At 65.7% G+C, this 57,079-nt stretch carries 54 protein-coding genes (1 of these 54 cut by a window edge); 11 read left to right on the top strand and 43 right to left on the bottom strand.

The window, feature by feature from the left end; all coding sequences use genetic code 11:
• From bamB to ndk, 7 genes are all read right to left on the bottom strand, one after another.
• Positions 1–628 carry the 5' portion of an outer membrane protein assembly factor BamB gene (gene bamB / locus LDO54_RS27350; RefSeq protein ID WP_224013867.1) on the bottom strand. The gene continues 518 nt to the left of window position 1, outside the view, so only the first 628 of its 1,146 coding nucleotides appear in the window; it begins with the start codon at positions 626–628; its stop codon lies beyond the left edge, outside the window.
• A gap of 86 nt (positions 629–714) precedes the next feature.
• On the bottom strand, positions 715–1,344 hold the full coding sequence (locus LDO54_RS27345) for a tetratricopeptide repeat protein (protein ID WP_224013865.1): 630 nt from the start codon (positions 1,342–1,344) through the stop codon (positions 715–717).
• A 133-nt stretch (positions 1,345–1,477) separates the two neighbouring features.
• Complete coding sequence (gene hisS, locus LDO54_RS27340) at positions 1,478–2,815, bottom strand: histidine--tRNA ligase (protein WP_224013863.1); 1,338 nt, start codon at positions 2,813–2,815, stop codon at positions 1,478–1,480.
• Between the two features lie 147 nt (positions 2,816–2,962).
• Positions 2,963–4,297, bottom strand: coding sequence for a flavodoxin-dependent (E)-4-hydroxy-3-methylbut-2-enyl-diphosphate synthase (gene ispG, locus LDO54_RS27335; protein WP_224013861.1), 1,335 nt, complete (start codon positions 4,295–4,297; stop codon positions 2,963–2,965).
• A 114-nt stretch (positions 4,298–4,411) separates the two neighbouring features.
• Positions 4,412–5,551 carry a helix-turn-helix domain-containing protein gene (locus tag LDO54_RS27330; protein WP_224013859.1) on the bottom strand — a complete coding sequence of 380 codons (1,140 nt, stop codon included), beginning with the start codon at positions 5,549–5,551 and terminating at the stop codon, positions 4,412–4,414.
• A 223-nt stretch (positions 5,552–5,774) separates the two neighbouring features.
• Entirely contained in the window at positions 5,775–6,938 is a 1,164-nt protein-coding gene (rlmN, locus tag LDO54_RS27325; protein WP_205997379.1) for a 23S rRNA (adenine(2503)-C(2))-methyltransferase RlmN, read from the bottom strand.
• Positions 6,939–7,060: 122 nt separating this feature from the next.
• Complete coding sequence (ndk, locus tag LDO54_RS27320) at positions 7,061–7,486, bottom strand: nucleoside-diphosphate kinase (protein ID WP_027814909.1); 426 nt, start codon at positions 7,484–7,486, stop codon at positions 7,061–7,063.
• Between the two features lie 315 nt (positions 7,487–7,801).
• Between ndk and LDO54_RS27315 the strand changes: the two genes are divergently transcribed.
• Positions 7,802–8,500 carry a Bax inhibitor-1/YccA family protein gene (locus LDO54_RS27315; RefSeq protein WP_224013857.1) on the top strand — a complete coding sequence of 233 codons (699 nt, stop codon included), beginning with the start codon at positions 7,802–7,804 and terminating at the stop codon, positions 8,498–8,500.
• 134 nt (positions 8,501–8,634) lie between these two features.
• Here the strand turns inward: LDO54_RS27315 and LDO54_RS27310 are convergent, their stop codons facing one another.
• The 10 genes from LDO54_RS27310 to LDO54_RS27265 form a co-directional block, all read right to left on the bottom strand.
• Positions 8,635–9,408: an MBL fold metallo-hydrolase gene (locus LDO54_RS27310; RefSeq protein WP_224013855.1), complete on the bottom strand. Its 774-nt coding sequence runs from the start codon at positions 9,406–9,408 to the stop codon at positions 8,635–8,637.
• A 7-nt stretch (positions 9,409–9,415) separates the two neighbouring features.
• A complete protein-coding gene (gene bamC / locus LDO54_RS27305; protein WP_224013853.1) occupies positions 9,416–10,555 on the bottom strand; it encodes an outer membrane protein assembly factor BamC in 1,140 nt (379 codons plus the stop codon).
• 105 nt (positions 10,556–10,660) lie between these two features.
• Complete coding sequence (dapA, locus tag LDO54_RS27300) at positions 10,661–11,566, bottom strand: 4-hydroxy-tetrahydrodipicolinate synthase (protein WP_224013851.1); 906 nt, start codon at positions 11,564–11,566, stop codon at positions 10,661–10,663.
• 45 nt (positions 11,567–11,611) lie between these two features.
• Entirely contained in the window at positions 11,612–12,283 is a 672-nt protein-coding gene (locus LDO54_RS27295) for a class I SAM-dependent methyltransferase (RefSeq protein WP_224013849.1), read from the bottom strand.
• A gap of 10 nt (positions 12,284–12,293) precedes the next feature.
• A complete protein-coding gene (locus tag LDO54_RS27290) occupies positions 12,294–13,496 on the bottom strand; it encodes a tryptophan--tRNA ligase (protein WP_224013847.1) in 1,203 nt (400 codons plus the stop codon).
• Positions 13,497–13,500: 4 nt separating this feature from the next.
• On the bottom strand, positions 13,501–14,166 hold the full coding sequence (locus LDO54_RS27285; RefSeq protein ID WP_224013845.1) for a site-2 protease family protein: 666 nt from the start codon (positions 14,164–14,166) through the stop codon (positions 13,501–13,503).
• Positions 14,167–14,289: 123 nt separating this feature from the next.
• Entirely contained in the window at positions 14,290–14,925 is a 636-nt protein-coding gene (locus tag LDO54_RS27280; protein WP_224013843.1) for an L-threonylcarbamoyladenylate synthase, read from the bottom strand.
• A gap of 191 nt (positions 14,926–15,116) precedes the next feature.
• On the bottom strand, positions 15,117–15,947 hold the full coding sequence (locus LDO54_RS27275) for a 3',5'-nucleoside bisphosphate phosphatase (protein WP_224013841.1): 831 nt from the start codon (positions 15,945–15,947) through the stop codon (positions 15,117–15,119).
• Between the two features lie 95 nt (positions 15,948–16,042).
• A complete protein-coding gene (locus LDO54_RS27270; protein ID WP_224013839.1) occupies positions 16,043–16,939 on the bottom strand; it encodes an alpha/beta fold hydrolase in 897 nt (298 codons plus the stop codon).
• A 70-nt stretch (positions 16,940–17,009) separates the two neighbouring features.
• Positions 17,010–17,936: a ferritin-like domain-containing protein gene (locus LDO54_RS27265; protein ID WP_224013837.1), complete on the bottom strand. Its 927-nt coding sequence runs from the start codon at positions 17,934–17,936 to the stop codon at positions 17,010–17,012.
• 276 nt (positions 17,937–18,212) lie between these two features.
• On the opposite strand from LDO54_RS27265, the gene LDO54_RS27260 reads away from it, so the two are divergent.
• The 3 genes from LDO54_RS27260 (at position 18,213) to LDO54_RS27250 (ending at position 20,361) form a co-directional block, all read left to right on the top strand.
• Positions 18,213–18,737 carry a gamma carbonic anhydrase family protein gene (locus LDO54_RS27260; protein WP_224013835.1) on the top strand — a complete coding sequence of 175 codons (525 nt, stop codon included), beginning with the start codon at positions 18,213–18,215 and terminating at the stop codon, positions 18,735–18,737.
• Between the two features lie 60 nt (positions 18,738–18,797).
• On the top strand, positions 18,798–19,745 hold the full coding sequence (hslO, locus tag LDO54_RS27255) for an Hsp33 family molecular chaperone HslO (RefSeq protein WP_224013833.1): 948 nt from the start codon (positions 18,798–18,800) through the stop codon (positions 19,743–19,745).
• A gap of 265 nt (positions 19,746–20,010) precedes the next feature.
• The gene (locus LDO54_RS27250; RefSeq protein WP_224013915.1) at positions 20,011–20,361 is read left to right on the top strand and encodes a hypothetical protein; all 351 of its coding nucleotides are present in this window, start codon (positions 20,011–20,013) and stop codon (positions 20,359–20,361) included.
• 138 nt (positions 20,362–20,499) lie between these two features.
• Here the strand turns inward: LDO54_RS27250 and ftsB are convergent, their stop codons facing one another.
• From ftsB to LDO54_RS27205, 9 genes are all read right to left on the bottom strand, one after another.
• A complete protein-coding gene (gene ftsB, locus LDO54_RS27245; RefSeq protein WP_224013831.1) occupies positions 20,500–20,928 on the bottom strand; it encodes a cell division protein FtsB in 429 nt (142 codons plus the stop codon).
• 101 nt (positions 20,929–21,029) lie between these two features.
• Positions 21,030–22,313 carry a phosphopyruvate hydratase gene (gene eno / locus LDO54_RS27240; protein WP_224013829.1) on the bottom strand — a complete coding sequence of 428 codons (1,284 nt, stop codon included), beginning with the start codon at positions 22,311–22,313 and terminating at the stop codon, positions 21,030–21,032.
• A gap of 418 nt (positions 22,314–22,731) precedes the next feature.
• The gene (kdsA, locus tag LDO54_RS27235) at positions 22,732–23,586 is read right to left on the bottom strand and encodes a 3-deoxy-8-phosphooctulonate synthase (protein WP_027814924.1); all 855 of its coding nucleotides are present in this window, start codon (positions 23,584–23,586) and stop codon (positions 22,732–22,734) included.
• Positions 23,583–25,247 carry a CTP synthase gene (locus tag LDO54_RS27230; RefSeq protein ID WP_224013827.1) on the bottom strand — a complete coding sequence of 555 codons (1,665 nt, stop codon included), beginning with the start codon at positions 25,245–25,247 and terminating at the stop codon, positions 23,583–23,585. The genes kdsA and LDO54_RS27230 overlap by 4 nt, the downstream gene beginning before the upstream one ends.
• Before the next feature lie 175 nt (positions 25,248–25,422).
• Entirely contained in the window at positions 25,423–26,226 is an 804-nt protein-coding gene (locus tag LDO54_RS27225; protein WP_224013825.1) for an alpha/beta fold hydrolase, read from the bottom strand.
• Entirely contained in the window at positions 26,223–28,889 is a 2,667-nt protein-coding gene (locus tag LDO54_RS27220; protein WP_224013823.1) for a ComEC/Rec2 family competence protein, read from the bottom strand. The genes LDO54_RS27225 and LDO54_RS27220 overlap by 4 nt, the downstream gene beginning before the upstream one ends.
• Positions 28,890–28,959: 70 nt before the next feature.
• A complete protein-coding gene (locus LDO54_RS27215; RefSeq protein WP_224013913.1) occupies positions 28,960–29,748 on the bottom strand; it encodes a TatD family hydrolase in 789 nt (262 codons plus the stop codon).
• Between the two features lie 116 nt (positions 29,749–29,864).
• On the bottom strand, positions 29,865–30,608 hold the full coding sequence (gene lolD / locus LDO54_RS27210; RefSeq protein WP_224013821.1) for a lipoprotein-releasing ABC transporter ATP-binding protein LolD: 744 nt from the start codon (positions 30,606–30,608) through the stop codon (positions 29,865–29,867).
• Positions 30,601–31,854 (bottom strand): lipoprotein-releasing ABC transporter permease subunit, encoded by a 1,254-nt coding sequence (locus LDO54_RS27205; protein WP_224013820.1) that lies wholly within the window; start codon positions 31,852–31,854, stop codon positions 30,601–30,603. The genes lolD and LDO54_RS27205 overlap by 8 nt, the downstream gene beginning before the upstream one ends.
• A gap of 350 nt (positions 31,855–32,204) precedes the next feature.
• Between LDO54_RS27205 and LDO54_RS27200 the strand changes: the two genes are divergently transcribed.
• From LDO54_RS27200 to LDO54_RS27180, 5 genes are all read left to right on the top strand, one after another.
• Complete coding sequence (locus LDO54_RS27200; RefSeq protein WP_224013818.1) at positions 32,205–33,344, top strand: regulator; 1,140 nt, start codon at positions 32,205–32,207, stop codon at positions 33,342–33,344.
• A gap of 17 nt (positions 33,345–33,361) precedes the next feature.
• Entirely contained in the window at positions 33,362–35,068 is a 1,707-nt protein-coding gene (gene recJ / locus LDO54_RS27195) for a single-stranded-DNA-specific exonuclease RecJ (RefSeq protein WP_224013816.1), read from the top strand.
• Between the two features lie 97 nt (positions 35,069–35,165).
• Positions 35,166–36,270 (top strand): peptide chain release factor 2 gene (prfB, locus tag LDO54_RS27190; protein WP_224013814.1). Its coding sequence is split into 2 segments (ribosomal slippage): positions 35,166–35,246 and positions 35,248–36,270, totalling 1,104 coding nucleotides; the frame shifts between segments, so codons are not numbered across the junction.
• A gap of 90 nt (positions 36,271–36,360) precedes the next feature.
• A complete protein-coding gene (gene lysS, locus LDO54_RS27185) occupies positions 36,361–37,908 on the top strand; it encodes a lysine--tRNA ligase (protein ID WP_224013812.1) in 1,548 nt (515 codons plus the stop codon).
• A gap of 336 nt (positions 37,909–38,244) precedes the next feature.
• Positions 38,245–38,979, top strand: coding sequence for a glycine zipper 2TM domain-containing protein (locus LDO54_RS27180; protein ID WP_224013811.1), 735 nt, complete (start codon positions 38,245–38,247; stop codon positions 38,977–38,979).
• Positions 38,980–39,092: 113 nt separating this feature from the next.
• Here the strand turns inward: LDO54_RS27180 and iscX are convergent, their stop codons facing one another.
• The 12 genes from iscX to LDO54_RS27120 form a co-directional block, all read right to left on the bottom strand.
• Complete coding sequence (iscX, locus tag LDO54_RS27175) at positions 39,093–39,290, bottom strand: Fe-S cluster assembly protein IscX (RefSeq protein WP_224013809.1); 198 nt, start codon at positions 39,288–39,290, stop codon at positions 39,093–39,095.
• 25 nt (positions 39,291–39,315) lie between these two features.
• Positions 39,316–39,657 carry an ISC system 2Fe-2S type ferredoxin gene (gene fdx, locus LDO54_RS27170; protein ID WP_065060263.1) on the bottom strand — a complete coding sequence of 114 codons (342 nt, stop codon included), beginning with the start codon at positions 39,655–39,657 and terminating at the stop codon, positions 39,316–39,318.
• A 170-nt stretch (positions 39,658–39,827) separates the two neighbouring features.
• Positions 39,828–41,699 (bottom strand): Fe-S protein assembly chaperone HscA, encoded by a 1,872-nt coding sequence (gene hscA / locus LDO54_RS27165; protein WP_224013807.1) that lies wholly within the window; start codon positions 41,697–41,699, stop codon positions 39,828–39,830.
• 106 nt (positions 41,700–41,805) lie between these two features.
• Entirely contained in the window at positions 41,806–42,342 is a 537-nt protein-coding gene (gene hscB, locus LDO54_RS27160) for a Fe-S protein assembly co-chaperone HscB (RefSeq protein ID WP_065060265.1), read from the bottom strand.
• Between the two features lie 77 nt (positions 42,343–42,419).
• The gene (gene iscA, locus LDO54_RS27155; RefSeq protein ID WP_065060266.1) at positions 42,420–42,743 is read right to left on the bottom strand and encodes an iron-sulfur cluster assembly protein IscA; all 324 of its coding nucleotides are present in this window, start codon (positions 42,741–42,743) and stop codon (positions 42,420–42,422) included.
• A gap of 181 nt (positions 42,744–42,924) precedes the next feature.
• Complete coding sequence (iscU, locus tag LDO54_RS27150; protein WP_065060267.1) at positions 42,925–43,329, bottom strand: Fe-S cluster assembly scaffold IscU; 405 nt, start codon at positions 43,327–43,329, stop codon at positions 42,925–42,927.
• Positions 43,330–43,427: 98 nt separating this feature from the next.
• Complete coding sequence (locus LDO54_RS27145) at positions 43,428–44,651, bottom strand: IscS subfamily cysteine desulfurase (protein ID WP_224013805.1); 1,224 nt, start codon at positions 44,649–44,651, stop codon at positions 43,428–43,430.
• 67 nt (positions 44,652–44,718) lie between these two features.
• On the bottom strand, positions 44,719–45,252 hold the full coding sequence (iscR, locus tag LDO54_RS27140; RefSeq protein ID WP_224013803.1) for a Fe-S cluster assembly transcriptional regulator IscR: 534 nt from the start codon (positions 45,250–45,252) through the stop codon (positions 44,719–44,721).
• A 156-nt stretch (positions 45,253–45,408) separates the two neighbouring features.
• Positions 45,409–45,891, bottom strand: coding sequence for a low molecular weight protein-tyrosine-phosphatase (locus LDO54_RS27135; RefSeq protein ID WP_224013801.1), 483 nt, complete (start codon positions 45,889–45,891; stop codon positions 45,409–45,411).
• A 154-nt stretch (positions 45,892–46,045) separates the two neighbouring features.
• Positions 46,046–46,282 carry a hypothetical protein gene (locus tag LDO54_RS27130; protein ID WP_224013800.1) on the bottom strand — a complete coding sequence of 79 codons (237 nt, stop codon included), beginning with the start codon at positions 46,280–46,282 and terminating at the stop codon, positions 46,046–46,048.
• A 136-nt stretch (positions 46,283–46,418) separates the two neighbouring features.
• Positions 46,419–47,858 carry a lactate utilization protein B gene (locus tag LDO54_RS27125; protein ID WP_224013798.1) on the bottom strand — a complete coding sequence of 480 codons (1,440 nt, stop codon included), beginning with the start codon at positions 47,856–47,858 and terminating at the stop codon, positions 46,419–46,421.
• Between the two features lie 69 nt (positions 47,859–47,927).
• Positions 47,928–48,659 (bottom strand): (Fe-S)-binding protein, encoded by a 732-nt coding sequence (locus LDO54_RS27120; protein WP_224013796.1) that lies wholly within the window; start codon positions 48,657–48,659, stop codon positions 47,928–47,930.
• 224 nt (positions 48,660–48,883) lie between these two features.
• Here LDO54_RS27120 and LDO54_RS27115 point away from each other — a divergent pair, with 224 nt between their 5' ends.
• Positions 48,884–49,684 carry an IclR family transcriptional regulator gene (locus tag LDO54_RS27115; protein WP_224013911.1) on the top strand — a complete coding sequence of 267 codons (801 nt, stop codon included), beginning with the start codon at positions 48,884–48,886 and terminating at the stop codon, positions 49,682–49,684.
• Between the two features lie 118 nt (positions 49,685–49,802).
• Here the strand turns inward: LDO54_RS27115 and LDO54_RS27110 are convergent, their stop codons facing one another.
• From LDO54_RS27110 to pbpG, 3 genes are all read right to left on the bottom strand, one after another.
• Positions 49,803–50,327 (bottom strand): helix-turn-helix transcriptional regulator, encoded by a 525-nt coding sequence (locus LDO54_RS27110; RefSeq protein WP_224013794.1) that lies wholly within the window; start codon positions 50,325–50,327, stop codon positions 49,803–49,805.
• A gap of 14 nt (positions 50,328–50,341) precedes the next feature.
• On the bottom strand, positions 50,342–50,884 hold the full coding sequence (locus LDO54_RS39090; RefSeq protein ID WP_356791702.1) for a hypothetical protein: 543 nt from the start codon (positions 50,882–50,884) through the stop codon (positions 50,342–50,344).
• A 94-nt stretch (positions 50,885–50,978) separates the two neighbouring features.
• Complete coding sequence (gene pbpG / locus LDO54_RS27100; protein ID WP_224013792.1) at positions 50,979–52,154, bottom strand: D-alanyl-D-alanine endopeptidase; 1,176 nt, start codon at positions 52,152–52,154, stop codon at positions 50,979–50,981.
• A 757-nt stretch (positions 52,155–52,911) separates the two neighbouring features.
• On the opposite strand from pbpG, the gene LDO54_RS27095 reads away from it, so the two are divergent.
• Entirely contained in the window at positions 52,912–53,484 is a 573-nt protein-coding gene (locus LDO54_RS27095; RefSeq protein WP_205994728.1) for a phasin family protein, read from the top strand.
• Positions 53,485–53,830: 346 nt separating this feature from the next.
• Here LDO54_RS27095 and lpdA read toward each other — a convergent pair whose 3' ends face one another.
• Entirely contained in the window at positions 53,831–55,606 is a 1,776-nt protein-coding gene (gene lpdA, locus LDO54_RS27090) for a dihydrolipoyl dehydrogenase (RefSeq protein ID WP_224013791.1), read from the bottom strand.
• Between the two features lie 97 nt (positions 55,607–55,703).
• Positions 55,704–57,079, bottom strand: a 1,376-nt coding sequence (aceF, locus tag LDO54_RS27085) for a dihydrolipoyllysine-residue acetyltransferase (RefSeq protein WP_224013788.1), incomplete at its 5' end; no start/stop codon positions are given.

The following is a 57,079-nucleotide window of genomic DNA, read 5'->3' as shown; positions in this document are numbered from 1 at the left end:
GCAGGTTGATCGCCGCGAACGCGCCGCCCGGGAAGCCCGCGAGCACCGCCTGGTCACCCGCGAAGGTCATGCCGGCCGAAACGCGCAGGTTCAGCGGCACCGCGCGGTTGCGATAGAGCCACTTCTGCTCGCCCGTCTGCGCATTGAACGCGACGATCTGGCCGTCGATCGTACGCACGATCACGAGACCGTTGCCGACCAGCGGCGGCGAGATGATTTCGCCCGGCGCCTTGGCTTGCCACGAGAGCTTGCCGTTCGAGTCGAGCACGTAGACTTCGCCCTTCAGGCCGCCGACGGCCGTCAGGTTGCCGTCGCTGCCGACGCCCGCCGAAATGTCGTCCTTGAGCTTCGTGCTCCAGACTTCCTTGCCGGAAGCGGCGTCGATCTTCTTGACCGAACCGTTGGCGCCAGCGGCATAGACCGCGTCGCCGACGGCGACCGGCGAGAACAGGTAGCGGCCGGCCTTGCCGACGCTCGCCTTCCACACCTGCTGGACGTCCAGCACCGGCTTGAACTCGGTCAGCGGCACCGGCACGCGGCGCTCGTCCTTCGTCGATGAGCAGGCCGCCAGAGCAAGGACGGTCATCGCGCAGGCGACGGGCACAACGGTTCGTTTCAGCAGATTCATCGGTGAACGAAGCATCAAAGGAGTTGAGTTGATTTGTTGAATCGATTCGCGGGCGGCGCACGCGGTGCGTCACGCCCGCCGCTTGCTTAGCCGCCCAGCGCGTCGAGCTTGAACTGGATCAGTTGACGCTCGGACGCATCGGTCTTCGGCAGGGTGTCGAGCGCGAGCTTGTACGAGGCGCGCGCGTCGTCGCGCTTGCCCGCTGCCGCGAGCAGGTCGCCACGGCCGTCGGCGACGACGCCCTTGAACGGACCCGCATCCGGCTGCGGAATCAGGGCGAGGCCCTGATCGTAGGCCTTTTCGTCGAGCAGCAGCGAAGCGAGACGCAGCTTCGCGACCTGGCGGAATTCCTCGTCCTTCGCATGGTCGGCGGCCCACTGCAGCTGCGCCTTCGCGCCAGCCGTGTCGCCCGCCATATAGAGCGCCTTCGCCACCGCGAGCGCCGACATCTGCGCATACGCGGTGCCGCCGAAGCGGTCTTCCATATCGCTCGCGACGCGCGTGATGAGCGCCTTGTCGCTGCCGTTGACGGCCTGCTGGACCTGGTCGTACAGCACGGCGGCCTCGGCCGCCTGGCGGCGCTGCCAGAAGTTCCAGCCGTTCCACGCGGCGAGCGCGAGCAGTACGATCAGCACGACCCACGTAGCGGCGTTACCCCACTGCGTCCACCATGCCTTGAAACTCTCGATCGATTCCTGTTCGTCGTGGTAACTCATCGCGTCGCGATTCCTCGTTTTTTCTGAAGCCTGTTAGGGGGCGCGCCACCGCATTTCGCGCCGTTTTTTCAGGCGTTTCGTGCAGCGCGGACACGCCGCCAGTCTTGATCCAATCTTGATTCGAGCGTCGCGATCAGTCGTCGCCGTCTTCGGCGGATGCAACCATCGCATTGATCAGATATTCGGTCAAGTCCTCAAGCGCTACCGTTTGTTGCTCATTGCGGGCATCGGCGGCGACGCCGCGCAGCGGTTTCACACCCGCCACGCCCTTCGCCACTTCGTCCTCGCCGAGCACCACGGCGAACGCCGCGCCGCTTGCGTCGGCACGCTTCATCTGCGACTTGAAGCTCGCCGCCTGACCGTCCGCGCTGCAATGCAGGATGACGTCGAGGCCCGTGTCGCGCAGACGTTCCGCGACGATGAAAGCCTGATCGCGCGCCGCTTCGCCCTGATGCACGACGTAGACATCGCAACCTTCCGCTTCCGGCACGAGGTCTTCTTCCTTGAGCAATTCGAGAATGCGCTCGATGCCCATCGCCCAGCCGCAGGCCGCCGTGGGCTTGCCGCCAAGCTGCTCGATCAGCGGGTCATAACGACCGCCGGCCGCGACGGTACCCTGCGCGCCGAGCTTGTCGGTGATCCACTCGAACACGGTCAGATTGTAATAATCGAGACCACGCACGAGACGCGGATTGATCTTGAACGGAATGTTGTTCGACTTGAGGATGCGTTGCAGACCCTCGAAGTGCGCGCGCGAATGCTCGCCGAGGAAGTCGATCAGCTTCGGCGCGTTGTCCGCGACTTCCTGCAGCGCGGGATTCTTGGTGTCGAGCACGCGCAGCGGGTTCGTATACAGGCGGCGCTTGCCGTCTTCGTCGAGCAGGTCGACGTGCTGCTCCAGATACTTGATGAGCTCGACGCGATGCGCCGCGCGCTCCTCCGCCAGACCCAGCGAGTTGATCTCAAGCTTGATACCGGTCAAACCGAGATCGTCCCAGAGACGCTGGCACATCAGGATGATTTCCGCGTCCGCGTCCGGGCCCGAGAAGCCGAGGGCTTCCACGCCGACCTGGTGGAACTGGCGATAACGGCCGCGCTGCGGGCGCTCGTGACGGAACATCGGACCGACGTACCAGAGACGCTTCGGGCCGTCGTAGAGCATGTTGTGCTCGATCGACGCACGCACGACCGCCGCCGTGTTTTCGGGGCGCAGCGTGAGATGCTCGCCGTTCAGCGAGTCGGTGAAGCTGTACATCTCTTTTTCGACGATGTCGGTCACTTCACCGATACCGCGCGTAAAGAGCTGCGTGTGCTCGACGATCGGCGTACGGATATTTTGATAGCCGTACGAACGGAGCATGGACTTCACGGTGGTTTCGAAGAAGTCCCACAGCGCGGCGTCCTGCGGCAGGATGTCGTTCATGCCCTTCACGCCGGTCAGCTTTTCGGGCTTTCTTTTCTGTTCGCTCATGGTGTTGCGATTGACGATGTTCGGTTGTGCTTGGCAGTCGGTTCGCTCGGTGGCTCGGGGCTCATCGAGTGGAAACTCGTGAGACGCTGAGCGCGGCGCGGTCTGGCGCGCGCCCGCGAGGGGCGCGCCGCGATGCTGAATCTGCCCTTAGTGGGCCGCTTCCTGGGTCGCTTGTTCGGCCTTGCCGTACTTGCGCGCGACGTAGTCGCTGACGATCTGCTGGAACTCTTCGGCGATGCGCTCGCCGCGCAGCGTCTTGACCTTTTCGCCGTCGATGAAAACCGGCGCGGCCGGGTTCTCGCCCGAGCCCGGCAGGCTGATGCCGATGTTCGCGTGCTTCGACTCGCCCGGACCGTTGACGATGCAACCCATGACCGCGACGTTCATGGTCTCGACGCCCGGGAACTCGTCGCGCCAGATCGGCATCTGCGCACGCAGATAGCCCTGGATCTGCGACGCCAGTTCCTGGAACAGCGTGCTGGTCGTGCGGCCGCAACCCGGGCACGCGATGACCATCGGCGTGAACGAGCGCAGGCCCATCGTTTGCAGGATTTCCTGGCCGACCACGACTTCGCCCGTGCGCGATCCGCCCGGTTCCGGCGTGAGCGAGATGCGGATGGTGTCGCCGATGCCCTGTTGCAGCAGCACCGACAGCGCCGCCGTCGAAGCGACGATGCCCTTCGAGCCCATGCCCGCTTCCGTGAGGCCCAGGTGCAGCGCGAAATCGCAACGCTTCGCGAGCTGCTGGTACACGGCGATCAGATCCTGCACGCCGCTGACCTTGCACGACAGGATGATCTTGTCGCGGCCGAGGCCGAGTTCGACCGCACGTTCCGCCGAGCCGATGGCCGACTGGATCAGCGCTTCGTACATCACGCTTTGCGCTTCCCACGGCACGCTGCGCGCCGCGTTTTCGTCCATCATGCGCGCGAGCAGGTCCTGATCCAGGCTGCCCCAGTTCACGCCGATACGCACCGGCTTGTCGTACTTGATGGCCGCTTCGATCATCTGCGCGTACTGCGTGTCGCGCTTCGCGCCCTGACCCACGTTGCCCGGGTTGATCCGGTACTTCGAGAGCGCTTCCGCGCAGGCCGGATGATCGCGCAGCAGCAGGTGGCCGTTGTAGTGGAAGTCGCCGACCAGCGGCACCATCACGCCCATGCGGTCGAGCTGGTCGCGCACGTGCGGCACGGCGGCCGCCGCTTCCGGCGTGTTGACCGTGATGCGCACGAGTTCCGAACCGGCTTGCGCGAGTTCCTTGATCTGGATTGCCGTACCGATCGCGTCAGCGGTGTCGGTATTGGTCATCGACTGCACGCGCACCGGCGCGTCGCCACCGATCGTCACCAGCTGGCCGCCCCAGCGCACGTGCACGGCGTGCGACTTGCGGCGCGGCGCGTGGCCGCCGAGGATCGGCTCGTTGGACACGATCTGACTGTTGCTGGACGAGGATTGCGTTTCGCTCTGCATCGAAAAACCCATTTACACCTCGCGCGCACCGCCGCTGCTCATGCAGCTGCTGCGCCGCGCGAATTGAAAAAGCGTCGCGGCCGGCTTGTCGATACTTCGCCGGCCGCGACGCATGCCATGTCTCTATCAGGGCAGCACGAAGCGCGCGACATTGCCGCGCGACGACGCGTACTTCGCCGCGTCGACCGGCTGACCGTCGATGCTCATCGACTCGATGCCGGCCTTGTTGCCCACTGTAATCTTCATCGGCGCGATGGCGTTGATGTCACGCGAGTCCGCGCCGTGGACCAGACCGGAGAAGACCTCCTTGCCGTCCTTGCCGCGCACGCTGACCCAGGTGTCCTGCGTCACGCGGATCGTGAACGTCGAGGCGTCGCCTGACGCCGCGGCCGCCGACGCGCCCTGCGCGGTCGTTGCCACGGCCGGGGCGCTGGCCGCTGCTGCCGCCGCTTGTGCCACCTGCGCCGCGCTTGCCGCAGCCGTATTCGCTGCCTTCGCCGCCGAAGCGGCGCTAGCCGGCTGCGCCGCTTGCGGCACGCTGGCAGGCGCTTGCGCCACTGCTTGATCGTTGGCCTGAGCGTCGGTCTGAGCGCCGCCCTGCGCCGCCTGATCGTCGGCCTGCGCGCCCGACGCTGCGTCGTCGCCATTCGCGGTCGCGCCTTCGGCCACCGTGGCCGACGAGGCACCCGACGACGCGCTCACGCCGTTAGCCATCGACTTGATGCGTGCGAACCACGCCGACGATTCACCGCTATTCGTATGCCACATCGAGAGCGCGATGACCGCGATCACGATGATGCCGAGGCCCCACAGCCACGACGCGCGCCGACGCGGCGCACGCGCCCCGCCGCCTCCGAGCGACAGCGACACGCGCCCGCGCGGCAGATCGGCGCCGGCCGAAGCGGGCATCGACAAATCCTGTTCCGGCACGCCGCGCTCGCGGCGCAGCGCCTGGGTGAGCGGCGCGGGATCCGCGCCGAGCAGCTTCGCGTAGGCGCGCACGACGCCGACCGCGAACGTGGTGTCCGGCAGATGGCTGATGTCGCCCGCTTCCAGTTCGCGCAGCTTCGACACGGCCACTTTCAGGCGCGCCGAGACGTCTTCGATCGACCAGCCCTTCGCCTCGCGCAGCTGCGCGAGACGCGCACCCACCGCGCCCAGCGTGTCCGGCACGGCCTGCACCGGCGACGGCGCACCGTCCTGCGCGGTACGGCCTGCGTGCGTCTCTGTCCCGTCTGTCCCGAAGGGGTGCTGCGGCTCGCTCATCCCAAAGTCCTTGCGTCGATTCTTTTCAATCCCGGAACCGGCGGGCGCCACGCGCCCGGCCCCGATTCGCAGACCGTTTTATAACAAAATGCGCGGCCTCTGTGCCGCTTCCGATCGCTTCTGCAACGTTTCTTGTCAAACTCGCCGATGCCCCGCTTACCCCCCGCGCGAGCGCTCCGGCGTTGCCGCCAGGCCCGGGCCTCACCGGCCCGCGCCGCCGTCCTCAATGCTGCACGGGACGGACTTCGATGATCTTCTGTCCGGCGCGCTGGGTGCGCTCCGCCAGACGCGTGCGGTCCTTCACCTCGCCGGCGAGCTGGCCGCAGGCCGCGTCGATGTCGTCGCCGCGCGTCTTGCGCACGGTGGTGACCACGCCCGCGTCCATCAGAATCTGCGCGAAACGCTTGATCTGCTCGTTCTTCGAACGGAGCAAACCCGATTCCGGGAACGGATTGAACGGGATCAGATTGAACTTGCACGGCACGTCACGCGTGACGGCGAGCAACTGGCGTGCGTGCTCCTCCGTATCGTTCACGCCGTCGAGCATGCAGTACTCGAACGTGATGAAGTCGCGCGGCGCCACCTTCAGATAGCGCTGGCACGCCGCCATCAGCTCGCGCAGCGGGTACTTGCGGTTGAGCGGCACGAGTTCGTCGCGCAGCGCGTCGTTGGGCGCGTGCAGCGACACCGCGAGCGCCACCGGCAGATCCGCGCCCAGACGGTCCATCATCGGCACGACGCCGGACGTGGAGAGCGTGACGCGGCGGCGCGACAGGCCGTAGGCGTTGTCGTCGAGCATCAGGCGCATGGCGGGCACGACCGCGTCGTAATTGAGCAGCGGCTCGCCCATGCCCATCATCACCACGTTCGTGATGACGCGTTCGCCCTTGCCTTCACCGCCGTTGGCGCGGCCGCCGGCCTCGCCAAGCAGCGACGCGCGCAGGGCGAATTCCGCCATGCGCAGCTGGCCGATGATCTCGGCGGTGGACAGATTGCGTGAAAAACCTTGCTTGCCGGTCGAACAAAACCGGCAATTGACCGCGCATCCCGCCTGCGAGGACACACACAGCGTGCCGCGCGTTTCTTCGGGGATGAACACGGTTTCGACCGCGTTGCCGTTACCGACGTCCACGAGCCATTTGCGCGTGCCGTCGGAGGAAACGTTGTCGGAAATGATGTCGGGCATGCCGATACATGCGCGCCCTTTCAGCTTCTCGCGCAGCGATTTGGCCAGATCCGTCATGCCGTCGAAGTCGGCGGCATTGTATTGATGGATCCAGCGCTGAAGCTGTTTGGCGCGAAACGGCTTCTCGCCCAGGCTTTCGCAATAAGCGACAAGCCCTTGGGCGTCGAGATCGAGAAGGTTGACGGTGGAACTGCTCGTCATGTCGAATCCTGCCATTTCAGTGCGAGAGCGCGTGCACCGCCGGTTTCGAGAGAACCCGGCACCGGACGGTGGACGTCATCGCCGTTCGCGACCCTATGCTACTTTGGACTACCGCTTACTGCTTAGCGCGAGTAAACGTTGACTTCCGGGAAGAAGAACGCGATTTCAACGCGTGCCGTTTCCGCTGCGTCCGAACCGTGGACTGCGTTCGCATCGATGCTGTCTGCGAAGTCGGCGCGGATCGTGCCCTTTTCCGCCTTCTTCGGGTCCGTTGCGCCCATCAGGTCGCGGTGCTTCAGGATCGCGTTTTCGCCTTCCAGTGCCTGGATGACGACCGGACCCGAGATCATGAACTCGACCAGGTCCTTGAAGAACGGACGCTCAGCGTGAACAGCATAGAACTTCTCTGCGTCGGCGCGCGAGAGTTGGACCATGCGCGAGGCAACGATCTTCAGGCCAGCGTTTTCGAAGCGGCTGTAGATCTGGCCGATCACATTCTTCGCCACTGCGTCCGGCTTGATAATCGACAGGGTGCGTTCGATCGCCATAAAAACTCCAGAAAATTAAGAGGTTACAAGTTCAAATGAATCCGCAATTGTAGCATGTTCCCATGTATGATTGCGATTGAACCCTGATTGCTCCGAAAACTGCACGAATCCGGTGCGAATCAGGTGCAAACGCCGCGCAGCCGGGGCTTTCAGCCAGGCTTAAGAATGGCGGCATACGCTGGTGAAAGATAACGGAAACTGTGTGGCATCCCGTTGAAACTCTGGGCCGTCACACTTATCTTAGGAGGGAGCGCAACGCACATCCGGCGCGCGCCCTCAATGACGTGAACCACGCGTCTCACGCAAGGAGAAAGCATGAACGAGTATCCCTATAACTTCGGCCGCGGCGGCAGCGTCGCCAGCGCCGAGACCCGCAACCGCGTACTGCGCAACACCTACTGGCTGCTCGCGCTCTCGATGGTGCCGACGGTCCTCGGCGCGTGGGTGGGCGTGGCCACGGGCTTCTCGCTTTTCGCCGCCACCAGCCCGGCCATGAGCCTGCTGGCGTTCTTCGCCATCGCATTCGGCTTCATGTTCGCTATCGAGCGCACCAAGGACAGCTCCGTCGGCGTGTTCGTGCTGCTCGGCTTCACGTTCTTCATGGGCCTGATGCTCTCGCGCCTGCTGTCGTTCATCCTCGGCTTCTCGAACGGCCCGTCGCTCATCATGCTCGCATTCGGTGGCACCGGCGTGATTTTCGCGGCCATGGCCACCGTCGCCACGGTCAGCAAGCGCGACTTCTCGGGCCTCGGCAAGTGGCTGTTCATGGGCGTGATCGTGATCCTGCTCGCCGGCGTCGCGAACATCTTCCTGCAACTGCCCGCGCTGATGCTCACCGTGTCCGTGCTGGCCATCGTGATCTTCTCGGCGTACATGCTGTTCGACGTGCAGCGCGTCGTGAACGGCGGCGAGACCAACTACATCTCGGCCACGCTCGCGATCTATCTGGACCTGTACAACGTGTTCACGAACCTGCTCGCGATCCTCGGTATCTTCGGCGGCAACCGCAACTAAGTTGCACCAGGCGGGCCGGACCTGTTCCGGCCCCGTTCTCAGGAGCGGCAGCCAACAAAAAAGCCCATGACCTTTGTCATGGGCTTTTTTTCGTCTGGAGCCAGGGAGCCGAACAGCCCGCTAGCGTCGACCGATCAAAGCGCCAGCCAGTCGAATCCCTCGTCTTGCGTTGCCACCCCGATTTCCGTCGGCGCATTGCCGAGCACCGCAGCCATGGCCGCGCGCGCGAGTTCCGGCGAGTTGTTCTGCTGGCTCAGGTGCGCAGCGATCAGATGGCGCAGCTTCGAACGGTCGAGCGCAGCGAGAATGTCGCCCGCCGCCTCGTTGTTCAAATGCCCGTGCGAACCGCTGATGCGCGCCTTGAGCGACGCCGGATAGCGGCTGCCCGCGAGCATGTCGAGGTCGTGGTTGTATTCGAGCACGAGCGCGTCGCACCCGCTCAGCACCGAATTGATGTGCGGCGTCGATTCGCCGACGTCGGTCAGCACGCCCAGACGGCTCGCGCCATCGCTGAACACGAACTGGAGCGGCTCGCGCGCGTCGTGCGGCACCGTATACGGCAGCACGCCGAGTTCACCGATTTCGACCGTCTCGTCGCCCCAGAGGATATTGAGTTCCACGTTGGCGTCGTCGGCGCCCACGGCTTGCGCCGTGCCCCAGCTCATGTAGAGCGGGATCGACCAGCGGCGCGCCAGCGTGAGGGCGCCGCCGATGTGATCGCTGTGTTCGTGGGTGATGAGGATGGCGCTGAGGCTATCGGCGGCGAGGCCCGCACGGGCGAGCCGCCGCTCCACTTCCTTCGCCGAGAATCCGCAGTCCAGCAGCACGCGCGTGGGCGTCGCGCCGCTGCCTGCTTCTACGACCAGCGCGTTGCCCTCGCTGCCGCTGCCGAGGCTTGCAAAGCGCACGGCGGGATCAGTTCAGCTGCGCGTGCAGCGCGGAGACGATGCGCTGGGCGTCCGACGACGTATCGACCTGACCGCTCTGGTTGAGTACCGCGACCTGGGTGGAGCTGCCGTTCGGGCGCACCGCGATCTGGAACTCCGGACTCTGATTCTGCTTCGCCTTCTTCGGGTTGTAGAAGAGCTTGCCGAACAGGCCGTCGCCCTTCAGTTCCTGCATCGAATCGGCGTAACGGACGTAGTAGATGCCCTTTTCGCGGTCGCGGTTGTCGACCGTGAAGTTGGTGCGGTCGAGCGCGAGGCCCACACGCAGCCACGCCGTATCGAACGCTTCAGGCAGATTGAGCGTCGTGCCGTCCGGGCCCGCCGCGACCTTTACCGCGGCCACCGACGGACGCGCGTCGGTCAGCAGCTGCTTCGATTGCGCGTCGGTCAGACCGAACTTCTGCATGATCTTGGCGAGGAATTCGGCTTCGAGTGCCGGATCGCGCGGACGCTCGACCCACTTCGAACCCGTCTTGTCCTGGCCCGTGAGCATTTCTTCCATCGCGCTGTGCGTGACCGAAATGTCGGTCTGGCCGTCCGGGCCGCGCGACACCAGCGTGCGGAAACGGTCGCGCGTGCCCGACGAGTACGCGAAGTCGATCACACGGCCGATCGTGCGGCGGAACCAGTCGTCGGGAATGTTGGCGCGGTTTTCGGCCCAGTCCGTGGTCATGATGCCGGTGTTCGGCGCGTCGGTGGTCAGCGTGAAGCCGTTGTCGGTCCAGAATTCCTGGAGCTGCGGCCAGACGTCGTCCGGCGTGCGGCCGTCGACCACGAGCCAGCGGCGGTCGCCGTCGCGCTCGACGTGCATGCCGAGCGGATCCTGCGCGCTCGGCACGCCCAGCACGGCGTTGCCCTGCGGCGTGACGGTGCGCTGCGCGGCGCCGCCGAGCGCCACCGTGGGCGGCGGCGCGACGTACTTCTGGTCGCCCGGCGCCGAGGACAGATCCTTCGGCACGGCCAGCGGCGGCGCACTTGCCGTGTCCTTGTAGTTGACGCGATCGGACGCGAACATGTCGTTCAGCGACTCGCAGCCAGCGAGCGAGCCGAGTGCGAGCGCCAGCACCGCCATGCGGGTTGCGTGGAGGGAAAAAGCGGAACGTTTCATGTGGACCTTCGTGATACCAGGAACGCTAAGCCTCGGTCTGCCAGAAAACTGTCAGCGCTTGGGCGATGGCGACGTCGATTGAAAATTCGGCGGCTTGGCTGAGGATCAGCCCAGCAGACCGGCTTCGCGCAGCGCCGTGCGCACCACGTCGTGGTAGCGCGCGTCGAGCGGCGTGAGCGGCAGACGGATGCCGCTTTCGATGCGGCCGAGTTCCTGCAGCGCCCACTTCACCGGAATCGGATTCGATTCGATGAACAGGTTCTTGTGCAGCGACAGCAGCTTCATATGGATCTCGCGCGCGGTCTTCGCGTCGCCGGCGATGGCGGCCTTGCACAGGTCGCTCATCTGACGCGGCGCGACGTTGGCCGTCACCGAGATATTGCCGTGGCCGCCCAGCAGCATCAGCGCGATCGCGGTGGGATCGTCGCCGCTGAAAATCTTGAAGCCTTCCGGCGCGTGCTTGATCAGGTGCGCCGCGCGGTCGATATTGCCCGTGGCTTCCTTCACGCCGACGATGCCCGGCACCTGCGCGAGGCGCAGGATGGTCTCGTTCGTCATGTCGGCGACAGTGCGGCCCGGCACGTTGTACAGGACGACCGGCAGATCGACCGCCTCCGCGATCTTCGCGAAGTGCAGGTACATGCCTTCCTGGGTCGGCTTGTTGTAATAGGGCACGACCTGCAGCGTGGCCTGCGCGCCGACTTCCTTGGCGTGCTTCGAGAGTTCGATGGCTTCGGCGGTCGAATTGCCGCCCGCGCCCGCGATGATCGTCATGCGGCCCGCGGCGTGCTCGACGGCCGTCTTGACCATCAGGATGTGCTCTTCGACGTTCAGCGTGGCGGACTCACCGCTCGTGCCGACCACGACGAGACCATCGGTCCCCTCTTGCGCGTGCCAGTCGATCAGTTTGCGGAACGCCGGCAGATCGAGACTGCCGTCTTCGTGCATGGGGGTGACGATCGCGGGAATGCTACCGCCGAGCGTAATGCCGTCCTGAGTGCCGTTAGCCATTGAAACGTCAGAAAAAAGAGTACGTTAAACCGCGATTGTAGCGGATTAGCCGGTCAGATCGTAACGCGGTACGGGTAGTACCTGAGTCGCAGCCCCGTTACCGGAATTTTCGGCCTGTTTTGCGTCCGACCCCGAACGCGGCGCAGCAGCAGATTTTTCCGCTTCGCGCACCGCGCAGATCCGCTGAACGAACGCCTCACGCGGTTGTGAGAGGAATCCGTCTTCGTAGGCGATTACGCGCAGTGCGGGCGCACAGATCGCCAGCAGCTCACCCGCCGCCAGCAGGAATGCGGGATTCGACGGTTTTCCGACCGTCTCGTTCCCTTGCGCGAAAGTTTCGTAAATAAGTACGCCGCCTGGCGCGAGCGCATCGATGAGCCGCGCCATTAGCGGACGATGCAGATAATTCGTGACAACAATGCCGGCGAAGCGCGCGTCGTCGGGCAGCGGCCAGGGCGCGCCTTCGAGGTCGCACTCTAATGCGCCGATGCCGGGCACGTCGCGCATCGTGGCAAGCGCCGCGCCGTCGCGGTCGAGCGCGGCCACCGGATGGCCGCGCTGCGCGAACCAGCGCGCGTGCCGGCCCGCGCCGCAGGCCAGATCGAGCACGGTGCCGCCCGGCGCGACGAGGTGCGCCCAGCGGCGCACCCAGGGCGACGGCTCGCCGAGCCCGTGCATGCCCGTCGCAGCGGGCGCGGACCCGAACTTGAGCGTCATCGCGTGCGCCTTAGTTGTACGAGAGGCCCATCGCCTCGCGCACGTCGCGCATCGTTTCCGTGGCGTACTTGCGTGCGCGGTCGCAGCCGTCGGCGACGATGGCGCGCAACAGCGACGGATCGTCCATGTACTTCTGCGCGCGTTCGAGCATCGGCTGCTGCTCGCGCAGGATGCCTTCGATCACCGGCTGCTTGCACTCCAGGCAGCCGATGCCCGCCGAACGGCAGCCCTTCTCCACCCACTGATGCGTCGGCTCGTCGGTGTAGACCTGATGCAGCTGCCACACCGGGCACTTGTCCGGGTCGCCCGGATCGGTGCGGCGCACGCGGGCCGGATCGGTCGGCATGGTGCGCACTTTCTTTTCGATCGACTGCGCGTCTTCGCGCAGCGCAATCGTGTTGCCGTACGACTTCGACATCTTCTGGCCGTCGAGGCCCGGCATGCGCGACGCCTCGGTCAGCAGCACCTGCGGCTCCGGCAGGATGATCTTGCGCGAGCCTTCGAGATAGCCGAACAGGCGCTCGCGGTCGTTCATCGACAGGCTCTGCGATTCGGACAACATCGCGCGCGCCTGTTCGAGCGCCTCATCGTTGCCTTCCTGCTGGTAGGCGTTGCGCAGCTCGTGATAGAGCTTCGAGCGCTTGCCGCCGAGCTTCTTCGCGGCCTCGTTGGCCTTCTCCTCGAAGCCCGGCTCGCGGCCGTACATGTAGTTGAAGCGGCGCGCCATTTCGCGCGCCATCTCGACGTGCGGCACCTGATCCTCACCGACCGGCACGAGCGAAGCGCGGTACAGCAGGATGTCGGCGGCCATCAGCACGGGATAGCCGAGGAAGCCGTAGGTGCCGAGATCCTTGTCGCGCAGCTTCTCGATCTGTTCCTTGTAGGTCGGCACGCGTTCGAGCCAGCTAAGCGGCGTGCTCATGCCGAGCAGCAGCGCCAGTTCGGCGTGCTCGGGCACCCGGCTCTGGATGAACAGCGTGGCCTGATTCGGATCGATGCCCGATGCGAGCCAGTCGATCAGCACGTCCCAGACGTTTTTCTCGATGACATCCGGCGTCTCGTAGTGCGTCGTGAGCGCGTGCCAGTCGACCACGCAGAAGAAACACGGGTATTCGGACTGAAGCCGGACCCAGTTTTTCAGCACGCCGTGGTAGTGGCCGAGGTGCAGCGACCCGGTGGGCCGCATGCCGGAGAAAATACGGTCTGGGAACATGATGTTATGAGAATAGCGATACGAGGGGACTGAGGATGACGTTCAGGGCCAGTTGACCGACCTGAACCAACGGATACATCCAGAAGCGCGTGAAAACGCCCGTCAGCATGAGCGCCATGACGATAAAGAAACCATACGGTTCAATCCGCATGAGCGCAATGTTCGCGCGCGGCGGCAGCAGGGCCGCCAGCACGCGCCCGCCGTCGAACGGCGGCAAGGGGAAAAAATTGAGCACGCAGAGGACGATGTTCACGGTCATGCCGGCGCGTGCCATCAGCAGAAAGAACGGCTCGTCGATGCCGATCACGCTCAGCGCGATCAGGAACACGCCCCACACGATCGCCTGCACGAAATTGCAGAGCGGGCCGGCGGCGGACACCCAGAGGCTGCCCCAACGCGGATTGCGCAGGCTGTTGAAGTCGATCGGCACCGGCTTGGCGTAGCCGAACACGAACGCGCCGCTCGTGAGCACGTACAGAATGAGCGGCATCGCAATCGTGCCGACCGGGTCGATGTGGCGCATCGGGTTCAGCGAGACGCGCCCGAGCACGTAGGCCGTGTTATCGCCGAGCAGGCGCGCAACGTAGCCGTGAGCGGCTTCGTGCAGCGTGATCGCGAAGATGACGGGCAAGGCGTAGACGGCGAGCGTCTGAATGATCGTGGCTTCCATGGCGGCGTATTGTAACAACGCGCTAGCGGCGCGCCGCACCGTGCGCGGCCGGATCGTCATCCAGATGCGCAACCTGGTGCGCGCGACGCCGCGAAAATGCCCGCCCTGCCCGCATGACCGGCATCACGCTTCTGCTTCCAGACCGAACGGCGCAAGCGAACCTCGGCCCGCGCGCACGAGCACCGGCTCCGCGCCGCTCAGGTCCACGATGGTCGACGGCTCCCACGGACACGCCCCGCCGTCGATCACCAGATCGAGCTGCTTTTCCAGCCGTTCGCGGATCTCATCGGGGTCGTTGAGCGGCTCGGTGTCGGGCGGCAGGATCAGCGTCGAGGCGAGCAACGGCTCGCCCAGTTCTTCGAGAATCGCGAGCGGAATCGGATGCCCCGGCACGCGCAGCCCGATGGTCTTGCGCGACGGATGCGAAAGGCGCCGCGGCACCTCCTTGGTCGCTTCGAGCACGAACACATACGGCCCCGGCGTCACCGATTTGATCAGCCGGTACTGGCGGTTATCCACCATCGCAAAATTCGCCAGCTCGGACAGGTCGCGCACCATCAGGGAAAGCAGCGCCTTTTCGTCAAGATGACGAATGCGGCGCAGGCGTTCGGCGGCGTGTTTGTCGTCGATGCGCGCGGCGAGCGCGTAGCTCGAATCGGTGGGCAGCGCGATCACGCCGCCGTCGCGGATGATCTGCACGGCCTGCTTGACGAGGCGCGGCTGCGGATTCTCTGGGTGAAGCCGAAAAAACTGTGACATGGCAGTAATCAGCTGACGAATTCAGAACGGACGAAACGGCGGACGGGCGGCGCGCAGGCGACGAGCAAGGCGCACACGTTATCGTAAAGCGTAGCGAACGGGCGAAGCAGACGTCGCGCGGCGGTACAAGGCGCGGACCGCGCGGCGGAAATAGCGAAAACGGGCCAGCGGGACCACGCGGTGCGCGCGGCCTAGAGCCAGCGCTCCCAGACGGGTTTGAGGTCGGAAGGCAGCGGCGGCAGCGTGCCCGGCTCGATGGCGTCCGGGCCTTTGGCGTGAAAGTCGGAGCCGCGCGAGGCCTCGAAGCCGAAGCGGCGCGCGACGGCGGCGTACTCGCCGTACTGGTCGGGCGTGTGGCTGCCCGTAACCACTTCGATGGCCTTGCCGCCGAAGTCGATGAATTCGCCGAAGAAGGTGTCGAATTCGAGCTGCGTGTAGTTGTAGCGGCCCGGATGCGCGACGACGGCCTCGCCGCCCGCAGCCTTGATCCACGAGACGGCATCGGCCAGTTTCGCCCAGCGATGCGCCACGTAACCCGGCTTGCCCTCGCCCAGCCAGCGCGAAAATGCATCCTGCGTGTTCTGTGCGCGGCCGGATTCGACGAGAAAGCGCGCGAAGTGCGTGCGCGAGATCAGGTCGGGATTCGAGACGTACTGGAGCGCGCCCGCGTAGGCGTCGGCGATGCCGAGTTCCTCGAGCCGTTCGCCGATCGCTTCGGCCCGCGCCGCGCGGCCGTCGCGCGTGCGCGCCAGCCCCTCGGCGAGCGCCGGACACGCGGGATCGACATGCAGGCCGACGATATGCACCGTGCGCGACGCCCACGTGACCGAAATTTCGACGCCCGAGAGATAGCGCATGCCGAGCGCTTCGGCGGCTTCGCGCGCCTCGCGCTGGCCGCCCAGCTCGTCGTGGTCGGTGAGCGCCCACAGCGTCACGCCGCCCGCCTTCGCCAGCTGCGCGACGGCAGCCGGGGCCATCTGGCCGTCGGAGACAGTGGAATGACAGTGGAGATCGGCGTTCATTGTGGGCGTCTTGAAAATGAAGCCTTATTTTACTGCAATGCGGCGAAGCCGTCCGGGCGCGCTCCGGCCTTGCTCAAAGCCGATTCAAGCGCCTTTCAAGGGGCGCAGAACGCCTCGATGAGACGCGCAATCGCCTCCGGTTGATCGTGATGGACCATGTGCCCGGCGTCGTCGATAAAGCGCTCGCGCCAGTCGGGAAACGCCTCGAAGCGACGCTTGAACTCCGCGATCGGCACCTTGCCCGCGATGCGCGCGAGCGTTTCCGAATCGGTGGCCTCGACGTGCAGCACCTTCGCACGCACCTGTGCCCAGATCGCCATGATTTCCTCGAGCCGGTAGAGCACGGGATTGATCATCTTGTGCGCCGGATCGCCGAGCAGCATGTAGCCCTCGCCCTGCGCGCCGCTCACCGGCTTCGACCAGTGCTGCGCGAGAAAGCGCGCCCGCGCGGGCAGTAGCCGCGGATTCGTTTTCGTGAGGCGCGCCGCCACGTCGTCGAGCGTCTTGTAGGGGCGCAGCTGCGGCGGCGCGCGCATTTCGTCGAGCCACTCGCGCACGCGGCCCGGCGCCTGTCTGGGCGTGGTCGCGGGCATGCCGAAGCCTTCGAGATCGACCACGCGACGCACCCGCTCGGGCCGCACGCCCGCATAGAGGCAGACCACGTTCGCGCCCAGGCTGTGCCCGACGAGATTCACCTCGCCCTCGGGCGCGTAGCGATCGAGCAGCGCGTCGAGATCGGCGAGATAGTCGTGGAACCAGTAGTTGCCGGCGCCGCGCTGCGCGACCGGCCAGTCCGACAGGCCAAAGCCGCGCATGTCCGGCGCGATCACCTGCCAGTCGCCGCCCAGCGCGTCGACGACGAACTGGAACGAAGCGGCCACGTCCATCCAGCCGTGCAGCATGAAAAGCGTGGGCGCGTCCTCGGCGCCCCAGCGGCGCACATGCAGACGGATGCCGTTCACGTCGACGAATTCGGATCGGGAAAGATTCATTGCGTTCGCGCAGAAAAACGAATGGTCGTTCGATTATATCGGCAGGTTCTGACAGATGGGGAGCCGATGTTTAGCGATCGGCGGCGGATTCGGCGGAGGATTCGGCGGCGGCTGGCGCGGCGTCCTGCGCCTTCAGCGTTTCGAGTTCGGCGTCGTCGAAGCCCGCCGAGCGGCGCGCCTCGAAGTTGAACGGGCCGCGCATCTTCGGCGCGTGATACTGCGCCGCGAGTTCGAGCCAGGCCGCGTGCGGATCGAGGCCGCGCGCCGCGCACAGCTGCCGGAACCAGTGGTTGCCGATGCGCACGTGCCCCACTTCGTCGCGCAGGATGATGTCGAGGATCGCGGCCGATTCGTCGTCGCCGGCCTGCTTCAGACGCGCGCGGATCGGCGGCGAGGCGTCGAGTCCGCGCGCTTCCAGCACGCGCGGCACCAGCGCCATGCGCGCGAGCACGTCGCCGCTGGTGCGCTCGCACATTTCCCAGAGGCCGTTATGCGCCGGGAAATCGCCGTAGACATGGCCGTAGTCCGCCAGCCGCTTGCCGAGCAGCGAAAAGTGATACGCCTCCTCCGCCGCCACCTTGAGCCAGTCGGCGTAGAAGTCCGCGGGCATGTCCGCGAAGCGCCAGACCGCGTCGAGCGCCAGATTGATCGCGTTGAATTCGATGTGCGCGAGCGCGTGCAGCAGCACCACGCGCCCTTGCGGCGTGCTCATGCTGCGGCGCTGAAGGCTGCGCGGCTCGACCAGATCCGGGCGCGCAGGACGGCCCGGCAAGTCAGCCGGGGCGCTCAGCGCGCAGTCGGCCTGCCAGTGCGTGACGCCAGGCGCCGCGCCGTCCTGGGCGAGCGCGTGGAGCGCAGTCACGGCCTCGGCCTTGGCGAGCGGATCGCATTCGCGCAACGCCGCAAGCGCGGCGGCACGCCAGTTGGCCTGTGGCGCGGCGGCATCGACGGGCAATTCGGCGCTGTCGCGCGCGGAGTCGGAAAATACGGAATTCATCGTCGAACGGGCAAAAAACGGCAAAAAAGCAGTCAAAACTGGCGATAACGAGGTTCAAACGCGTGATTCACATCGTGATCCAGTACAAGCGCGCGCCCGTCACACCACCCCGGCACACTCCGGCGGCCTCGCGTGCGAGGCCTGCCGCACGCTGCACGCGCCCCATGCCAGGCGGACTGCGCACGCAACCGTTTACAATACGCGATTCACCCGCCCTGCGCCGCCCGCGCCCGTTCGCGCGCCGCAGCCCCGCAAGACAAAAGGAGACGCAACACCGTGGCCATCTACAAGCTTGGCGAAGCCGCACCCACCATTCACGAAAGCGTGTTCGTCGCGGACAACGCGACCATCGTCGGCAAGGTCGAACTCGCCGAAGACTCGAGCGTCTGGTTCGGCGCGACGCTGCGCGGCGACAACGAGCTGATCTCGGTCGGCACGCGCAGCAATGTCCAGGAAGGCGCGGTGCTGCATACCGACCCCGGTTTCCCGCTCACGCTCGAAGCCAACGTGACGGTCGGCCATCAGGCCATGCTGCACGGCTGCACGGTCAAGGAAGGCGCGCTCATCGGCATTCAGGCGGTGGTCTTGAATGGCGCGGTGATCGGCCGCAACTGTCTGGTTGGCGCGGGCGCGGTGGTCACCGAAGGCAAGGTGTTCCCCGACAACTCGCTCATTCTCGGCGCGCCGGCCAAGGTCGTGCGCGAGCTCACCGAGGCCGACATCGCCGGCCTCAAGCGTAACGCGGACGTCTACGCGCAACGCCGCGAGTATTTCAAGGCGCAACTCGTGCGTATCGGCTGACGGCATCGGGCCGCCATGCCGCGCGAGCGCGCCGCACGCATCGAAACGAAGGAAAAGATTGTGAACGACCAGTTGCAGAAATTCATGTTCAGCGCCGCTCCGGTGCGTGGCGAGATCGTCTCGCTGCGCAACACGTGGCAAGAGGTGCTGACGCGCCGCCAGTACCCGGCGCCGGTGCGCACCGTGCTCGGCGAAATGATGGCCGCGTGCGCGCTGCTCTCCGCGAACCTCAAGTTCGACGGCACGCTGATCATGCAGATCCTCGGCGAAGGCCCGGTGCGCATGCTGGTCGTGCAGTGCAGCTCCGACCTCTCCATGCGCGCCACGGCGCGTCTGGCCGAAGGCGTGGAAACCGTCGCCGACGACCTCACGCTCGCGGATCTCATCAACGTGAACGGCCGCGGCCGCTGCGTGATCACGCTCGATCCGGCCAACAAGCATCCCGGCCAGCAGCCCTACCAGGGCATCGTGCCGCTCAACGGCGAGGAAGGCCCGCTGAAGTCGATCGCCGAAGTGCTCGAGCACTACATGCATCACTCGGAACAGCTCGACACGCGCCTGTGGCTCGGCGCGAACGACGACCGCGCGGTCGGCATGCTGCTGCAGAAGCTGCCCGGTGACGGCGGCATCGTGCCGCATCCGCACGAACTCGACGCCGACACGTGGGAACGCGTCTGCACGCTCGGCGGCACGCTCACGCGCGAGGAACTGCTCGAACAGGAGCCGGAAACGCTGTTCCGCCGCCTGTTCTGGCAGGAGAACGTGCAGCATTTCGAACCCGCCACCACGCGCTTCCTGTGCAGCTGCTCGCGCGAGAAGGTCGGTTCGATGCTCAAGATGCTGGGCCGCGAGGAAGTCGACAGCGTGATCGAGGAGCGCGGCCACGTCGAGATTCACTGCGACTATTGCAACCAGCGCTACGAGTTCGATCCCGTCGATGTGGCGCAACTTTTCGCCACGCCGGGGCTCTCAGAAGGAGTCTCTCCCGCAGCGGACCAGCGCCACTGAGCCACCGATTGCCTCCCCGGCTCATGGCGCACCGTCTCCCGCCACGGGGGACGGTGCGGCCGCGTAGCACGTTAGCGCCGCGCACATCATGAGCCGCATCAAGGATGCCGATTCGCGCCGCGCCCGCGCTGCTGCAAGTCAACGCGCCGGCATCCGACCGATAAAGGGAAGCAAGACGATGAGAACGAACCTCGGGGCTGCATTACCTGCCTTCGCGGCGCGCGCCCTGCGCCGCGCCAGAGCGCTGATCGCCACCACCACGCTGATGTCGCTGATGACAACCGGCGCGGGCGTGGTGCTGATGAGCGGCTGCACACTCGATCCGCCCGGCCCTTCGCCGATCTATAGCCGCCTGCCCGCCGATCAAACGGGCGCCACGGCCACGCAGCCGCAGGCCGGCCCCGCCCTCACGCCCGAGCAGCTGCGGCGCTACGACGAGATCGACCAGCAGGCGCTCGCTGAATCCGACCGCGCCGCGACCGCCGAAGCCGCCGCGCAAGCCTGGTCGCGCGCCTACACGCCGCCCGTCAACGTCTACGGCAGCTACTACAGCGGCGGTTGGGGAAGCGGATGGGGCACCGGAATCGGCTACGGCTATCCGGGCTGGGGTTGGTGATGCGCGTGCGCGCGTAAGCACAAGCGTAAGCGGGGCCGACGCAACACCACGCGGCAGCAAAAAAGCGCGGCATCCATCGGATCGCCGCGCTTTTTACATCGACGCCAGATATCGCGTCGATCGAGTCACCCAAGTCGCTCAGCCTGGCTTCTTCTTCGCATCCTTGCTGGCGTGCCCGTGCCGCTTCTCGGGCACGCGCGACACCGGATTCGGCACCACCTTGACGGGCGCCGCCGACATCTCGCCACGCGTCGACGTATTCGACGACCCCGCCGGCGTGGCCGGCAGCGGCTGATTCGGCGAAACGAACTGCACGAACACCTCGCCGTCCTTCACCATGCCCATCTCGTAGCGCGCGCGCTCCTCGACGGCCGCGGTGCCGTTCTGCAGATCCTGCACTTCGCCCGCGATGCGTTCGTTGCGCAGTTTTTCGTCGTCGTTCTGCTTTTGCTGCTGCGCGAGCTGCCCTTGCAGTTCGTGCACGCGCAACCAACCGCCGTGGCCCCACCAGAGCGGATACTGGATCAGCGCGAGCAGGATGATCAGGACGACAGTGACAAGCCGCATGGATGGTGCCGGATAAACATACGCCGCCCTGCGCTGAACGCAGGGCGGCGAAGAGGGATGACGAAGGGTGACAGCAAGGCTGCTGTCGCGTTCAGGTCCGCTTAGCGGAGGTTATAGAACGCCGACTTGCCCGGGTAGCTGGCGATATCACCGAGATCTTCCTCGATGCGCAGCAGCTGGTTGTACTTCGAGATACGGTCGCTGCGCGAGAGCGAACCCGTCTTGATCTGACCGGCGTTCAGGCCGACGGCGATGTCCGCGATGGTCGAATCTTCGGTTTCGCCCGAACGGTGCGAGATCACGGCCGTGTAGCCCGCGCGCTTCGCCATTTCGATCGCTGCGAAGGTTTCCGTCAGCGTGCCGATCTGGTTGATCTTGATCAGGATCGAGTTGCCGATGCCCTTCTCGATGCCTTCCTTCAGGATGCGCGTGTTGGTGACGAACAGGTCGTCGCCCACGAGCTGAACCTTCTTGCCGAGCTTGTCGGTCAGAATCTTCCAGCCTGCCCAGTCGCTTTCGTGCATGCCGTCTTCGATCGAGACGATCGGGAACTTGTCGGCGAGCGTTGCGAGGTAGTCGGCGAATTCGGCCGACGACAGTTGCAGGCCTTCGCCCGCGAGCTGGTACTTGCCGTCGTGGTAGAACTCGCTGGCCGCGCAGTCGAGCGCGAGCAGGACGTCTTCACCGGCGCGGTAGCCAGCCTTCTCGATAGCTTGCAGGATGGTCGAGAGGCATTCGTCGTTGCTGCCGAAGTTCGGTGCGAAACCGCCTTCGTCGCCGACGGCCGTGCTCATGCCGCGATCCGAGAGGATCTTCTTGAGCGCGTGGAACACTTCCGCACCGCAACGCAGCGCTTCGCGGAAGGTCGGCTGGCTCACCGGCACGATCATGAATTCCTGAATGTCGAGGCTGTTGTTCGCGTGCGCGCCGCCGTTGACGATGTTCATCATCGGGACCGGCAGTTGCATCGCGCCCGAACCGCCGAAGTAGCGGTACAGCGGCAGGCCGGCTTCTTCAGCAGCGGCCTTCGCGACGGCCATCGACACGGCCAGCATCGCGTTCGCGCCGAGACGCGACTTGTTGTCGGTGCCGTCGAGTTCGAGCAGGGTCTTGTCGAGGAAGGCTTGTTCCGACGCGTCGAGGCCCATGATCGCCTCGGAGATTTCGGTGTTGATGTGCTCGACGGCCTTCAGCACGCCCTTGCCGTTGTAGCGGCCGGCTTCGCCGTCGCGCAGTTCGATCGCTTCACGCGAGCCCGTCGACGCGCCCGACGGCACAGCCGCGCGGCCCATCGTGCCCGACTCGAGCAGCACGTCGCATTCGACGGTGGGATTGCCGCGCGAATCCAGAATCTCGCGACCGATGATATCTACGATTGCACTCATGGTTTCCTCAGGAAATGACAGTAATTCTTGCGAGACACACACCATCTGCTGGTCCGGCGAAGCGCGGTCTACGCGCTCGTGCGGGACACACCGTCACATGGGACAGGCGGCGCGGTCGTCGGGTTCAACTTGTTGCGGCGCGAGGGTTATACACTTTGTAACCGCTGCGCCGCCACGCTGCCTTGCACATCTGGCGCGGCGCGGTTCCCGTCCTGCGCAGCATGGCATCGCTTCATGACACCTGCTGCGCCGGCGGGCCGCTCGCCGCGGCTCCTCCATCGCGCCGCTCATGCAATCGAAGCGGCGCGCGATGCTACAGAACGGCTGGAAAAACTTCGCGATCGATCAACGCTCGCGATAAAGCCATACGACAAAGCGCACGGCGCGCATGAAGCGCGCCGGAGCCTTACTGCTTGAATCAGTTGAAGTCGTTCTCGAGGAACGGCGTGCGCTTGACCGCCTGGTCGAGCGTCACGAGCGTTTCGAGCAGGTCGGCCATGCGGTTCAGCGGCACGGCGTTCGGACCGTCGGACTTCGCTTGCGCGGGGTTCGGGTGCGTCTCCATGAAGAGACCCGCCACGCCCGTGGCCACGGCCGCGCGCGCGAGCACCGGCACGAATTCGCGCTGACCGCCCGAGCTGGTGCCCTGGCCGCCCGGCAGCTGCACCGAGTGCGTGACGTCCATCACGACCGGCGCCGCCGTCTCGCGCATGATCGCGAGCGAGCGCATGTCCGACACGAGATTGTTGTAGCCGAACGAAACGCCGCGTTCGCAAGCCATGAAGCGGTCTTCCGACAGACCCGCTTCACGCGCTGCGTCGCGCGCCTTGTCGATCACGTTCTTCATGTCGTGCGGCGCGAGGAACTGGCCTTTCTTGATGTTGACCGGCTTGCCCGAACGCGCGCACGCGTGGATGAAGTCGGTCTGACGGCACAGGAACGCCGGCGTCTGCAGCACGTCGACGACCGAAGCCACCGGGCCCACTTCCTCTTCCGTGTGCACGTCGGTCAGCACGGGCAGGCCGAGCTGGCGCTTCACTTCGGAGAGGATGCGCAGGCCTTCGTCCATGCCGAGACCGCGGAACGACTTGCCGCTCGAACGATTGGCCTTGTCGAACGACGACTTGTAGATGAACGGGATGCCGAGCTTAGCCGTGATTTCCTTCAGGCGGCCCGCCGTGTCGATCGTCATCTGTTCAGATTCGACGACACAGGTGCCTGCAATCAGAAAGAACGGCTTGTCGAGGCCAACCTCGAAACCGCACAGATTCATGCTTTCTCCTGGGCGCGCGACTGCTGCTGGTGCGCAACCGACGCTTCGACAAACGCCTTGAACAGCGGATGGCCGTCACGCGGCGTGGACGTGAATTCCGGGTGGAACTGAACGCCGACGAACCACGGGTGCATGTCGCGCGGCAGTTCCATCATTTCCGGCAGGTCTTCAGACGGCGTACGGGCGCTGATGATAAGGCCACCGGCTTCGAGCTTGGGCACGTAGCCGTTATTGACTTCATAACGGTGACGGTGACGCTCGTTCACGTCCTTGCCGTAGATTTCCGAAGCGAGCGTGCCCGGCTTGATCGGGCAACGCTGCGAGCCGAGGCGCATCGTGCCGCCCAGGTCCGAATCTTCCGAGCGCTTCTCGACCTTGCCTTCGCGGTCGGCCCATTCGGTGATGAGCGCGACAACGCGATCCGGCGTGTCCGCGTCGAATTCCGTGCTGTTCGCGTGCTTGAGGCCCACCACGTCGCGCGCGAATTCGATCACGGCCAGCTGCATGCCGAGGCAGATGCCGAGGTACGGCACCTTCGATTCGCGAGCGTACTGGATGGCCTTGATCTTGCCTTCGGTGCCACGACGGCCGAAACCGCCCGGCACGAGAATCGCGTCGAGATGCTTGAGGCTGTCCACGCCCTCTTCGTCGATCAGTTCCGAGTCGATGTACTCGATGTTGACCTTGGTGGAGGTCTTGATCGATGCGTGACGCAGCGCTTCGATGAGCGACTTGTACGACTCGGTCAGGTCGACGTACTTGCCGACCATGCCGATCGTGACTTCGTGCTGCGGATGCTCGAGCTTCTCGACCATTTCGGCCCACATCGACAGGTCGGCGGGCTTGGCGGACAGCTTGAGTTCGTCGCAGACGATCGAGTCGAGACCCTGGTCGTGCAGCATCTGCGGAATCTTGTAGATGCTGTCGGCGTCCCACACCGAAATAACGGCGTCTTCGGGCACGTTCGAGAACATCGAGATCTTCGAGCGCTCGTCGTCGGGAATGCGGCGGTCGGCGCGGCACAGCAGCACGTTCGGATAGATACCGATTTCGCGCAGCTTCTGCACGCTGTGCTGCGTGGGCTTGGTCTTGAGTTCGCCGGCCGTGGCGATGAACGGCACCAGCGTGAGGTGCACGAAGCACGCGCTGTTGCGGCCCATGCGCAGGCTCATCTGACGCGCGGCTTCGAGGAACGGCAGCGATTCGATGTCGCCGACCGTGCCGCCCACTTCAACGATCGCCACGTCGGGTTCGCCGCACGTCGCGGATGCCGCGCCGCGCTCGATGAACGCCTGGATTTCGTTGGTGATGTGCGGAATGACCTGCACCGTCTTGCCGAGATAGTCGCCGCGGCGTTCCTTGCGGATCACCGATTCGTAAATCTGGCCCGTGGTGAAGTTGTTGGCCTTGCGCATCTTCGTGCTGATGAAGCGCTCATAGTGGCCGAGGTCGAGGTCGGTCTCCGCTCCGTCTTCCGTCACGAACACTTCGCCGTGTTGAAACGGGCTCATCGTGCCGGGGTCGACGTTGATGTAGGGATCAAGCTTGAGGAGGGTGACTTTCAGACCGCGCGATTCGAGGATCGCGGCGAGGGAGGCGGCGGCAATACCCTTGCCAAGGGAAGAAACTACGCCGCCGGTGACGAAAACATATTTGGTCATCGCTGGATGCTCGCGGGAAAAACGGATTATACCGTAAAGCAAGGGCTAACCCTGAATTTTGAAAGAGCATCTTGCGAGACGGCGCGCGGCGCGAATGAAGCGTGCGCCGAATTGATCGTGCCCCGCCAGGCGGCGGCCGGCGGGTCTCTATCAGGCACGCGGCGAGGACGCGGGCCTAGCCGCCGTTATCCATCGCGTAGAGCATGCGCTGCACCGCGCGCGCGGTCTCGATGGGCCGCTCCATCGGATAGAGATGGCTGCCTTCGATCCACTCGAAACGCTCGCCCGCGATGCGCCGCGTGGCCCCGAGACCGACCTGCCTCACCTCCTTCGAATGCGTGCCGCCGACGAAGCTCACGGGCACCGGCGAGCCATGCGCGAGGCGCGTGCCGAAGGTGTGCGGCAGCGTGCGGTAGATGAGGTATTCGGTGCGGCGGTCGAAGGCCAGCGTACGCGCGCCGTCGGGCGAAGTCTGAGGAATGCCGAAGTCGATGTAGTCGGACAGCACGCGTTCGTCCCAGCGCGCGAACGCCGGCTTCGAATAGAAGTGGCGCCAGGCCTCGTCGCGGCTCGCCCAGTTCGTGCGGCGCGTGCGCGTGGCGGCGGCGGGCGACAGGCGCTCGTCGAGCCCGGTCCACTGCGAGACCCGCAGCATGCCGCTGCGCCAGCCCGCGATCACCGGCGAATCGAGCATCACCACGCCCCTCACCCACTGCGGCTTCCTGAGCGCCGCCATCAGCGAAAGATAGCCGCCGAGCGAATGGCCGACGAGCCAGACCGGATGCTCATAACGGCTGCCGATGTCCTCGATCAGCTGCTCGACGAGGTGCGGCCAGTCACGCGTGACGGGATAGCGTGCGTCGTGGCCGATGCGTTCGATATAGCGCAGCTCGTAGGTGTCGCCGAGTTCGGCGAAGAAGGTGCGATACGTCGAGGCCGGAAAGCCGTTCGCGTGGGAAAAATGGATGACGTTCTTCAATCTGTGTCTGTCTCCGTTTTGTCCGTTCTTGTTGGATTGTCGTTGTCGCTGCCGTTGTCGTTCGCACGTGGCGCGCGGCCCGCGGGCGCCGCCTTCGGATCGTCCATCCAGTAGCGCCGGCGCGTGTCGCGAAAGCGCTCGACCGTCAGCGCGCCGGGCGCGGCTTCGATGCGCGCCGCGCCGTCCCAGTCGCTGCGCGCGAGCGCGATGTGGCGCGCCGCATACCGCGCATAGACGCCGGGATAAGGATGATGAAAGCGATTCAGGAAGCCTACCTGAAATATCGCGACGAGCGGCCAGACAGAATCGAGGAACGGTTCAGTCGACGACGTGCGGCTGCCGTGGTGCGGCACGACGAGGATCTGGGCGCGCAGATTGTCGATGCCGCGGGCCATGAGGGTGCGCTCGGTGCGGGCCTCGATGTCGGCGGCGAGCAAGGCCGCGACAGCGTTACCTGGCGCGGGCGCGGCGAGAGGCGTTCCGGCCGTCGTCACGCGCAGCACGCAGCAATGCGCATTGGGTTTCCCGCCGAGCGGCCCGGCGTCGGGCCAAAGCACCTCGAAGGTCACGCCATCCCACTGCCAGCGCTGCCCTGCGGCGCACTGCACGACTTGCGCCCCGCGCGTGCGTGCGCTCGCCCACAACGGATGCGCGGGCAGAATGCCGGCCACGAACTGCCGCACCGGCAGCGCATCGAGCACGGCCTGCGCGCCGCCCGAGTGATCGGAGTCGTCGTGGCTGATCATCAGCATGTCGAGACGCGTCACGCCGTGCGTCTGCAGATAAGGAACGACGAGCCGCTCGCCCGCATGCGTGGACTCCGGCCCCGGCCCGGCGTCGAACAACAGCGTGTGGCGCGCGGTCTCGACCAGCACCGAAGTGCCCTGCCCGATATCGAGCGCCGTGAGCCGGAACGCACCGTCCGGCGGCCCGCCCGGCGACGGCGCGAGCAGCGGCAGCCACGTGAACGGCGCGAGCCAGCGCAACGGCCAGCCGCGCGGCGCCAGCATCCACGCGACGCCGACCGCCGCGCACGCCAGCGCCCAGCCGGACGGCTGCGGCAACCGCAACAGCGCCCACGGCAGACCTTCGAGCGCGCCGAGCGCCATCGCGAGCCGATCGAGCAACGCGTGCGCGGCGTGCAGCGCGAAGGCGTCGAGCGGCGCAGGCAGGACCGCGCCAGCGAGCACCGTCGGCGTCACCAGCATGCTGACCCACGGAATCGCGAACGCATTCGCCAGCGGCCCGATCAGCGGAATCTGCAAGAACCAGTACGCGGTGAGCGGCGCGAGCGCGAGCGTGACCGCCCATTGCACGCGCGCGCCGTCGTGCAGACGGGCCGCGAAGCGTCGGGCGGCGCGCCGCCAGCGTTGCCGGTCGACATATGAAGCCAGGCGCCCGCGCCTTGCCTCGGACGCCGCGTCGTCCTTATCACGCATCGGATCGATTTCGTCGGGCGTGGGTTCGGCGTCGTCTTCGCGACGCACGCGCGGCGCGCCGCTCGCCGCATACAGAATGGCCCCGACGGCGCAAAACGACAGCCAGAAACCCGGCGCGGTCACCGCCCACGGATCGTGCAGCAGCACGAGCCCGAGCGCCCACGCCAGCACGTGCGAGCGCGACACCTCACGCGAACCCAGCAGCGCCAGCGCCGCCACCGCGAGCATCCAGAGCGCGCGCTGGACCGGCACGTTGAATCCGGCCAGCGCGGCATAGGCCGCGCCCGCGCACAGCGCCCCCGCCAGCGCGACCTTCTGCGCGGGCACGACGAGCGGCGCCTCGACGCCGCGCCAGCGCGCGCGCCGCCAGATCGCGCCTGCGAGCCAGCCCACGAGCCCGGCGACAAACGCGAGATGCAGCCCCGAAATCGCGACGAGATGACTCGTGCCCGTGTTGCGCATGAGCCGCCAGTCGGCGTCGCTGACGTCGTCCTGTGCGCCGGTCGCGAGCGCCACGACGATGCCGCGATGCGGCGCATCCGCCAGCACCGCGCCGATCCGCGCGCGCACCGCCGCCCGCCTTTGCTCGATCGCGATACCGATGCCCTGCGCATCCCGAGGCAGTCTCTGCGCATGGGCGGCATCGCTGACGTAACCGGTCGCGCGCACGCCTCGCGCGAGCAAGGCCGCTTCCGCATCGCGCAGATCGAAATTGCCCTCGCCGTGCGCCGGTTTGAGCCGGACCGTCAGCCGCCAGCGCGCGCCGGGCACGAGCGGCGGCACGGGCGCGTCGCGCGCGATCCAGTTCAATTGCAGCAGACGCGGCGGATGCAAGGCGCTCGCGGCCCGCTCGCGCCCCGGCCACGATTCCACCGCAAAGAGAAAGCGCGCCGAACCTTCGCCGAAGGCGGGCATGCGCGCGATATACCCCATTACGTCAACGTCACGCGTCTGCCAGGCTTGGGGCAGCGTTTCAGCGAGACGGATTTCCGCGCGCCACACCGCGTAACCGAATCCGGCGCACGCCGCGGCGATCCCAACCGCCGCCCATCCCGCAAACGGCCAGACGCGCCCGCGCGCGCCCCGCTGCAATAACCACGTACCGCCGATTGCCGCGCCGACCATCAACGCGATCAATCCGCACCACGCAACGCGTCCCGGCAACGCCGCCTGCTGTTGCAGCGCGATCACGCCGAGCGCGAATCCGCACCACACCGCCCGCATAGCGCCTCCGCGAAACGGCGGCGCGAGGCTTCAGCAAAACCCGCCGTTTCGCGCGCCACCCATGCGGAAATTATGCAGACGAAAGCGCGAGCCGCGGCAGCGCAGCCGCAGCGTTAGCCGTCGTGCCAAGGGCGATATCCTCGGGCGCCACGCCCCGCAAGGCCGCGAGCACGGCGCCGATGCGCGGCACCTGGTCCGGCGTGTTGCGCTGCTTGTAGAGCCAGGACGGCGAGATATCGGGCGCATCGGTTTCCATCACGATCGCGTCGAGCGGCAACTGCTCCGCGAGTCTGCGGATCTGCAATGCGCGCTCGAAGGTCAGATTGCCGCCGAAACCCAGATGCATGCCCTGCTCGATAAACGCGTGCGCCTGCTGAAAACTGCCGTTGAACGCGTGCGCGATGCCGCGCTTCACGCCGTTCCGACGCAGCCCCGCGAGCACCTGATCCTGCGACTTGCGCACATGACAGATCGCAGGCAAATCGAACTCGCGCGCGAGCTTCAGCTGCGCGTCGTAGATGAATTGCTGACGCTGCGCGTCGAGCCCCGGCACGAAAAAATCGAGGCCGATCTCGCCGATGCCCACGAACTTCGGATCGTCGAGGCTCGCTTCGATTTCGGCGCGCAGCGCGTCGATATCCTCGTCGCGCGCCTGCGGCGTATAAAGCGGATGGATCCCGAGCGCGTAGACCGCGCCCGGCGTGCGCCGCGCGAGCGCCCGCACGGTTTCGAAGTTCGCGCGCGCCACCGCCGGAATCACGATGCGCGTCACGCCCGACGCCTGCGCTGCCGACGCCACCGCGTCGCGGTCCGCGTCGAACTCGCCGGCGTCGAGATGGCAATGCGTGTCGATCCACATGGTCAGGCGCTCCGTCGATAAACACCCAAAAACAAGGCCCGCGAATCGCGCGGCCAAACAGCGACGCAACTCGCGGGCCCGAGGCGTCGCGCATGGCGACGCCCGTTGCTGCGCGCCTAGACCGGCAGAACCGGCTCCTCGTGCAGCATGCCTTCGCGCAGGCGCACGATGCGGTCGCAGCGCGCCGCGAGATCGGGATCGTGCGTGACGATCACGAAGCTCGTCTGGAACTGGTCCGAGAGTTCGAGCATCAGGTTGAACACCGTGTCCGCCGTGCTGCCGTCGAGATTGCCGGTCGGCTCGTCGGCGAGCACGCAGGCGGGCTTGGTCACGAGCGCGCGCGCAATTGCCACACGTTGACGCTCGCCGCCCGACAGTTCGCCCGGACGATGACGCGCGCGATGCGCGAGGCCCACGCGGTCGAGAATCTCCAGCGCCTCGCGGCGCGCATCCTCTTGCGGCATGCGGCGGATGCGCAGCGGCATCGCCACGTTGTCGAGCGCCGAGAATTCCGGCAGCAGATGATGGAACTGATAGACGAAACCGAGCGCGCGGTTGCGCAGATCGTTGCGGTCGCGCTCCGAGAGTTCGGTGAACGGCTTGCCGAGCAGCTTCACGTTGCCGGTGCCCGGCTCGTCGAGACCGCCGAGCACGTGCAGCAGCGTGCTCTTGCCCGAGCCCGACGCGCCCACGATCGCGAGCTTTTCGCCGCGCTTCACGGAGATTTCGGTGTCGTGCAGCACCTGCACGGAGAGCGCGCCCTGGCCGAACACTTTCGAAATGCCGTGCGCCTCGATCACGTACGGATAGTCGCTTGCCACGCCGCTCATGATGTTGTTCTTTGCTTGACGATCATTCATAGCGCAGTGCCTCCGCCGGTCGAACCTTGGCCGCGCGCCAGCTGGGGTAAAGCGTCGCGAGCGCGGACAGCACGAACGCAATCAAACCGATGCGGATCACATCGCCGGCGACGAGTTCCGAAGGCAGTTCGCTGATGAAGTAAACCGAGGGCGGCAGGAACTGCACGCCGAGCAGATGCTCGATCATCGGCACGAGCCACGGAATGCTCCACGCGATCAGGCAGCCGAGCGCGACGCCAATCGCCGTGCCCACGAAGCCGATCGTCACGCCCTGCACCACGAAGATCTTCATGATCGAGCCGGGCTGCGCGCCGAGCGTGCGCAGAATGGCGATATCGGCCTGCTTGTTGGTCACCGTCATCACCAGCGACGACACCAGATTGAACGCCGCGACCGCGATGATCAGCGTGAGGATGATGAACATCATGCGCTTCTCGATCTGCACGGCCGAGAACCAGGTCTTGTTCTGCTGCGTCCAGTCGCGAATATAGAGGTCGCCCGAGAGCGTATGCACGAGTTGTCGCGCGACCGCCGGCGCGCGCTGCATGTCCTTCAGGCGCAGCCGCACGCCGCTGGGCGCGGCCAATCGATACAGCACTTCGGCGTCGCGGATGTTCACGAGCGCGAGCGTGCTGTCGTACTCGTAATGCCCCGATTCGAACACGCCGACCACGGTGAACTGCTTCAGGCGCGGCAGCATGCCCGCGGGCGTGATGGTGCCTTCGGGCGCGACGAGCGTCACCTTGTCGCCCTTCGTCACCCCGAGATTCACGGCCAGATCGGAGCCGAGCACGATATTGAAGCTGCCCGGCGTCAGATCGTTCATGGTGCCGATCTTCATTTCCTTGCCGATATCCGAGACCTGCGGCTCCTCCGACGGCTCGACGCCGCGCAGCGCCACGCCGTTCACGCTATCGCCGCGCGTGAGCAGCGCCTGGGCGTCCACGTAGGGCGCGGCGCCGATCACTTCGGTATTGGTCTTGGCCTCTTTCGCGGTCAGTTTCCAGTCGGGCATCGAACCGGTGGGCGAGAAGATTTCGATGTGCGCGAGCACCGAGAGCATGCGGTCGCGCACGTCGCGCTGGAAGCCGTTCATCACCGAGAGCACGACGATCAGCGCCGCCACGCCGAGCGCGATGCCCGACATCGAGATCAGCGCGATGAAGGAGATGAAGCCATTGCCGGTCGTGCGCTTGCCGGCGCGTGTGTAGCGCCAGCCTATCTGCCATTCGTAGGGAAGTTTCAAGCGAATCCTTTAAAGCGTCTGCGTTGCGCGGGCTCTGGCGCGCGGAGTGGTGTCGATGGCGGCGTCGATGCGGATGCGTCGATCCTTGCGCCGCCCGATTTCCGTGCCGGACCATGCCGACGATCAAGCGCGAAGTTTGCCACACTACGGCGGCGTCACGGACTTTGCGCCGTCGCGGGCCGCCGCCGTCGGCCCTGTCCGTTGGATGCGGATTCGGCGCGCAGGTGCCCGCCCAAACGGCCGATCGCCGATAAGTGACTGATTCGTATGGCGTCGCGCGCCAAACCGGGCCGAAACGCGCGCGCGACGCGCCGTCCGCCGCGCCCAGCAGCCGCGAGCGCCGAAGTACAATGCGCACCATGCCTGTCGACCGCCTCCATCTCCTCGTGCCTTTCGCGCTGCCGTCCGCGGCTGTCGCGCCCACCGCCCTCGCCGGCCTGCAGTTTCCCGCGCTCTCGAAGCTGGTCGCGCGCGCGACGCTCGGCGACCAGGTGATCGGCGAGGATTTCCAGCGCACGCTGCCGCACGAGCGCTGGGTCGCGCGTCAGTTCGGCGCGCTCGGCGGCGATGCCGCGAACGGGAAGACGAACGCCAACGGCGCCAGCGCCGACGACGAAGCCCCGCTCGCGCCCTGGATGCTGCTCGCCGACGGCGGCACACCCGGCGACGCCACATGGGCCTGCATCCAGCCCGTGCACGTGCGCATCGCGCACGATCACCTCGTGCTGATCGATCCGGCCTCGCTCGAACTCGCCGACGCCGACGCCGCCACGCTCTACGCCATCGCCAAACCGCTGATCGAAGAACTCGGCGTGCGCGTCGAGGCCCCGACGCCGCAGCGCTGGTATCTGTCGAGCGACCAGTTCGGCACGCTCGCGGGCGCGTCGCCGCTGCGCGCGAGCGGCCGCAACATCGAAATCTGGCTGCCGCACGAAGCGCATTCGGGCCAACGCTCGCGCGCGTGGATGAAGGTGCAGAACGAGGTGCAGATGGCCTGGTTCGAGCATCCGGTCAACGAAGCGCGCGAGGCGCGCGGCCTGCCCGCCGTCAACTCGATCTGGTTCCACGCGCAAGGCGCGCTGCGCCCCGTGCGCAAGCCGTTCGCACACGTGCAGTCGGATGCCGCCGCGACGCGCGGTCTCGCGCTCGCCTCGGGCGCCGCGCTGAGCGCCGCGCCGGCCGATTTCGCCGCGCTGAAAACCACGCTCGACGGCGCGAAGAACGGCACGCCAAACGGCGCCACGCTGGTCGAACTCGATCCATTTTCGGCGGCCTATATCCAGCAGGACTGGTTCCGCTGGAACGCGGCGTTCGCGCAGATCGAGCGCGACTGGTTCGCGCCCGCGCTCGCTGCGCTGCAGGCGGGCGAGCTGAACCAGCTCGACGTCACGCTCTGCGGCGACACCGGCTCGGTCACGCTCGCGCTCACGCGCGGCGACCTGCGCAAATTCTGGCGACGCCGCGAGTTCGCGTCGCTCTTTATCGAATAATTTCCGAAGTCGTCCGCATGACCCGAATCGTCACCCGCGCCTGCTCCCCCGCCGATACCGAAGTGCTGATCCGCCACGGCCTGCACCCGGTGCTCGCGCGCCTCTACGCGTCGCGCGGCGTCAGCCAGCCCGACGACATCGAGACCGGCCTCGGCCGCCTGATTCCGCCCGCCAGCATGAAAGGCCTCGACGACGCCGCCGCGCTGCTCGCCGACGCGCTCGAACAGAAGCGCCGCATGCTCGTCGTGGCCGACTACGACTGCGACGGCGCGACCGCCTGCGCGGTGGCCGTGCGCGGCCTGCGCATGCTCGGCGCGCAGATCGACTATCTGGTGCCGAATCGCTTCGAGTACGGCTACGGCCTCACGCCGGAAATCGTCGCGCTCGCCGCGCAGCGCAAGGGCGGACCGCCCGATCTGCTGATCACGGTCGACAACGGCATCGCCAGCGTGGAGGGCGTGGAAGCCGCCAACGCGCTCGGCATCGACGTGCTCGTGACCGATCACCATTTGCCCGGCGACGTGCTGCCCGCCGCGCGCGCGATCGTCAATCCGAACCAGCCGGGCTGCGAGTTTCCGAGCAAGAGCCTCGCGGGCGTCGGCGTGATGTTCTACACGCTGCTCGCGCTGCGCGCCGAACTGCGCCGCCGCGGCGCGTTCGCCGACGGCAAGCCCGAGCCGCGTCTGGACGGCCTGCTCGATCTGGTCGCGCTCGGCACGGTCGCCGACGTCGTCAAGCTCGACGGCAACAACCGCGTGCTGGTCGCGCAAGGCCTGCAACGCATCCGCAACGGCCGCATGCAGCCGGGCATCGCCGCCCTGTTCCGCGCCTCGGGCCGCGACGCCAAGAGCGCCTCGGGCTTCGACATGGGCTTCGCGCTCGGGCCGCGCCTGAACGCGGCGGGCCGCTTGTCGGATATGTCGCTCGGCATCGAGTGCCTGACCACCGACGACGTGGGCCGCGCCTGGGATCTCGCCCAGCAGCTCGACACGATCAACCGCGAGCGCCGCGAGATCGAGGCCGGCATGCAGCAGCAGGCGCTCGCCGATCTCGCCGACGTCGATCCGCAGGACAACGCCACGCTGACACTCTTCAACGAAGGCTGGCACCAGGGCGTGATCGGCATCGTCGCGGGGCGCCTGAAGGAGAAGTTCCACCGCCCGTCCTTCACCTTCGCGCTCGCCGACGACGACGGCGCGCTCGTCAAGGGCTCGGGCCGTTCGATCCCCGGTTTCCATCTGCGCGACGCCGTCGATCTGATCTCCAAGCGCGAGCCGGGCCTGATCCACAAGTTCGGCGGCCACGCGATGGCCGCGGGCCTGACGATCGCCGCCGCCGACGTGCCGCGCTTCGCCGCCGCCTTCGAGCGCGTGGGCCGCGAGTGGCTCACCGCCGAGGCGCTCGCGCGCACCGTGGAAACCGACGGCGATCTCGAAGACGCCTATTTCACGCCCGATTTCGTCGAGATGATCGACGCGGCCGTCTGGGGCCAGGGCTTCCCGGCGCCGGTGTTCGCGGGCGAATTCGAAGTCGCCTCGCAAGCGCTCGTGAAGGACAAGCACCTGAAACTCCAGTTGCTGCGCGGCCGCCAGCGCTTCAACGCGATCTGGTTCAACCACACCGAGCCGCTGCCGCAGCACACGACCGTGGCCTACCGCCTCGTGCGCGACACCTGGAACGGCGTCTCGCGCGTGCAGCTGGTGGTGGAGCACGCGGCGCTCTGACCGGCGTGGACGAGAGGCCACGCATGGGGCCGCCGCGCCCTTGATGCATGGCCAATCGGCTATAATTGCGTGTTTTACACGCCGGATCACGACACAAATGGAAGCGGAACGTCTCAACGCGATCGAAGCCCTTTTGGCGGACCTGCGCGCACGCGCGGGCGAGCTACGGGGGTATCTTTGACTACGACGTAAAAGCCCGACGGCTCGTCGAAGTCAATAGCGAACTCGAAGACCCTAACGTCTGGAACGACTCCAAGCACGCACAGGGTCTCGGCAAGGAAAAGAAGCTGCTCGAAGGCGTCGTGCATGTGCTCGACGGTATCGAGAACGACGCGCGCGACGCGCAGGACCTCTTCGAGATGGCGCGCGAGGAAGGCGACGAGGACACGCTCGTGGCCTGCGAAAGCGATGCCGCTGAAATCGAGAAGCGTATCGCCGACGTCGAGTTCCGACGCATGTTCGCGAACCCGGCCGACCCGAACAACGCCTTCATCGACATTCAGGCGGGCGCGGGCGGCACGGAAGCCTGCGACTGGGCGTCGATGCTGCTGCGCCAGTACGTGCGCTACTGCGAGCGCAAGGGCTTCAAGACCGAAGTGCTCGAAGAGTCCGAAGGCGACGTGGCCGGCATCAAGAGCGCGACCATCAAGGTCGAAGGCGAATACGCCTACGGCTTCCTGCGCACCGAAACCGGCATTCACCGCCTCGTGCGCAAGTCGCCGTTCGACTCGTCGGGCGGCCGCCACACGTCGTTCTCGTCGGTGTTCGTGTACCCGGAAATCGACGATTCGTTCGAGATCGACGTCAATCCGGCCGATCTGCGCATCGACACGTATCGCGCTTCGGGCGCGGGCGGTCAGCACATCAACAAGACCGACTCCGCCGTGCGTATCACGCACGTCCCGTCGGGCATCGTCGTGCAGTGCCAGAACGACCGCTCGCAGCACCGCAACCGCGCGGAAGCCATGGCGATGCTGAAGTCGCGCCTGTACGAAGCCGAAATGCGCAAGCGCCAGTCGGAGCAGGACAAGCTCGAAGCGGGCAAGTCGGACGTGGGCTGGGGTCACCAGATCCGCTCCTACGTGCTCGACAACAGCCGCATCAAGGATCTGCGCACCAACGTCGAAATCAGCAACACCAAAGCCGTGCTCGACGGCGATCTCGACCCGTTCATCAGCGCAAGCCTGAAACAGGGCGTGTAAGCGCCGCCCTCTCCCGCCGTGCCGCCGCCCGCTTCGTCCGAGAAGCGCGGCGCGCGCGGCGGAACCGAATTTCCCGAACCCCGAGCCATCATGACCGAACCGACCCAGCCGAATACGGCCGCCGCAGCGCCTGCCGCGTCGCCCGACCTGGACGACAACCAGATCATCGCCGAGCGCCGCGAGAAGCTGCGCGCGCTGCGCGAAGCGGGCGTCGCCTTTCCCAACGACTTCCGCCCCACCCACCACGCCGCCGACCTGCAGCGCGACTACGCCGAGACCGATAAGGACGCGCTCGAAGCGAATCCGCTCGAAGTCGCGATCGCCGGCCGCATGATGCTCAAGCGCGTGATGGGCAAGGCAAGCTTCGCCACGGTGCGCGACGGCTCGGGCCAGATCCAGTTCTTCATCACGCCCGCCGACGTCGGCGACACGACCTACGACGCGTTCAAGAAGTGGGACCTCGGTGACATCGTCGCCGCGAAGGGCGTGCTGTTCCGCACCAACAAGGGCGAACTCTCGGTGCGCGTCACCGAACTGCGCCTGCTGTCGAAGTCGCTGCGTCCGCTGCCGGACAAGTTCCACGGTCTGTCGGACCAGGAAATGCGTTATCGCCAGCGCTACGTCGACCTGATCGTGACGCCGGAAGCGCGCGACACGTTCGTGGCGCGCACCAAGGCGATCTCGTCGGTGCGCCGCTTCATGTCCGACGCGAGCTTCATGGAAGTCGAAACGCCGATGCTGCACCCGATCCCGGGCGGCGCGGCGGCCAAGCCGTTCGTCACGCACCACAACGCGCTCGACATGCAGATGTTCATGCGCATCGCGCCCGAGCTGTATCTGAAGCGCCTGATCGTGGGCGGCTTCGAGCGCGTGTTCGAAATCAACCGGAATTTCCGTAACGAAGGCGTTTCGCCGCGTCACAACCCGGAATTCACGATGATGGAGTTCTACGCCGCGTACACCGACTACGCATGGCTGATGGACTTCACCGAACAGCTGATCCGCCAGGCCGCGATCGATGCGTCGGGTACGGCTGTGCTCACGTATCAGGGCCGCGAACTCGATCTGTCGAAGCCGTTCCATCGTCTGACGATCGTGCAGGCGATCCAGAAGTACGCGCCGCAGTACACGACCGAGCAACTCGCCGATGCCGCGTTCCTGCGCACCGAGCTGAAGAAGTTCGGCGTCGACGCGAACCAGCCGCAGTTCCTCAACGCGGGCGTGGGCGCGCTGCAACTCGCGCTGTTCGAAGAGACGGCCGAGTCGCAACTGTGGGAACCGACCTACATCATCGACTACCCGATCGAAGTCTCGCCGCTCGCGCGCGCCTCGGACACCACGCCGGGCATCACCGAGCGCTTCGAGCTGTTCATCACGGGCCGCGAAATCGCCAACGGCTTCTCGGAGCTGAACGATCCGGAAGACCAGGCCGCGCGCTTCAAGAAGCAGGTCGAGCAGAAGGACGCCGGCGACGAGGAAGCGATGTTCTACGACGCCGACTACATCCGCGCGCTGGAGTACGGCATGCCCCCGACGGGCGGCTGCGGTATCGGCATCGACCGTCTGGTGATGCTGCTCACCGATAGCCCGAGCATCCGCGACGTCATCCTGTTCCCGCACCTGCGCCGCGAAGACTAAGCGACGCCTGCAAGACAGAGACGCCGAACGGGGGCGCATGCGGTTCACGCCGCATGCGCCCCGTTTCCTTTGGGCCGTCACGTCGCGATGATCGGGCGTTTGTAACGATAGGTAAAAGCTGCCGCCCTGCTTCGCGCGGTTTTCGCGCGACGAATGGGCATGCCGATTGCGCGAGGACGGGAAACCGCGCCGGGCAACGCCGTGCGGCGATCAGGACCTTTTCGATGCGCTAGCGGTTCGCCGCGCGCACACGTCGGGTTACAAAATGAAACGCCCGTGCCACGGCTTTCGCTCACACTGATTCGTGAGTCAACTCTGCAAAAGACGGAGCCTTTCATGAACGAACTCGATCCTAAAACCACCACGCACGACACGTCCGGCAAACGCCGCCTGCATCCGCTCGTCGCCACCGCGGCGGCGGCCGTGATCGTCGCGAGTCTCGCGGCCACGGCGGCCATCACCGGCGTATTTCCCAAAGCCTCCAGCACGGCCGAACAGAACGCCCAGTCGCAGACCGGCCAGACCACGCTGATGGCGACGCCGCCCGCCACGCAGGACTCCACCCTGCCCGCGAACGGCGCGCAGTACGCGCAGCAGAATGGCGCGCAAGCCAATACGCCCGCTGAGCCGCAACCCGCTCCGGCAACCGCGCAGCAGCAGCAACCGGCCGCGCCCGCGCCGCAATACGCACAGCAGCCTCAGCAAGCCGCGCAAGAAGCGCCGCCGCAACAGGCCGCGTGCGCCTCGTGCGGCGTGGTCGAATCGATTTCGGCGAGCAAGCAGGAAGGCCATGGCACCGGCATCGGCGCAGTCGGCGGCGCGGTGGCGGGCGGCGTGGTCGGCAACCAGTTCGGCAGCGGCGGCGGCCGCACGGCGATGACGCTGCTCGGCGCGCTCGGCGGCGGTCTCGCGGGCAACTCGGTCGAAAAGCACCTGCGCAGCACGACGTCCTACTCGGTGCGCGTGCGCATGGATAACGGCAAGATGCGCTACTTCACCTATCACGAAGCGCCGCCGTTCCAGCAAGGCCAGCGCGTGCGGGTCGAACGCGGCGCGCTCGAAGCGGCCTGACGCCCTCTGATCCTCGCCACGCCGGCAAACAAAAAGGCGATTCGCCATTACAGCGAATCGCCTTTTTTCATTTCGGCCCGCGACGGCGCGCGGGCGGCCGTCAGCAAGATCGATCAGTAATCCGCTTCCTCGATCCAGGCGGCCTGGATTGCTTCGAGGATGCGTTCGTTGGAGTTTTGCGGATCGTCGTTGAAGCCTTCGAGTTCCGTGATCCAGCGATGCAGATCGGTAAAGCGCACATACTGCGGATCGACTTCGGGGTGCGTGTCCGTCAAGGCCATTGCGATGTCCTGCGTATCGGTCCATTTCATGGCTGTGCGCTCCTCTTCGGGTGGATCAGTGGTTTTCCTTGGCGTGGTTGATCGAGTAACGCGGGATCTCGATCACCAGGTCGTCTTCCGCCGGCACGAGCGCCTGGCACGACAGCCGCGAAGTGGGCTCCAGACCCCATGCCTTGTCGAGCAGGTCGTCTTCGGCTTCTTCCGACGGTTCGAGCGCGTTGAAACCTTCGCGCACGATCACGTGACAGGTCGTGCACGCGCACGACTTCTCGCAGGCGTGTTCGATCTCGATGCCGTGTTCCAGCAGCGCGTCGCACACGCTTTCACCCGGCTTGGCGTCGATGACCGCGCCCTCGGGGCACAGTTCGACATGGGGCAGCACCACGATTTGAGGCATTGTGATTTCCGTATCCAATAACTTTCAATTCGGGCGCGCCCCGCCTGACGGCGGCGGCATCGCCCATTCTACTGACCTCGCGCGCTTCGCCACATCGGGAAAGCACGCACCCGGCGCGCAACGCGCACGGGAGAGTTCGCTAATCGTTCAGTCGCGCAGTTGGCCGCGCTTTAGCCGATCTCGTCGAGCCGCTTGCCCGCGAGCGCGCGCTTGATGCCCTTGTCCATGCGGCGCGCGGCGAATTCGTCGGTGCCTTCGGCAAGCGCCTTGGTGGCGGTTTCGATCGCATCGGTGTCGTCGCTTTGCACGATCTGCGCGAGCGCCGCGATCAGCGTGTCGAGCGCGGCGCGCTCGTCGGCGTCGAGCAGCTCGCCGTCGGCGGCCAGCGCCGATTGCGTCGCTTCGATCACACGTTGCGCCTCGACCTGCGCTTCACGCAGCGCGCGCGCACGCATGTCGATGTCGGCGGTCTTGAAGCTCTCTTCGAGCATCCGGGCGACTTCGTTATCTTCGAGGCCGTACGACGGCTTGACCACCACCGAGGCCTCCACGCCCGACAACTGCTCGCGCGCGAACACCGACAGCAGACCGTCCGCGTCCACCTGATAGGTCACGCGGATGCGCGCCGCACCGGCCGCCATCGGCGGAATGCCGCGCAGCTCGAAACGCGCGAGCGAACGGCAGTCGGCCACGAGCTCGCGCTCGCCCTGCACCACGTGGATCGCCATCGCGGTCTGGCCGTCCTTGAAGGTCGTGAAGTCCTGCGCGCGCGCGACCGGAATGGTCGAGTTGCGCGGGATGATCTTCTCGACGAGGCCGCCCATCGTTTCCACGCCCAGCGAGAGCGGGATCACGTCGAGCAGCAGCCAGTCGTCGTCGCCGCCGCGATTGCCGGCCAGCAGATCGGCCTGAACCGCCGCGCCGAGCGCGACCACCTGATCCGGGTCGAGATTCGTGAGCGGCGCCTGGCCGAAATACTGTTCCACGGCGCGGCGGATCACCGGCATGCGCGTCGCGCCGCCGACCAGCACCACGCCCTTCACGTCCTGCGCGCCGACCTTCGCATCGCGCAGCGCCTTCTTCGTCGGCGTGAGCGTGCGTTGCACGAGCGTCTGCGTGAGCGCTTCGAAACGCGGCTCGTCGATGGCGACCGCGATGGCCTGGCCGTTCGACAGCGTGACGTCGATACGCGCTTGCGGCGCCGACGACAGCGCTTCCTTCGCGTCGCGCGCGCGGTCGAGCAGCAGACGCACGTCTTCGGGCGCGAGCGCCGCACGCGCGACGCCGCTTTGTTCGAGCACGTAGTCGAACAGCACGTGGTCGAAATCGTCGCCGCCGAGCGCCGAGTCGCCGCCCGCCGCCAGCACTTCGAACACGCCCTTGGTGAGCTTCAGGATCGACAGGTCGAAAGTGCCGCCGCCGAGGTCGTAGACCGCGTAGAGGCCTTCGGCGCCGTTGTCGAGACCGTAGGCGATGGCCGCCGCGGTCGGCTCGTTCAGCAGGCGCAGCACGTTCAGGCCCGCGAGGCGCGCGGCGTCCTTGGTCGCCTGGCGCTGCGCTTCGTCGAAATACGCGGGCACCGTGATGACCGCGCCGACGAGGTCGTCGCCGAGCGTGTCTTCGGCGCGCTGACGCAGCGTCGCGAGAATTTCCGCCGACACTTCCACCGGGCTTTTCACGCCGTCGATGGTCTCGATCTGCACCATGCCGGGCGCGTCGACGAACACGTAAGGCGCGTTCGCCGCGCCTTCGACGTCGGCCTTGCCGCGGCCCATGAAGCGCTTGACCGAGACGATCGTGTTGCGCGGATCGCTGGCCGCCTCGGCCTTGGCCGTGCGGCCGATGCGGCGGCCACCGTTGGCCAGATAGCGCACGACGGAAGGCAGCAGCACGTGGCCGTCCTCGTCGGGCAGCACGTCGGGCACGCCGCTGCGCACGGCGGCGACGAGCGAGTTCGTCGTGCCGAGGTCGATGCCGACGGCGAGTCGCCGCTGGTGCGGCGCCGGCGCCATGCCGGGTTCGGAGATTTGCAGTAATGCCATCTGTGTGATCTGTTGCGGGCCGCCACGGGCAGCCCTGTCCTATGTTCTACGCTCTTTTCGCACGGCCGGGCGCACGCTCAAGCGTGCTCGTGCGAGCCGCGCCGCCTCAGCCTTCCAGCCGCTCGATCTGCGTCTCGATCTCGGCCGCCACGCGCTCGATGAACATGAGCTGGCGCACCGCTTCCGCCGCCGGCTGGTTCGAGCCGCTGTCGATCAGCGCCGCGAGCTTCGCGAGGCGCGCGCGCTCGTCGTCGCGCAATTCGCCCGACAGCGCGTCGAGCGCATCGACGTTCTTCGCGTGCACGGCGTCTTCGATCGCTTCGCGCCACTCCATCTGCTGCATCAGGAACGCCGGCTCCATGGCCGTATTGTCCTCGGCGCCGACGTCGACGCCGCGCAGATGCAGCAGGTACTTGGCGCGCTTGAGCGGATCGCGCAGCGTCTGATACGCCTCGTTCGCGCGCGTGGCCCATTGCATCGCCACGCGTTTTTGCGCGTCGCCGGCCGCCGCGAAGCGGTCCGGATGCACCTGTGCCTGCACGGTGCGGTAAGCGTGGTCGAGCGAATCGGCGTCGATCGCGAACTGCTCGGGCAGGCCGAACAGCACGAAGTGGCTATCGGAAAGCGATGAAAGCGAGGTCATCGGATAAAGCGTTCTTGTGGGGGGCCATCAAAATCAAAAAGGCGGCACAGGCCGCCTTTTCACCGCACCGCGCGGGCTTAAACGCGGAAGGACTCGCCGCAACCGCACTCGTCCTTCACGTTCGGGTTGTTGAACTTGAAGCCCTCGTTGAGGCCTTCGCGCACGAAGTCGAGCTGCGTGCCGTCGATATAGGAGAGGCTTTTCGGATCGACGATCACCTTCACGCCGAAGCTCTCGAAGACGTTGTCTTCGGGCGCCAGGTCGTCGACATACTCGAGCTTGTACGCAAGTCCCGAGCACCCCGTCGTGCGCACGCCGAGGCGCAGACCCACGCCCTTGCCGCGCCGGGTCAGGTACTTCTGCACGTGCTGTGCCGCTTTTTCCGTCAACGTAATAGCCATAGCGTTTTCGCCGCGCCCCGCCCCGCGTGCCGCAGACTCATGCCTGCTTCACCACGATGCGACGCAACCTGCCTGCATCCAAAATCGTTAATCCCGCGGCGGCGCACCCGAGGGTTCGCCGCCGTTCTGCCCGCGCCGCGCGCCATGTTGCCAGGGCGTCGCGCGCGTACTGCCGTGCGCCTTAAACGGCGTCGGCCTTCGCTTCGGTCGTGTGACGCGTGCGGTAGTCGGCGACCGCTGCCTTGATCGCGTCTTCCGCGAGGATCGAGCAGTGGATCTTCACCGGCGGCAGCGCCAGTTCTTCGGCGATCTGCGTGTTCTTGATCGAGAGCGCTTCGTCGAGCGTCTTGCCCTTGACCCATTCCGTGACGAGCGAGCTCGAGGCGATTGCCGAGCCGCAGCCGTAGGTCTTGAACTTCGCGTCTTCGATCACGCCGTCCGCGCCCACGCGGATCTGCAGCTTCATCACGTCGCCGCAAGCCGGCGCGCCGACCATGCCGGTGCCGACGGTGTCGTCGTCTTTCGAGAACGAACCGACGTTACGCGGGTTTTCGTAGTGGTCCAGAACCTTGTCGCTATATGCCATGATCACACTCCTTCAATTCGTTGGCCGCGCGGCAATTTCGTGTGCGCTGCGGCCGGGTCGATGTTCGCTTTGCGTCGCGTGAAACTCTGCGCGCTGACTTAGTGCGCCGCCCACTGGATGGTCGACAGGTCGATGCCATCCTTGTGCATTTCCCACAGCGGCGAGAGTTCGCGCAGCTTGGCGATCTTCGTCTTCAGCAGGTTGATCACATAGTCGACGTCCTGCTCCGTCGTGAAACGGCCCACCGTGAAGCGGATCGAGCTGTGCGCCAGTTCGTCGTTGCGGCCGAGCGCGCGCAGCACGTACGACGGCTCCAGCGAAGCCGACGTGCACGCCGAACCCGACGACACCGCCACGTCCTTCACCGCCATGATCAGCGACTCGCCTTCGACGAAGTTGAAGCTGATGTTCAGGTTGTGCGGGACACGCTGTTCCATGTCGCCGTTCACGTAGGTTTCTTCGATTTGCGAGAGGCCCTTGAGCAGACGGTCGCGCAGCATGCGCACGCGCTCGTTTTCCGTCGCCATCTCTTCACGCGCGATGCGGAACGCTTCGCCCATGCCGACGATCTGGTGCGTCGCCAGCGTGCCCGAACGCATGCCGCGCTCGTGACCGCCGCCGTGCATCTGCGCTTCGATACGCACGCGCGGCTTGCGACGCACGTACAGCGCGCCGATGCCCTTCGGGCCGTAGGTCTTGTGCGCCGAGAACGACATCAGGTCGACCTTGAGCTTTTGCAGGTCGATGGGCGTCTTGCCCGTCGATTGCGCAGCGTCGACGTGGAACACGATGCCCTTTTCGCGGCAGATTTCGCCGATGGTCTCGATGTCCTGGATCACGCCGATCTCGTTGTTCACGTGCATCACGGAAACGAGGATCGTGTCCGGGCGGATCGCCGCCTTGAACGCTTCGAGGTCGATCAGGCCGTTGTCCAGCACCGGCAGATACGTGACTTCATAGCCTTCGCGCTCGAGCTCGCGGCAGGTGTCGAGCACGGCCTTGTGCTCGGTCTTCACCGTGATGATGTGCTTGCCCTTGCTCTTGTAGAAGTGCGCGGCACCCTTGATCGCGAGGTTGTCCGATTCGGTCGCGCCGGAGGTCCAGATGATTTCGCGCGGGTCGGCGTTGACGAGCGCGGCAACCTGCTCGCGCGCTTCCTCGACCGCACGCTCCGCGTCCCAGCCGTAGGCATGGCTGCGCGAAGCCGGATTGCCGAACTGCTCGCGCAGGTACGGAATCATCTTGTCCACCACACGCGGGTCGACCGGCGTCGTCGCGCTGTAGTCCATGTAAATGGGCAGGTGGGGAATATCGTTATTCATCTATCGCTCCGGGGAATCTTTGTGCTGCGCTGTACTGTGTAGTGCGTCCTGGCGGCTCGGATCAAGCTCACGAACTCGCCATGTTGAAAATCGAGTTCGGCCCTAGCGGCACGGCCCTCACCGGCTCCACCGCGGGTGCCTCGGCACGGCGGTCGCGGATGACGGTCGGCGCGGCGCCTTCGCGGGCGCGCTGCTTGTCCACCAGATCCTTGAGCGACACGGAGTCGAGGTACTCGACCATCTTCTGGTTCAGCGTGGACCAGAGTTCGTGCGTCATGCAGTGGCCGTCGTGCTGCTTGGTGCCCTCGCAGGCGCCCTTGCCGCCGCACTGGGTGGCATCGAGCGGCTCGTCCACGGCAATGATGATGTCCGCGACCGTGACGTCCTCCGCGCGGCGCGCGAGGTTGTACCCGCCGCCCGGCCCGCGGACCGATTCGACGATTTCATGACGGCGGAGCTTGCCGAACAGCTGTTCGAGGTACGACAGCGAAATGTGCTGGCGCTGGCTGATACCCGCAAGCGTCACCGGGCCCTGCTCCTGGCGCAGGGCCAGGTCGATCATCGCCGTGACGGCGAAACGGCCTTTCGTGGTGAGTCTCATGATGGTAGGGGAACCGCAATTCTCGACAATTTTCGTCAAGTATAAATACATGACTAGTTTAGTCAAGTATCCGTGCCGCCATTCGGGTTATTAGGCACATGACGAAAAGGTAAAACGGCGCACATCCTGCTCAACGCGTGCGCCGCACCGTTCACTTCAATCCACCAGTTGCGGACGCAGCGCCGCCAGCAGGCCCGCGCAAGCGGCCTCGCACTGGTCGAGCACCGCTTCGAAGCCCGCCGCGCCGCCGAAATAAGGGTCGGTTACTACACGATCCTGCGCGTTCGGCGCGAATTCCATCAGCAGGCGGATCTTGTCGCGCTCGCTGGCCGGCGCGACCTGATGCAGCGCGGTCACATTGGCGTCGTCCATCGCGACGATCAGATCGAACGCCGCGAAATCTTCCTGCGCGATCTGGCGCGCGCGCAGCGGCGCGAGATCGTAGCCGCGCTGCTTGCCCGCGCGCTGGGCGCGCTCGTCGGGCGCCTCGCCGATGTGCCAGTTGCCGGTGCCCGCCGAATCGACCACCACGCGACCGTTCAGGCCCGCCTGCTCGACCATGCGCAGCATCACCGCTTCAGCCGTGGGCGAGCGGCAGATGTTGCCGAGGCAAACGAAACAGACGGAAACCTTGTTCATCGTGTCGGGGTGGGACTGGACGCGGTACAGAGCCGTCCAGTCGATAGTCAGATACGTCAGAGCAAAGCCGGGACCGGAACCGCATCCGGGCGAATCCGCAATTATACAAAGTGCGGCAAATGCGCGCTCGTGATGCCCGCGCCGCCCGGGATGCTCAGATCGTGCTTGCCTGCGGCAGCGGGTTCACGGCACGCATCGCCTTGACGGGCGCCTTCACGTCGCCGGTATTCCCGACAAGGCCATACGACACGGCGCGCGCCAGTTCGGCGCTCACCTGATCGGCGGCGAGCGGCAGTTGCTGCTCGGCGGTATTCCAGGCGTGAACCCATGCAACTGCCGCGAGCGGCACGATCAGCGCCAGCGGCCAATACACCACTATTTTCTTTTTCATGATGCGACTCTCTCTCGACTGTGGGGCGAGGTGCTTGAGACGCACTATCGCCAGTCGAAATGATATAGACGATCGCAATCAGGAAAAACCCGGCAAAGACGAACACACTGTTGCCGCAGATTAAACAGTGGCCGATTTACGGTTGACGATGCCGTGTCGCGTTGGCGTCCAGATGCGTCTGGCGCGCCGCGTAAAGCTCGCGGAACGTGCGTCCAACCGGCGTGGGCAGGTCGCGTCCCTCAGTCCAGCCGCGCGCGAACGGCAATTTGCGGATCGCCTGCCCTTGCCGCCCCATGCGCTCCAGCACGCGCACGCCGAGTTTCGTCAACAGCCCGTAGGCCGTGGGATGCAGCGCGAACCAGCCCCACACGGCGAGCGCCGCGCGTTCGCGCCACGGCCGCAGCTTGCGTTCGGTCTGCTTTTCGCGCAGCTTGCGCAGCAGATCCGACAGCGGGATGCCGACCGGACAGACGCTGTTGCACTCGCCGCAGAGCGTGGCGGCCTGCGGCAGATCGAGCGCCTTCTCGATGCCGACGTAGCTGGGCGTGAGCACCGATCCCATCGGCCCCGGATAGACCCAGCCGTAGGCGTGGCCGCCGACCTTCTGATAAACGGGACAGTGGTTCATGCACGCGCCGCATCGTATACAGCGCAGCATGTCCTGGAACTCGCCGCCGATCAGCCCGGTGCGGCCGCCGTCGACGAGCACCACATACATATGCTCCGGCCCGTCCTGGTCGCCGGGCCCGCGCGGACCGGTGAGCATCGAAAAATAGTTCGAGGTGGCCTGCCCGGTCGCCGAACGCGGCAGCAGGCGCATGGCCGTGGCGAGATCCTCGAGCGTGGGCAGCACCTTTTCGATGCCGGTGACCGCCACGTGCACGCGTGGCATCACCGTGCACATGCCCTCGTTGCCCTCGTTCGTGACCAGCACGACCGAACCCGTTTCCGCGACGACGAAGTTGCCGCCGGTCACGCCCATATCCGCCGACAGAAAGTGCGGACGCAGCACTTCGCGCGCCTCGCGCGTCATGTCGGGAATTTCGGTGAGACGCGGCTTATGGTGCGTCTGCGCGAACAGGTCGGCGATCTCGTCCTTATCCTTGTGGACGACGGGCGCAATGATGTGGCTCGGCGGCTCGTTGTTGTTGATCTGGAGGATGTACTCGCCGAGATCCGTCTCGATGGACTGCACACCCATCTGCGCGAGCACCGTGTTCAGCTGCATTTCCTCGGACACCATCGACTTCGTCTTGATGACCTTGCGCACCTCGTGCTTGCGCGCGATGTCGGCCACCAGTTGCGCCGCGTCGCGCGCCGTCTCTGCGAACAGCACCGTCACGCCGCGCCGCGTGGCCTCGGCCTCGAACTGCTCGATCCAGACGTCGAGGTTCTCCAGCGCGCGGTTGCGGCGCTCCTTGAGCGCAGCGCGCGTGGCCGCGAAGTCGATGGCCGTGATGGCCTCCGCGCGCGCGGTGACGAACTTGGTCGAGAGCTTCTTGAGGTTCTGCTGCAGGCGCTGGTCGGCAAGCTTCTGGCCGGCGCGCGCCTTGAACTGCATCGATTGGACTTGCATGGCGTGGTGTCGGGGCGAATGGTGACGTGAACGTGCGGATTGAGCCGCGTGCGTGGACAAAGCGGCGCGTCAGACGTCGCCGGCCAGCACCTGTGCGATATGCAGCACGCGCGTGTGCGCATCGCCGGTTCGGCGCAAGCGCCCTTCGATGTTCAACATGCAGCCGAGGTCGCCGAGCACGACCGCGCCCGTGCCGCTCGCCTGTACGTTCATGCATTTTTCGTCGGCGATCGCGGTGGAAATCGCGCCGTACTTGACTGCGAAAGTGCCGCCAAAGCCGCAGCAATGCTCGCAGTCCTTCATCTCCTGCACTTCGACGCCGCGTTGAGCGAGCAGCGCGCGCGGCTGCGCCTTCACACCCAGTTCGCGCAGCCCCGAGCACGAATCGTGATACGTCACCGGGCCGCGAAACTCGCCTTCAGGCACTTCGGGCAGCGTGACTTGGGCGACGTTCACGAGAAAGTCCGTCAGTTCGTAGACCCGCTCGCGCAGCTTGCCGTAGCGCGACATCAGTTCGGGATCGTCGCGGAACAGGTCGCCGTAGTGCACGCAGATCATGCCGCCGCACGAGCCCGACGGCACCACCACGTAGTCGAACTGCTCGAATTCGCGCAGCGTCTTTTCGGCCAGGTCGCGTGCGAGCGGGCGCTCGCCCGAGTTGTAGGCCGGCTGCCCGCAACAGGTTTGCGCGGACGGCACGACGACTTCGTAGCCCGCCGCTTCGAGCAGTTTGATCGTCGAAAAACCGATCTCGGGACGCATCGTGTCGATGAGGCAGGTGACGAACAAACCGACTCGCATGGGGACTCCTCCTAAAAACCGTCCCCGATTATCCGATGTTTCGCGCTCACCACCAACGCGGGCCTGCCCGGGTTTTACTCGCCCCGACGCGCGCCGAACACGGCCGCCGACTCCTTGATCCGCCCCTGCGGCGGTGCAGCAGCGGCTCCCGCCACGCGCTTACTTTTTTCACCATACGAGATACAATGGATTTTCCGCTTCACGCGTCAAACGAAAAAGCACCCATGAGCGACACCAATCCGGATCCGAAGACCTCGATTCAGGTGATCGAGCGCATGATGCGGCTCCTCGACGCACTTGCCGCGCATACCGACCCCGTCAGCCTGAAAGAATTGGCGCAGCGCACGGAACTGCATCCGTCGACCGCGCACCGCATTCTCAACGACATGGTCAGCTGCCGCCTGGTCGATCGTTCCGATCCCGGCACGTACCGGCTTGGCATGCGTCTGCTCGAACTCGGCAACCTCGTGAAAGCGCGCCTTTCGGTGCGTGATGCGGCGCTTTCGCCAATGCGCGAACTGCACCGTCTCACGGGGCAGACCGTTAATCTTTCCGTGCGCCAGGGCGACGAAATCGTTTATATCGAGCGCGCCTATTCGGAGCGCTCGGGCATGCAGGTCGTGCGCGCTATTGGCGGCCGCGCCCCGCTGCACCTCACCTCGGTCGGCAAACTGTTTCTCGCCGCCGACGAAGCCACCCGCGTGCGCGCCTACGCAACGCGTACCGGCCTCTCGGGCCACACACGCAACAGCATCACGGACCTCAGCCGCCTGGAACGCGAACTCGCCCATGTGCGCCAGCAGTCGTGCGCGCGCGACAACGAAGAACTTGAGTTGGGCGTTCGCTGCATTGCCGCAGGCATTTACGACGATACCGGCAAGCTCGTGGCAGGCCTGTCGCTTTCCGCGCCCGCGGACCGCTTGCAGGACTCGTGGCTCGGGCAGTTGAGCAAGACCGCACTGACCATTTCCGAGTCGCTGGGTTATCACCCGGAAATCGCCGATGGCAACGTGCAGACGGCCTGACGTAGCAATCGGACGTAGCACGATGCGCGTATCGCATCGCATGAAGCGGAGGCAAGCCCTCCGCTTTTTTTCGCCCGCTCGACGCATTGCGCGCGAGAACGCCCAACTCGCGTCCAACTCAGCCCACAAGCGCTTCGAGTTGCTGATCGACCTGCGTATCGAGTGCACGCGCCTCTTTCGCCAGATTGACCTGCCTGGCCGTGTGCGCCGTTTCCAGCAAACTCGAACTGATGGTGTAACCGTCGCGGCCAACGAGCCACGTGAGGATGTCGCTCAAATGCCAGAGCGACGGACTGCCTTCGTGGACCGGTTGCGGGAAATCGGCCGCATGCACGAGCATCAGCTTGCGCATGTTCTGGCGCGACATGCCCGTCATGTCCGCGACGTCGGTCAAGCCGACGAAGTCGGGCGCCGCCTCCACGAGCCGCGCGGACGGCGCCGCTTCCTTCACGTTCTGCAAGGCCGTATAGATGGCCTCCCACGCCGTGGCGCTGTCACGCGTGAACGCCAGCGCGATGCGCCCCGGCAAGCCGACGCCGAGGGTGGCGTCGTCGCAGCCCGCTTGCGCGAGCCGCTCGACGAGCGCGTCGTGGTCGCTGTCTTCCGGTGCAAGCTGATACTTGAGCGTGAAAACGTATTCCATGCCTGACTCCTGCTCTACTCTTGCCTGTGAGGCCCAACGGGCCGCTCTGACCTGCCTTGATGCCGCGCGCTTCCGGCCACACGGCTCGCCGCGCTTTCAGCCACACTTCCGGCTGCACCTCCGACCGGCGCCTTCACGGGCGCCTTCACTCGCTGCGCGGTGCAGTTGTCCACCACGCGCTTGAGCATGTTTGCGTGATTCCCCGCGTTGCGCGGCGTGCTCCAGATGCTCGTGATGCAGAATTCGCCACAACGGCAATCGGCCTGGTTGAGCGGGCAAAACATTCTTCCCCACGCGTGACCATTTCCTTTACCTGGCATCACTAACCAACCTTGGGTTTCGGCATAAACCAGCGCCGCCTCGACCTCTTTCTTCGCATGCGATCGTCTCATCGACAAGCCCAGTGTATGTATCGTCAACATGGTTGTCAACTGACAACCATCAAACTCCAGTCGAACTCGATGCCCGGCTGGCCGCCTTGATCCATCACTGGAAATCTTGCCGATCGAATGCTCGCGCAGAAAGCTGGCCGGATGGCGTAGGAGCAGACGCGCCACCTCTCGGCGCCCTCCCAATCCGCGCCCCAAAACAAAAACGCCCCGCGATTGCGGGGCGTTCTGCGAAACGAACTCGGTGCTGGCGTGAGGCGGCTCAGGTGCCGGCGCCGCCTGCGTCCGCGCTCGTAATATGCGGCTGCTGATCGGCGCCGCCATTGTCCAGCCACGTGCGCACACGCGTGGCGTCGGCGAAGCGCGAGTACTTGCCGCTCGAATCGAGCAGCACCATGATCACCGGACGGCCATGCACGACCGTCTGCATCACGAGGCACTCGCCCGCTTCGTTGATGAAGCCGGTCTTCTGCAGGCCGATGTCCCATGACGGATTGCGGATCAGCGCGTTCGTGCTGTTGTAGGCCAGGTTGCGCTTGCCCGTGAACACGTCGTAGCTGCGGTCGGTCGAGAACTGACGGATCATCGGATACTGATACGCCGCGTTCACCATCTTCACGAGGTCACGCGCGCTCGACACGTTGTGGCTCGTCAGACCCGTGGAGTTCTCGAAATGCGTGTCGGTCATGCCGAGCTGCTTCGCCTTGGCGTTCATCGCGGCGATGAAGGCCGGACGACCGCCCGGGTAGTAACGCGACAGCGCGGCGGCAGCGCGGTTTTCCGACGCCATCAGCGCGATGTGCAGCATGTCTTCACGCGACAGCACCGAGCCGACCGACAGGCGCGAGCCCGTGTTCTTCTCGTAGTCGCGGTCTTCGTCGGTGACTTCGATCTGCTCGGTGAGCGGCGCCTTCGAGTCGAGCACGACCATCGCGGTCATGAGCTTCGAGATCGAGGCGATCGGCACCACGGCGCGCGAGTTCTTGTCGAACAGCGGCTCGAGCGAGTTCTGATCGACCACGTAGGCCACGCCCGAGCGCAGCATCAGCGAATCGGGCGTCTCATGCAGGCCGAACGCCTGACCGGCGGTGGGCTGACGCGGCTCGAAAGCCACGCGGCGCACGGCCGTGTGATGGCGGCCGTTCATCGTGTAGGCCACGCGGCGTTTCTTCGCCACCGGGCGTGCGTCGTCGTCCTTGGCTGCGACGGTACGGGCAGCGCCCGCCTTCTTCGCAACCTTGGCCGATGCCGGCGCAACCTTTTTGGTGGACTTCTTCGCCTTGGCCGTATTGGCCGCAGCGGTGTTCTGCGACGCAGCAAAGGCGCCCTCGGGCACGAATAGCGTCGCACTGATGGCCACGGACACAGCCACCGACAGCGCGGTGCTGACAACCGATGAGGGCACCAGCTTGAACGACAGGAACTTGTCGGATTTCATTGGTGTTCTGGATGGAGCGGCGGGATCGTTCGCCAAGTGTAGTAAAACCACGAAAAATTCGCAAATTGAAGCACTTATGGCTGCTCGTTAAACCGAAATCTGGTTCTTGATTGAGTAGACCAATACGCTTCACATTCTCGATGGACAGAGACAATCGTCCGGGCGGTCCCGCCCTGCTGCGCCAATGGCCGGCAACTATTGCTGTCGCCTACGCATTAACGGCGCACGTTGTGCAGAACTTTATGTGGGATAAATACCGGGGACGATGCTCAGACGCCAGTGCTGCCGAACCGCGCGACGCGTGTTCGACCGGGCTTTCGACCGGAATGGATCTTTAACGTTCCATGACGCAATCTGGTGGACGCGTTAAGTGAAATCCCGCACATGACTTCCTCGAATCCGACGGCGCAACCTCCGATGTGCCGTCAGGCTCAATCTTGCCAGAATCAGCGCGCATATGCCTGGCCTTCTCCAGCAAGGCCTGGCGCCGGTTTGCGCCCTGCCCTTGCGGCGCGTCATGCCGCACGCCGCCAACCGGCACGCAATTTGCCCCATGCGAGTCGCATAAGTGCCTGTTTAATAACAAATAAATGACATGGTGCGACGCACCAAAAGACGCTTGACTTTCGGCTCAGGCGTCCTAAAATCGTCTGTAATGTTGCGACGCACCAATGCGCCCGGCAGATCACCCAGCGTCTTGCCACTTACTCCAGGCGGTCCACCCACACGAGGCCGCCAACCATCCAGGAGCGTAAACATGAGTCTGCTGACCCCTGAGCAATTCGTCGCCGCCCAGAAAGCCAACCTCGAAACCCTGTTCGGCCTCACCGGCAAGGCATTCGAAGGCGTGGAAAAGCTCGTCGAATTGAACCTTCAGGCCGTTCGCTCGAATCTGGCGGAATCGCAGGAACACGCGCAGCGCGCGCTGTCGGTGAAGGATGCGCAGGAACTGCTCGCGCTGCAATCGAGCTACGCCCAACCGCTCGCCGAAAAGGTGCTCTCGTACGGCCGCCACGTCTACGAAATCGCTTCGGCCACGCAAGCCGAATTCGCGAAGGTCGCTGAAGCTCACTACGAAGAGCAGAACCGCAAGGTGCAGTCGCTCGTCGACAACGTCGCGAAGAACGCACCGGCCGGTTCGGAAACCGCTGTCGCCGTGATCAAGTCGGCCATCAACGCCGCGAACACCACGTACGAAACGGTCCACAAGGCCACCAAGCAAGCGGTCGAAATGGCCGAAAGCAACTTCAACGCCGCCACCGCCGCGGCCAGCAAGGCCGCCGCGCAAGCTTCGCGCTCGGCTGCCGCTTCGGCCAAGAAGACGGTCTGAAGCCCCGGTCCGACACTCATATTCAGACCCCGCCGGCCCGCACCGGCTGATCGCTGGAGACCGTCGGACCAAGCCCGCTGAACGGGGCGCGCGCCGCAACGGCTGCGCGCTCCGCGCCGGACTGACGCTCCGGTATGCCGCAAGGTATGCCACTTACCCGGTCGCCCGACCGGGAATCTTTTTTGCCGCGTCAGCCGCCGCGCACTTTGCCGCGCCGGCGCGCCTCTCGAAGCTTCCGCCCGCCCCGTCCACGCTCGGGGCACCGCACAAAGAAAAACGGCGCACTCCCTGAGGAGTGCGCCGTTTGCTTACGTGCATGCCGCCAGCGAGCGCGGCACGCAGCGTCTTACTTCTTTTTCTGCGGCGGCAGATCGGTACAGACGCCTTCGTACAACTCGGCGGCCATGCCGACGGATTCGCCCAGCGTCGGGTGCGGGTGAATCGTCTTGCCGATGTCGGTCGCGTCCGCGCCCATTTCCACCGCGAGGCAGACTTCGCTGATCAGATCGCCCGCGTTCAGGCCGACGATGCCGCCGCCGATCACGCGATGCGTCTCTTCGTCAAAAATCAGCTTGGTGAAGCCCTCGTCGCGGCCGTTGGCGATCGCGCGGCCCGAAGCGGCCCACGGGAACACCGCCTTGCCGTACTTGATGCCTTCGGCCTTGCACTGATCTTCGGTCTTGCCGGCCCACGCCACTTCCGGGTCGGTGTAGGCCACCGACGGAATCTGCAGCGCGTCGAAGTACGCCTTCTCGCCGTGCGCCGCTTCCGCCGCCACGTGGCCTTCATGCACGGCCTTGTGCGCGAGCATCGGCTGGCCGACCACGTCGCCGATCGCGAAGATGTGCGGTACGTTGGTGCGCATCTGCTTGTCGACGTCGATGAAGCCGCGATCCGTCACCGCCACGCCGGCCTTGTCCGCGCCGATCTTCTTGCCGTTGGGCGAGCGGCCCACGGCGACCAGCACGAGGTCGTAGCGCTGCGCTTCGGCCGGAGCCTTTTCGCCTTCGAACGTGACGTAAATGCCGTCTTCCTTCGCTTCGGCCTTCGTCGTCTTGGTCTTGAGCATGACATTCGCGAAGCGCTTCGCGTTGTACTTCTCCCAGACCTTGACGAGATCGCGGTCCGCGCCGGCCATCAGGCCGTCGAGCATTTCCACGACATCGATTTGCGCGCCGAGCGTCGAGTAGACCGTCGCCATTTCCAGACCGATGATGCCGCCGCCGATCACCAGCATCTTCTGCGGCAGCTGACGCAGTTCCAGCGCGCCGGTCGAGTCGACCACGCGCGGATCTTCCGGCATGAACGGCAGCTTCACGGCCTGCGAACCCGCAGCGATGATCGCCTGCTTGAACTTGACGATCTTCTTGCCGCCCTCGCCCGCCACTTCCATGTGGTACGGATCGATGAACGAGCCGAGGCCCGTCACGACTTCGACCTTGCGCGCCTTGGCCATGCCGGCGAGACCGCCGGTCAGCTTCTTGACGACGCCCGACTTGAAGTCGCGCAGCTTGTCGAGATCGACTTGCGGCTTGCCGAACGAGATGCCGTGCGATTCGAGCGAAGCGGCTTCGTCGATCACGAGCGCCGTGTGCAGCAGCGCCTTCGACGGGATGCAGCCGACGTTCAGACACACGCCGCCGAGCGTCGAATAACGCTCGACCAGCACGGTCTTCATGCCGAGGTCGGCGGAGCGGAACGCTGCCGAGTAGCCGCCGGGGCCGGCGCCGAGCACGAGCATGTCGCATTCGACGTCGGCGCTGCCGCTGAAGCTGCCGGCTTGCGGTGCCGGTGCTGCGGCCTTCGGTGCCTCCGCAGCCTTGGGCGCTTCGGCCTTCGGCGCGGCAGCCGGTGCGGGCGCAGCCGCCGGTGTGGCAGCCGCTTCCGACACTTCGACGATCGCGACCAGCGTGCCTTGCGACGCCTTGTCGCCGGCCTTGATCTTCACTTCCTTGACCGTGCCCGCGACATCGCTGGGCACTTCCATCGTGGCCTTGTCCGACTCGAGCGAGAGCAGCGACTGCTCCTTTTCGATCACGTCGCCCGGCTTGATGTTGACTTCGATGACGTCGATGTCCTTGAAGTCGCCGATATCCGGCACTTTCACTTCGACGAGACTCATGGTGTCCCCTTCAGGAACGACCGGCCGCACCTGTCGCGGCGCGCATCAGCTGAATACAGCGGATGCGGCGCAACGGCGCGGGCCGGTCGAAGCGGTTTTACAGGATCACGCGGCGGAAATCGCCGAGGATCGCACCGAGGTACGCGTTGAAGCGCGCGGCAGCCGCGCCGTCGATCACGCGGTGGTCGTACGAGAGCGAGAGCGGCAGCGTGAGACGCGGCACGAACTGCTTGCCGTCCCACACAGGCTTCATCGCGCTCTTCGACAGGCCGAGGATCGCCACTTCCGGTGCGTTGATGATCGGCGTGAAATGCGTGCCGCCGATGCCGCCGAGCGACGAGATCGAGAAGCAGCCGCCTTGCATCTGGTCCGGCTTGAGCTTGCCGTCACGCGCGAGCTTCGAGAGCTCGGTCATTTCCTTGGCGATGTCGACGAGACCCTTCTTGTCGGCGTCGCGGATCACCGGAACGACGAGGCCGTTCGGCGTGTCGGCGGCAAAACCGATGTGGAAGTACTGCTTGAAGACGAGGTTGTCGCCGTCGAGGCTCGCGTTGAACGCCGGGAACTTCTTGAGCGCCGCAACGACTGCCTTGATGACGAACGCCAGCATCGTGAACTTCACGCCGGCCTTCTCGTTTTCCTTGTTCAGCTGCACGCGCAGCGCTTCGAGGTCGGTGATGTCCGCTTCGTCGTTGTTCGTGACGTGCGGGATCATGACCCAGTTGCGGTGCAGGTTCGCGCCCGAGATCTTCTTGATGCGCGACAGCGGCTGCGTGTCGATCGGGCCGAACTTCGTGAAGTCGACCTTCGGCCACGGCAGCAGGTTCAGGCCCGCGCCGCTTGCCGGAGCGGCGGCGGCAGCCGGAGCCGCCGTCTGGCCGCTCATGACGCCCTTCACGAACGCCGTGATGTCGGCCTGCGTGATGCGGCCCTTCGGACCCGTGCCGCCGACGCGTGCAACGTCGACGCCCAGATCGCGTGCGAACTTGCGCACCGAAGGCGAAGCGTGGCTCGGACGGCGCGCGCCGCCTTCGCCTGCCGGGATGATCGGTGCTTGCGCGAGTGCCGAGGGCGCAGCGGGCGCGGCCTTGGCGGGCGCAGCCTGCGGTGCGTCGGACGGCTGCTCGGCCGGCGCCTTCGCAGCCGGTGCGGGCGCAGCGGCTGCGGCACCTTCCGCTTCCACGACGATGATTTCCGCGCCTTCCGACACGCTGTCACCGACCTTGACCTTGATTTCCTTGACGATACCCGCGACCGGGCTCGGCACGTCCATCGTCGCCTTGTCCGATTCGAGCGTGACGAGCGACTGCTCCTTCTCGACACGGTCGCCGACCTTCACGCCGATCTCGATGACCGGAACGTCCTTGTAGTCGCCGATATCGGGGACCTTGACGGTCTGCACGCCGCCGCTCGCGGCGGGCGCGGCAGCAGCCGGGGCCGGTGCGGGCGCGGCGGCTTGCGCAGGCGCGGCGG

The sequence above is a fragment of the Paraburkholderia tropica genome, from assembly GCF_914484835.1.
GTDB classification, from domain to species: domain Bacteria; phylum Pseudomonadota; class Gammaproteobacteria; order Burkholderiales; family Burkholderiaceae; genus Paraburkholderia; species Paraburkholderia tropica_A.
This window is presented reverse-complemented; position numbering and strand designations above follow the sequence as displayed.

Excerpts from the sequence above, each read along its gene's own strand:
- LDO54_RS27345 (WP_224013865.1), bottom strand. The coding sequence starts at position 1,344 with ATGAGTTACCACGACGAACAGGAATCGATCGAGAGTTTCAAGGCATGG.
- hisS (WP_224013863.1), bottom strand. The coding sequence starts at position 2,815 with ATGAGCGAACAGAAAAGAAAGCCCGAAAAGCTGACCGGCGTGAAGGGC.
- ispG (WP_224013861.1), bottom strand. The coding sequence starts at position 4,297 with ATGGGTTTTTCGATGCAGAGCGAAACGCAATCCTCGTCCAGCAACAGT.
- LDO54_RS27330 (WP_224013859.1), bottom strand. The coding sequence starts at position 5,551 with ATGAGCGAGCCGCAGCACCCCTTCGGGACAGACGGGACAGAGACGCAC.
- rlmN (WP_205997379.1), bottom strand. The coding sequence starts at position 6,938 with ATGACGAGCAGTTCCACCGTCAACCTTCTCGATCTCGACGCCCAAGGG.
- ndk (WP_027814909.1), bottom strand. The coding sequence starts at position 7,486 with ATGGCGATCGAACGCACCCTGTCGATTATCAAGCCGGACGCAGTGGCG.
- LDO54_RS27315 (WP_224013857.1), top strand. The coding sequence starts at position 7,802 with ATGAACGAGTATCCCTATAACTTCGGCCGCGGCGGCAGCGTCGCCAGC.
- bamC (WP_224013853.1), bottom strand. The coding sequence starts at position 10,555 with ATGAAACGTTCCGCTTTTTCCCTCCACGCAACCCGCATGGCGGTGCTG.
- dapA (WP_224013851.1), bottom strand. The coding sequence starts at position 11,566 with ATGGCTAACGGCACTCAGGACGGCATTACGCTCGGCGGTAGCATTCCC.
- LDO54_RS27295 (WP_224013849.1), bottom strand. The coding sequence starts at position 12,283 with ATGACGCTCAAGTTCGGGTCCGCGCCCGCTGCGACGGGCATGCACGGG.
- LDO54_RS27290 (WP_224013847.1), bottom strand. The coding sequence starts at position 13,496 with ATGTTCCCAGACCGTATTTTCTCCGGCATGCGGCCCACCGGGTCGCTG.
- LDO54_RS27285 (WP_224013845.1), bottom strand. The coding sequence starts at position 14,166 with ATGGAAGCCACGATCATTCAGACGCTCGCCGTCTACGCCTTGCCCGTC.
- LDO54_RS27280 (WP_224013843.1), bottom strand. The coding sequence starts at position 14,925 with ATGTCACAGTTTTTTCGGCTTCACCCAGAGAATCCGCAGCCGCGCCTC.
- LDO54_RS27275 (WP_224013841.1), bottom strand. The coding sequence starts at position 15,947 with ATGAACGCCGATCTCCACTGTCATTCCACTGTCTCCGACGGCCAGATG.
- LDO54_RS27270 (WP_224013839.1), bottom strand. The coding sequence starts at position 16,939 with ATGAATCTTTCCCGATCCGAATTCGTCGACGTGAACGGCATCCGTCTG.
- LDO54_RS27265 (WP_224013837.1), bottom strand. The coding sequence starts at position 17,936 with ATGAATTCCGTATTTTCCGACTCCGCGCGCGACAGCGCCGAATTGCCC.
- LDO54_RS27250 (WP_224013915.1), top strand. The coding sequence starts at position 20,011 with ATGTCGCTGATGACAACCGGCGCGGGCGTGGTGCTGATGAGCGGCTGC.
- ftsB (WP_224013831.1), bottom strand. The coding sequence starts at position 20,928 with ATGCGGCTTGTCACTGTCGTCCTGATCATCCTGCTCGCGCTGATCCAG.
- eno (WP_224013829.1), bottom strand. The coding sequence starts at position 22,313 with ATGAGTGCAATCGTAGATATCATCGGTCGCGAGATTCTGGATTCGCGC.
- kdsA (WP_027814924.1), bottom strand. The coding sequence starts at position 23,586 with ATGAATCTGTGCGGTTTCGAGGTTGGCCTCGACAAGCCGTTCTTTCTG.
- LDO54_RS27230 (WP_224013827.1), bottom strand. The coding sequence starts at position 25,247 with ATGACCAAATATGTTTTCGTCACCGGCGGCGTAGTTTCTTCCCTTGGC.
- LDO54_RS27220 (WP_224013823.1), bottom strand. The coding sequence starts at position 28,889 with ATGCGGGCGGTGTGGTGCGGATTCGCGCTCGGCGTGATCGCGCTGCAA.
- LDO54_RS27215 (WP_224013913.1), bottom strand. The coding sequence starts at position 29,748 with ATGTGGATCGACACGCATTGCCATCTCGACGCCGGCGAGTTCGACGCG.
- lolD (WP_224013821.1), bottom strand. The coding sequence starts at position 30,608 with ATGAATGATCGTCAAGCAAAGAACAACATCATGAGCGGCGTGGCAAGC.
- LDO54_RS27200 (WP_224013818.1), top strand. The coding sequence starts at position 32,205 with ATGCGCACCATGCCTGTCGACCGCCTCCATCTCCTCGTGCCTTTCGCG.
- recJ (WP_224013816.1), top strand. The coding sequence starts at position 33,362 with ATGACCCGAATCGTCACCCGCGCCTGCTCCCCCGCCGATACCGAAGTG.
- lysS (WP_224013812.1), top strand. The coding sequence starts at position 36,361 with ATGACCGAACCGACCCAGCCGAATACGGCCGCCGCAGCGCCTGCCGCG.
- LDO54_RS27180 (WP_224013811.1), top strand. The coding sequence starts at position 38,245 with ATGAACGAACTCGATCCTAAAACCACCACGCACGACACGTCCGGCAAA.
- iscX (WP_224013809.1), bottom strand. The coding sequence starts at position 39,290 with ATGAAATGGACCGATACGCAGGACATCGCAATGGCCTTGACGGACACG.
- fdx (WP_065060263.1), bottom strand. The coding sequence starts at position 39,657 with ATGCCTCAAATCGTGGTGCTGCCCCATGTCGAACTGTGCCCCGAGGGC.
- hscA (WP_224013807.1), bottom strand. The coding sequence starts at position 41,699 with ATGGCATTACTGCAAATCTCCGAACCCGGCATGGCGCCGGCGCCGCAC.
- hscB (WP_065060265.1), bottom strand. The coding sequence starts at position 42,342 with ATGACCTCGCTTTCATCGCTTTCCGATAGCCACTTCGTGCTGTTCGGC.
- iscA (WP_065060266.1), bottom strand. The coding sequence starts at position 42,743 with ATGGCTATTACGTTGACGGAAAAAGCGGCACAGCACGTGCAGAAGTAC.
- iscU (WP_065060267.1), bottom strand. The coding sequence starts at position 43,329 with ATGGCATATAGCGACAAGGTTCTGGACCACTACGAAAACCCGCGTAAC.
- LDO54_RS27145 (WP_224013805.1), bottom strand. The coding sequence starts at position 44,651 with ATGAATAACGATATTCCCCACCTGCCCATTTACATGGACTACAGCGCG.
- iscR (WP_224013803.1), bottom strand. The coding sequence starts at position 45,252 with ATGAGACTCACCACGAAAGGCCGTTTCGCCGTCACGGCGATGATCGAC.
- LDO54_RS27135 (WP_224013801.1), bottom strand. The coding sequence starts at position 45,891 with ATGAACAAGGTTTCCGTCTGTTTCGTTTGCCTCGGCAACATCTGCCGC.
- LDO54_RS27130 (WP_224013800.1), bottom strand. The coding sequence starts at position 46,282 with ATGAAAAAGAAAATAGTGGTGTATTGGCCGCTGGCGCTGATCGTGCCG.
- LDO54_RS27125 (WP_224013798.1), bottom strand. The coding sequence starts at position 47,858 with ATGCAAGTCCAATCGATGCAGTTCAAGGCGCGCGCCGGCCAGAAGCTT.
- LDO54_RS27120 (WP_224013796.1), bottom strand. The coding sequence starts at position 48,659 with ATGCGAGTCGGTTTGTTCGTCACCTGCCTCATCGACACGATGCGTCCC.
- LDO54_RS27115 (WP_224013911.1), top strand. The coding sequence starts at position 48,884 with ATGAGCGACACCAATCCGGATCCGAAGACCTCGATTCAGGTGATCGAG.
- LDO54_RS27110 (WP_224013794.1), bottom strand. The coding sequence starts at position 50,327 with ATGGAATACGTTTTCACGCTCAAGTATCAGCTTGCACCGGAAGACAGC.
- pbpG (WP_224013792.1), bottom strand. The coding sequence starts at position 52,154 with ATGAAATCCGACAAGTTCCTGTCGTTCAAGCTGGTGCCCTCATCGGTT.
- LDO54_RS27095 (WP_205994728.1), top strand. The coding sequence starts at position 52,912 with ATGAGTCTGCTGACCCCTGAGCAATTCGTCGCCGCCCAGAAAGCCAAC.
- lpdA (WP_224013791.1), bottom strand. The coding sequence starts at position 55,606 with ATGAGTCTCGTCGAAGTGAAAGTGCCGGATATCGGCGACTTCAAGGAC.